Annotated in this window: 49 protein-coding genes and 2 pseudogenes (1 of these 51 running past the window's edge); 19 read left to right on the top strand and 32 right to left on the bottom strand. The window is 75.0% G+C overall.

From position 1 onward, the window contains the following. Positions 1–101, top strand: partial view of a hypothetical protein gene (locus tag ACFV04_RS17270; protein WP_380529855.1) — the final stretch only. 649 nt of this gene lie to the left of the window's left edge; 101 of the gene's 750 nt are visible here — the last part of the coding sequence; its start codon lies beyond the left edge, outside the window; its stop codon occupies positions 99–101. Positions 102–286: 185 nt separating this feature from the next. After that, positions 287–1,126 carry an SAM-dependent methyltransferase gene (locus ACFV04_RS17265; RefSeq protein ID WP_360261767.1) on the top strand — a complete coding sequence of 280 codons (840 nt, stop codon included), beginning with the start codon at positions 287–289 and terminating at the stop codon, positions 1,124–1,126. 39 nt (positions 1,127–1,165) lie between these two features. Here ACFV04_RS17265 and ACFV04_RS17260 read toward each other — a convergent pair whose 3' ends face one another. Then, a complete protein-coding gene (locus ACFV04_RS17260; RefSeq protein WP_380529853.1) occupies positions 1,166–1,846 on the bottom strand; it encodes a response regulator in 681 nt (226 codons plus the stop codon). Then, positions 1,843–3,033, bottom strand: a complete 1,191-nt coding sequence (locus ACFV04_RS17255; protein ID WP_380529851.1) for a sensor histidine kinase — start codon at positions 3,031–3,033, stop codon at positions 1,843–1,845. Before ACFV04_RS17255 ends, ACFV04_RS17260 begins: the two co-directional genes overlap by 4 nt. A gap of 125 nt (positions 3,034–3,158) precedes the next feature. Between ACFV04_RS17255 and ACFV04_RS17250 the strand changes: the two genes are divergently transcribed. Together ACFV04_RS17250 and ACFV04_RS17245 are read left to right on the top strand one after the other, a co-directional pair. After that, the gene (locus ACFV04_RS17250; protein WP_380529849.1) at positions 3,159–4,103 is read left to right on the top strand and encodes an ABC transporter ATP-binding protein; all 945 of its coding nucleotides are present in this window, start codon (positions 3,159–3,161) and stop codon (positions 4,101–4,103) included. Beyond that, positions 4,100–4,990: an ABC transporter permease gene (locus tag ACFV04_RS17245; protein WP_380529847.1), complete on the top strand. Its 891-nt coding sequence runs from the start codon at positions 4,100–4,102 to the stop codon at positions 4,988–4,990. Before ACFV04_RS17250 ends, ACFV04_RS17245 begins: the two co-directional genes overlap by 4 nt. A gap of 184 nt (positions 4,991–5,174) precedes the next feature. Here the strand turns inward: ACFV04_RS17245 and ACFV04_RS17240 are convergent, their stop codons facing one another. After that, positions 5,175–5,816, bottom strand: coding sequence for a maleylpyruvate isomerase N-terminal domain-containing protein (locus ACFV04_RS17240; RefSeq protein WP_380529845.1), 642 nt, complete (start codon positions 5,814–5,816; stop codon positions 5,175–5,177). Next, positions 5,813–7,312 (bottom strand): MFS transporter, encoded by a 1,500-nt coding sequence (locus ACFV04_RS17235; protein ID WP_380529844.1) that lies wholly within the window; start codon positions 7,310–7,312, stop codon positions 5,813–5,815. Before ACFV04_RS17235 ends, ACFV04_RS17240 begins: the two co-directional genes overlap by 4 nt. Positions 7,313–7,557: 245 nt before the next feature. Here ACFV04_RS17235 and ACFV04_RS17230 point away from each other — a divergent pair, with 245 nt between their 5' ends. Continuing rightward, complete coding sequence (locus ACFV04_RS17230) at positions 7,558–9,624, top strand: MDR family MFS transporter (RefSeq protein WP_380529842.1); 2,067 nt, start codon at positions 7,558–7,560, stop codon at positions 9,622–9,624. Positions 9,625–9,659: 35 nt separating this feature from the next. Here ACFV04_RS17230 and ACFV04_RS17225 read toward each other — a convergent pair whose 3' ends face one another. Beyond that, positions 9,660–10,448, bottom strand: coding sequence for a hypothetical protein (locus tag ACFV04_RS17225; RefSeq protein WP_380346415.1), 789 nt, complete (start codon positions 10,446–10,448; stop codon positions 9,660–9,662). Between the two features lie 154 nt (positions 10,449–10,602). Further along, entirely contained in the window at positions 10,603–13,368 is a 2,766-nt protein-coding gene (locus ACFV04_RS17220) for an SdrD B-like domain-containing protein (RefSeq protein ID WP_380529840.1), read from the bottom strand. Positions 13,369–13,766: 398 nt separating this feature from the next. Here ACFV04_RS17220 and ACFV04_RS17215 point away from each other — a divergent pair, with 398 nt between their 5' ends. Beyond that, positions 13,767–14,735 carry an NAD-dependent epimerase/dehydratase family protein gene (locus ACFV04_RS17215; protein WP_380529839.1) on the top strand — a complete coding sequence of 323 codons (969 nt, stop codon included), beginning with the start codon at positions 13,767–13,769 and terminating at the stop codon, positions 14,733–14,735. Between the two features lie 25 nt (positions 14,736–14,760). Here ACFV04_RS17215 and ACFV04_RS17210 read toward each other — a convergent pair whose 3' ends face one another. Then, positions 14,761–15,798 (bottom strand): aldo/keto reductase, encoded by a 1,038-nt coding sequence (locus ACFV04_RS17210; RefSeq protein ID WP_380346495.1) that lies wholly within the window; start codon positions 15,796–15,798, stop codon positions 14,761–14,763. Positions 15,799–15,918: 120 nt separating this feature from the next. Here ACFV04_RS17210 and ACFV04_RS17205 point away from each other — a divergent pair, with 120 nt between their 5' ends. Next, positions 15,919–16,554: a TetR/AcrR family transcriptional regulator gene (locus ACFV04_RS17205; protein ID WP_380529838.1), complete on the top strand. Its 636-nt coding sequence runs from the start codon at positions 15,919–15,921 to the stop codon at positions 16,552–16,554. A gap of 122 nt (positions 16,555–16,676) precedes the next feature. On the opposite strand, the gene ACFV04_RS17200 is transcribed toward ACFV04_RS17205, so the two are convergent. The 3 genes and pseudogenes from ACFV04_RS17200 to ACFV04_RS17190 form a co-directional block, all read right to left on the bottom strand. Continuing rightward, the gene (locus ACFV04_RS17200) at positions 16,677–17,285 is read right to left on the bottom strand and encodes a hypothetical protein (protein WP_380346423.1); all 609 of its coding nucleotides are present in this window, start codon (positions 17,283–17,285) and stop codon (positions 16,677–16,679) included. Between the two features lie 610 nt (positions 17,286–17,895). After that, positions 17,896–18,447, bottom strand: a pseudogene (locus ACFV04_RS17195) (TerD family protein); the annotation flags it as partial. 161 nt (positions 18,448–18,608) lie between these two features. After that, positions 18,609–19,865, bottom strand: coding sequence for a cytochrome P450 (locus ACFV04_RS17190; protein WP_380529836.1), 1,257 nt, complete (start codon positions 19,863–19,865; stop codon positions 18,609–18,611). Between the two features lie 69 nt (positions 19,866–19,934). Here ACFV04_RS17190 and ACFV04_RS17185 point away from each other — a divergent pair, with 69 nt between their 5' ends. Then, positions 19,935–21,194 (top strand): pyroglutamyl peptidase, encoded by a 1,260-nt coding sequence (locus ACFV04_RS17185; RefSeq protein ID WP_380346427.1) that lies wholly within the window; start codon positions 19,935–19,937, stop codon positions 21,192–21,194. Positions 21,195–21,368: 174 nt separating this feature from the next. Here ACFV04_RS17185 and ACFV04_RS17180 read toward each other — a convergent pair whose 3' ends face one another. Further along, complete coding sequence (locus tag ACFV04_RS17180) at positions 21,369–21,869, bottom strand: inorganic diphosphatase (RefSeq protein ID WP_380346428.1); 501 nt, start codon at positions 21,867–21,869, stop codon at positions 21,369–21,371. A 118-nt stretch (positions 21,870–21,987) separates the two neighbouring features. Here ACFV04_RS17180 and ACFV04_RS17175 point away from each other — a divergent pair, with 118 nt between their 5' ends. Then, on the top strand, positions 21,988–22,884 hold the full coding sequence (locus ACFV04_RS17175) for a hypothetical protein (RefSeq protein ID WP_380529834.1): 897 nt from the start codon (positions 21,988–21,990) through the stop codon (positions 22,882–22,884). 77 nt (positions 22,885–22,961) lie between these two features. Then, positions 22,962–23,771, top strand: a pseudogene (locus tag ACFV04_RS17170) (restriction endonuclease); the annotation flags it as partial. A gap of 16 nt (positions 23,772–23,787) precedes the next feature. On the opposite strand, the gene ACFV04_RS17165 reads toward ACFV04_RS17170, so the two are convergent. The 4 genes from ACFV04_RS17165 to ACFV04_RS17150 form a co-directional block, all read right to left on the bottom strand. Beyond that, entirely contained in the window at positions 23,788–25,671 is a 1,884-nt protein-coding gene (locus tag ACFV04_RS17165; RefSeq protein WP_380529832.1) for a CocE/NonD family hydrolase, read from the bottom strand. Then, complete coding sequence (locus ACFV04_RS17160) at positions 25,668–26,093, bottom strand: cupin domain-containing protein (protein ID WP_380529830.1); 426 nt, start codon at positions 26,091–26,093, stop codon at positions 25,668–25,670. Before ACFV04_RS17160 ends, ACFV04_RS17165 begins: the two co-directional genes overlap by 4 nt. Before the next feature lie 95 nt (positions 26,094–26,188). Then, on the bottom strand, positions 26,189–26,941 hold the full coding sequence (locus ACFV04_RS17155) for a Mut7-C RNAse domain-containing protein (protein ID WP_360264321.1): 753 nt from the start codon (positions 26,939–26,941) through the stop codon (positions 26,189–26,191). Between the two features lie 252 nt (positions 26,942–27,193). Next, positions 27,194–28,474 (bottom strand): MFS transporter, encoded by a 1,281-nt coding sequence (locus tag ACFV04_RS17150; protein WP_380346437.1) that lies wholly within the window; start codon positions 28,472–28,474, stop codon positions 27,194–27,196. Between the two features lie 419 nt (positions 28,475–28,893). Here ACFV04_RS17150 and ACFV04_RS17145 point away from each other — a divergent pair, with 419 nt between their 5' ends. Further along, positions 28,894–31,383 (top strand): molybdopterin cofactor-binding domain-containing protein, encoded by a 2,490-nt coding sequence (locus tag ACFV04_RS17145; protein WP_380346439.1) that lies wholly within the window; start codon positions 28,894–28,896, stop codon positions 31,381–31,383. 86 nt (positions 31,384–31,469) lie between these two features. Further along, positions 31,470–31,931 carry a (2Fe-2S)-binding protein gene (locus ACFV04_RS17140; protein ID WP_380529827.1) on the top strand — a complete coding sequence of 154 codons (462 nt, stop codon included), beginning with the start codon at positions 31,470–31,472 and terminating at the stop codon, positions 31,929–31,931. Positions 31,932–32,026: 95 nt separating this feature from the next. Here the strand turns inward: ACFV04_RS17140 and ACFV04_RS17135 are convergent, their stop codons facing one another. From ACFV04_RS17135 to ACFV04_RS17110, 6 genes are all read right to left on the bottom strand, one after another. Further along, complete coding sequence (locus tag ACFV04_RS17135) at positions 32,027–32,632, bottom strand: TIGR03086 family metal-binding protein (RefSeq protein WP_380346441.1); 606 nt, start codon at positions 32,630–32,632, stop codon at positions 32,027–32,029. 125 nt (positions 32,633–32,757) lie between these two features. Next, entirely contained in the window at positions 32,758–33,513 is a 756-nt protein-coding gene (locus ACFV04_RS17130; protein ID WP_380529825.1) for an SDR family NAD(P)-dependent oxidoreductase, read from the bottom strand. A gap of 323 nt (positions 33,514–33,836) precedes the next feature. Next, positions 33,837–34,595: a transglycosylase family protein gene (locus ACFV04_RS17125; RefSeq protein WP_380529823.1), complete on the bottom strand. Its 759-nt coding sequence runs from the start codon at positions 34,593–34,595 to the stop codon at positions 33,837–33,839. Positions 34,596–35,151: 556 nt separating this feature from the next. Continuing rightward, positions 35,152–35,820, bottom strand: a complete 669-nt coding sequence (locus ACFV04_RS17120; RefSeq protein WP_380346496.1) for a response regulator — start codon at positions 35,818–35,820, stop codon at positions 35,152–35,154. A 100-nt stretch (positions 35,821–35,920) separates the two neighbouring features. Further along, positions 35,921–37,588: a sensor histidine kinase gene (locus ACFV04_RS17115; protein ID WP_380346446.1), complete on the bottom strand. Its 1,668-nt coding sequence runs from the start codon at positions 37,586–37,588 to the stop codon at positions 35,921–35,923. A 128-nt stretch (positions 37,589–37,716) separates the two neighbouring features. Continuing rightward, positions 37,717–40,290, bottom strand: a complete 2,574-nt coding sequence (locus ACFV04_RS17110; protein ID WP_380529821.1) for a SpoIIE family protein phosphatase — start codon at positions 40,288–40,290, stop codon at positions 37,717–37,719. A gap of 93 nt (positions 40,291–40,383) precedes the next feature. Here ACFV04_RS17110 and ACFV04_RS17105 point away from each other — a divergent pair, with 93 nt between their 5' ends. The 3 genes from ACFV04_RS17105 (at position 40,384) to ACFV04_RS17095 (ending at position 42,856) form a co-directional block, all read left to right on the top strand. Beyond that, positions 40,384–40,740, top strand: a complete 357-nt coding sequence (locus tag ACFV04_RS17105; RefSeq protein ID WP_380346450.1) for a DUF4326 domain-containing protein — start codon at positions 40,384–40,386, stop codon at positions 40,738–40,740. Between the two features lie 131 nt (positions 40,741–40,871). Continuing rightward, a complete protein-coding gene (locus ACFV04_RS17100; RefSeq protein ID WP_380529819.1) occupies positions 40,872–42,191 on the top strand; it encodes a PQQ-binding-like beta-propeller repeat protein in 1,320 nt (439 codons plus the stop codon). Positions 42,192–42,220: 29 nt separating this feature from the next. After that, the gene (locus ACFV04_RS17095) at positions 42,221–42,856 is read left to right on the top strand and encodes a uridine kinase (RefSeq protein WP_380529817.1); all 636 of its coding nucleotides are present in this window, start codon (positions 42,221–42,223) and stop codon (positions 42,854–42,856) included. A 33-nt stretch (positions 42,857–42,889) separates the two neighbouring features. Here the strand turns inward: ACFV04_RS17095 and ACFV04_RS17090 are convergent, their stop codons facing one another. Then, positions 42,890–43,723, bottom strand: coding sequence for a DNA-formamidopyrimidine glycosylase family protein (locus ACFV04_RS17090; protein WP_360264354.1), 834 nt, complete (start codon positions 43,721–43,723; stop codon positions 42,890–42,892). 53 nt (positions 43,724–43,776) lie between these two features. Further along, positions 43,777–44,226, bottom strand: coding sequence for a universal stress protein (locus tag ACFV04_RS17085; RefSeq protein WP_380346458.1), 450 nt, complete (start codon positions 44,224–44,226; stop codon positions 43,777–43,779). Between the two features lie 175 nt (positions 44,227–44,401). On the opposite strand from ACFV04_RS17085, the gene ACFV04_RS17080 reads away from it, so the two are divergent. Beyond that, complete coding sequence (locus ACFV04_RS17080) at positions 44,402–44,785, top strand: hypothetical protein (protein WP_380346460.1); 384 nt, start codon at positions 44,402–44,404, stop codon at positions 44,783–44,785. A gap of 1 nt (position 44,786) precedes the next feature. Here ACFV04_RS17080 and ACFV04_RS17075 read toward each other — a convergent pair whose 3' ends face one another. The 3 genes from ACFV04_RS17075 to ACFV04_RS17065 all read right to left on the bottom strand — a co-directional run bounded on the left by ACFV04_RS17075 (position 44,787) and on the right by ACFV04_RS17065 (position 47,666). Next, positions 44,787–45,764, bottom strand: coding sequence for a zinc metalloprotease (locus ACFV04_RS17075; protein ID WP_380529814.1), 978 nt, complete (start codon positions 45,762–45,764; stop codon positions 44,787–44,789). 96 nt (positions 45,765–45,860) lie between these two features. After that, on the bottom strand, positions 45,861–46,565 hold the full coding sequence (locus tag ACFV04_RS17070; protein WP_380529812.1) for an AAA family ATPase: 705 nt from the start codon (positions 46,563–46,565) through the stop codon (positions 45,861–45,863). A gap of 174 nt (positions 46,566–46,739) precedes the next feature. After that, positions 46,740–47,666 (bottom strand): LLM class F420-dependent oxidoreductase, encoded by a 927-nt coding sequence (locus tag ACFV04_RS17065; protein ID WP_380346465.1) that lies wholly within the window; start codon positions 47,664–47,666, stop codon positions 46,740–46,742. Between the two features lie 154 nt (positions 47,667–47,820). Here ACFV04_RS17065 and ACFV04_RS17060 point away from each other — a divergent pair, with 154 nt between their 5' ends. Next, positions 47,821–48,174, top strand: coding sequence for a DUF6401 family natural product biosynthesis protein (locus tag ACFV04_RS17060; RefSeq protein ID WP_380529810.1), 354 nt, complete (start codon positions 47,821–47,823; stop codon positions 48,172–48,174). A gap of 15 nt (positions 48,175–48,189) precedes the next feature. Here ACFV04_RS17060 and ACFV04_RS17055 read toward each other — a convergent pair whose 3' ends face one another. Next, entirely contained in the window at positions 48,190–49,023 is an 834-nt protein-coding gene (locus ACFV04_RS17055; RefSeq protein WP_380346469.1) for a hypothetical protein, read from the bottom strand. Positions 49,024–49,224: 201 nt separating this feature from the next. On the opposite strand from ACFV04_RS17055, the gene ACFV04_RS17050 reads away from it, so the two are divergent. After that, entirely contained in the window at positions 49,225–49,989 is a 765-nt protein-coding gene (locus ACFV04_RS17050; protein ID WP_380529808.1) for an alpha/beta hydrolase, read from the top strand. Positions 49,990–50,097: 108 nt separating this feature from the next. On the opposite strand, the gene ACFV04_RS17045 is transcribed toward ACFV04_RS17050, so the two are convergent. The 3 genes from ACFV04_RS17045 to ACFV04_RS17035 form a co-directional block, all read right to left on the bottom strand. Next, positions 50,098–50,520 carry a hypothetical protein gene (locus ACFV04_RS17045; RefSeq protein ID WP_380346473.1) on the bottom strand — a complete coding sequence of 141 codons (423 nt, stop codon included), beginning with the start codon at positions 50,518–50,520 and terminating at the stop codon, positions 50,098–50,100. A gap of 225 nt (positions 50,521–50,745) precedes the next feature. Further along, complete coding sequence (locus ACFV04_RS17040; RefSeq protein WP_360264426.1) at positions 50,746–51,747, bottom strand: winged helix-turn-helix domain-containing protein; 1,002 nt, start codon at positions 51,745–51,747, stop codon at positions 50,746–50,748. A 211-nt stretch (positions 51,748–51,958) separates the two neighbouring features. Then, a complete protein-coding gene (locus tag ACFV04_RS17035) occupies positions 51,959–52,546 on the bottom strand; it encodes an isochorismatase family protein (RefSeq protein WP_380529805.1) in 588 nt (195 codons plus the stop codon). 140 nt (positions 52,547–52,686) lie between these two features. On the opposite strand from ACFV04_RS17035, the gene ACFV04_RS17030 reads away from it, so the two are divergent. Beyond that, complete coding sequence (locus tag ACFV04_RS17030; RefSeq protein WP_380529803.1) at positions 52,687–53,760, top strand: GlxA family transcriptional regulator; 1,074 nt, start codon at positions 52,687–52,689, stop codon at positions 53,758–53,760. On the opposite strand, the gene ACFV04_RS17025 is transcribed toward ACFV04_RS17030, so the two are convergent. Beyond that, positions 53,741–55,252 (bottom strand): sensor histidine kinase, encoded by a 1,512-nt coding sequence (locus tag ACFV04_RS17025; protein ID WP_380529802.1) that lies wholly within the window; start codon positions 55,250–55,252, stop codon positions 53,741–53,743. The genes ACFV04_RS17030 and ACFV04_RS17025 overlap by 20 nt on opposite strands. Beyond that, the gene (locus ACFV04_RS17020) at positions 55,249–56,019 is read right to left on the bottom strand and encodes a response regulator transcription factor (RefSeq protein ID WP_380346481.1); all 771 of its coding nucleotides are present in this window, start codon (positions 56,017–56,019) and stop codon (positions 55,249–55,251) included. Before ACFV04_RS17020 ends, ACFV04_RS17025 begins: the two co-directional genes overlap by 4 nt. Positions 56,020–56,360 lie beyond the last annotated feature (341 nt).

Here is a 56,360-nt window from a genome sequence, read left to right as displayed (position 1 = left end):
AACTGGCCGCGCACCACCGGGGCGACTCCGACCGGGCCGTCGTGCCGCGGCAGCCGGGCGGCGCGGTGACGGAGGCGGTCCAGCCGGAGGCCCCGGCGTGACAGCGGGCCCCGAGGGCCCGGGGCTGACACCCGGACCCGGGCCGTCGGGGCCGTCGCGGGCCGTCGGGGCCGTCGGGGCGCGAGACTGAGGCCCTGTCATCTCGTCGTACCGGACGACCGTTACCATGCGCACCAAGGACCGCCGCCGCGGCGGCCGGTGACGGATCCCCAACGGGAGGGCGAGCATGGCGAACGAGGTCCGGGCGGAGCGAGGCCCGCAGCAGGATTACCCGTCGGTGGACCTGCGGATGGACGTCCCGCACTCCGCCCGGGTCTACGACTACCTCATCGGCGGCAAGACCAACTTCGAGGCGGACCGGGTCGCCGCGCACGCCTCGGTGCAGGCCTGGCCGTCGCTGCCGATCTCGATGCGCACCACCCGCGACTTCATGCAGCGTTCGGTGCGCCACCTCACCGAGCAGTACGGCGTGCGGCAGTTCCTGGACATCGGCACCGGCATCCCCACCTCGCCGAACGTGCACGAGATCGCCCAGGGGATCGCGCCCGGGGCCCGGGTCGCGTACGTGGACAACGACCCGATCGTGCTGACCCACGCGCGTGCGCTGATGGACAGCACGCCCGAGGGTCGCACCTGTTACGTGGACGCCGACTTCCGCGACCCGGAGTCGATCATCGGCAACGCCCGGCTGCGCGAGGTGCTCGACCTCTCGCAGCCGGTGGCGCTGTCGCTGATCGCCATCGTCCACTTCGTGCTGGACGAGGACGACCCGCAGGGCATCGTGCGCCGCTTCATGGACGCCCTGGCGCCGGGCAGCTTCCTCGCCCTGACCGTCTTCACCGGTGACACCGACCCGGTGGGCGTGGGCGGCGTCGGCCGGGAGTACAACGCGCGCGGCATCCCGCTGCAGATCCGCGACAAGGCCGAGACGGAGGCCTTCTTCGACGGCTTCGAGCTGCTCGACCCGGGCGTCACCCTGGTCCACCACTGGCGCCCGGACGCCGGTGCCGCGCCCGTGCGCGACCGGGACATCGCGATGTACGCGGGCGTCGCGGTCAAGCGCTGAGCGGCGCCGAGGGGGCGGGCCCGGGCCGTCCGTCGGCGCTCAGCCGGCGACGGAGACCAGGCCCGCCTCGTAGGCCAGGATGACCAGGTGCACCCGGTCGCGGGCGTCGAGCTTGGCGAGCAGCCGGGTCATGTAGGTCTTGACGGTGGCGATGCTGAGCACCAGCTCGGCGGCGATCTCGGTGTTGGACAGGCCCCGGCCGACCAACGTGAGGATCTCGCGCTCGCGCCCGGTGATCACCTCCAGCCGGCGGACGGCTCCGTCGCGCGTCCCCCTCCCGGGCGCCTGCTCCGGCGGCCGTCCGGCGACGAACGCGCCGATCAGCCGCCGGGTGACGCTCGGCGCGATCAGGGCCTCCCCGGCGGCGACCACCCGCACCGCGCCGAGGATGTCGTCCAGCGCCATGTCCTTGACCAGGAAGCCGGACGCCCCGGCGTGCAGGGCCGCGTAGACGTGTTCGTCCTCGTCGAAGGTGGTGAGCACGACCACCCTGGTCGGGCCGCCGGCGGCGGTCACCAGCCGGGTGGCCTCGATGCCGTCCGTGCCGGGCATCCGGATGTCCATCACCACGACGTCCGGGCGCAGTTCGGCGGCCAGCCGGACGGCCTCGGCCCCGGTGCCGGCCTCACCGGCCACCTCGATGTCGGTGGTCTCCGCGATGACCATCTCCAACGCGGCCCGCACCAGCGGCTGGTCGTCGGCCAGCACGACCCGGATCACGGTCCCACCTCCACCGGGACCGGCAGCCGGGCGGCGACCCGGAAGCCGCCGTCGGCGCGAGGCCCGGCGTCGAACTCGCCGTGCAGCAGGGTGACCCGCTCGCGCAGCCCGGCCAGCCCGAAGCCGCTGCCCGGGTCGGTGCCGCGCCCCCGGCCCCGGTCGGTGACCTCGACGGACAGCTCCCCGGCCGTCCGGTGGTCGACGGAGACGACGCAGGCGCCGGAGTCCGCGTGCCGGACGACGTTGGTGACCGACTCCTGGATGATCCGGAAGGCCGCGAGGTCGATCTCCGGTGGCAGCGGCCGCTGTTCGCCGTGCCGCAGGACCTCCACCCGTACGCCCGCGGCGGTGGTCGCCCCGGCCAGCCGGTCGAGGTCGGCCAGACCCTGCGGCACGGTGGCCGAGGTCTCGCCGGCGGCCCGCCGCAGGACGACGAGCATCCGGCGCAGCGCGGCCAGGGTGTCCCGCCCGGCGGTCTCGATCTCGCCCAGCGCCGCTTTGGCGCGCTCGGGCCGGCTGTCGATGACCCGGCGGGCGGCGCCCGCCTGCAGGGCGACGATGCCGAGGCTGTGCGCGACGGTGTCGTGCATCTCCCGGGCGATCCGCAGCCGTTCTGCGGTGACCGCCTCGTCGGCCGCCCGGCTGCTCAGCGCCTCGGCGTGCTCCCGGTTCTGCCGCACCGAGCGGCCGACCAGCCAGGCGACCAGCGCGAGCAGGGCGGCGCCGTCGGCGGAGCCGATGTGGGTGCCGGTGAAGATGCCGACGGTGTTTCCCCGCACCAGGCCGATGTGCAGCACCAGGAAGCCCATGACCAGGGCGAACACCGCCCGCGAGGTGCGGCGCGGCCGGGTGGCGGTGATCAGGCAGAGCGCGGTGTCCACGGCGAGCAGCGCGCCGGGCGGCACCTGGGTCCCCCCGGCCCAGCCGTCGGTCTCGGTCCAGGCGGCGATCAGCAGCAGCGCGACCGCCGGCACCGGGAGCCGGCGCACCAGCGCGGCGCCGGCGAAGGCCACCCCCGTGTCGGCGAGCGTGAACGCCCAGCCGCCGTGCGCGGCGGCGCCGTGGTGCTGCGCGGCGCCGCCGCCGAGCCGGACGGCGGGGTAGGCGACGGCCACGCACCAGGCGAGCCCGACCCACGCCTCGGGTGGGAGGCGCCGGAACAGCGGCGGAGCGGGGGTCGTGGACATGGTTCAAGATCGTATCGGCGGGCCGACGAGCCGTCATCCACCCGTGGTTGTACGGCCGGGGGTGGCCCCCGGTGTCGACACCGGTCCGATGTGCCGCGGCCCGTGCCCCGGGCACCGTGGGTCCCGTGATCGAACTCATCGAGCTGACCAAACGCTACGGCCGCGGCACCGCCGCCCGGGCCGCCGTCGACCGCCTCACCTTCACCGTCCGGCCGGGCACCGTCACCGGCTTCCTCGGCCCCAACGGGGCCGGCAAGTCCACCACCCTGCGGATGATCCTGGGCCTCAACACCCCCACCGCGGGCACCGTCACCGTGGACGGCGTGCCCTTCGCCGGCCGCCCGCGCGGCCTGCGCCACGTCGGCGCCCTGCTGGACGCGGGCGACGTGCACGGCGGACGCACCGCCCGGGCGCACCTGTCGGCACTGGCCCGCAGCAACCGCATCCCGCTCGGCCGGGTGGACGAGGTACTGACGGAGGTCGGGATCGCCGAGGCCGCCGGGCGGCGGATCGGCGGCTACTCGCTGGGCATGAAGCAGCGGCTCGGCATCGCCGGCGCCCTGCTCGGCGACCCGCCCGTGCTGCTGTTCGACGAGCCGCTCAACGGCCTGGACCCGGAGGGTGTCCTGTGGGTGCGCGGACTGTTCCGCCGCCTCGCCGCCGAAGGGCGCACGGTGTTCGTCTCCAGCCACATGATGGCCGAGATGGAACACACCGCCGACCGCCTCGTGGTCATCGGCCGCGGCCGGCTGATCGCCGACGAGAGCCTCGCCGAGTTCTCGGCCCGCGCGGGCCGCGCCGCCGTGACCGTCCGGGCCGCCGAACCCGACCGACTGGCCGCCGTGTTGACGGCTGCGGGTGCCACCGTCCGCCCCGGACCGGAGGGCGTCACCGCGACGACCGCAGGCGCTCTCACGGTGACCGGACTGGGCTCCACCCGGATCGGCGAACTCGCCCTGGAGCACAGGCTGTTGCTGCACGCCCTGACCGACCGCAGCGCCTCCCTGGAGGAGGCGTTCATGGAACTGACCGCCGACAGCGTCGAGTACCTCGCCGGAGAGCCCCGATGACCAGCGCACCGAAGATCATCCCCTCGCAGAACAACGCCCCGGCGAGCAGCAATCCGCAGAGCGGCAGCCCGCGGAGCGGTCCCCCGGAGACCAGCGGCTTCGGTGACCTGCTCGCCGCCGAGTGGATCAAGTTCTGGTCGCTCCGCTCGATCCCCTGGGTACTCGGCCTCAGCGCCCTCACGATCATCGGCGCCGGCCTCAAGTCCGCCCAGTACACCCACGCCCACTACACACCGGGCGACGGCGATCCCGCGGTCATGGCGCAGGTGGCCCTCTACGACGCCTTCAACCTCGTCTGCGCCGACGTCCTGATGCTCGTCGGCGGCGGCCTCGGCGCGATCGTCATCGCCGGCGAGTACGCGACCGGCCTGATCCGCACGACGCTGGCGGCCGTGCCGGACCGCCGGGCGGTGCTGGCGGCCAAGGCGTGCGTGCTGGCCGCCGTGATGTTCGGCTTCGGCGTGGTCAGCATCGGCGTCTCCTTCGGCGCCAGTCAGGCGATCCTCGCCGATCTGGGCATCGGGCAGTCGCTCACCGACCCCGCCGCCCTCCGGTACGTCTCGGCGGCCGTCCTGTTCGGCCCGGTCTGCGCGCTGGTCGGTCTCGGCCTCGGCACGCTGATCCGGCACAGCGCGGGGGCCGTGGTGGGCACCGTCGTGGTGCTGTTCTTCGTCCCCTCCCTCGTCACCGAGCGCTACCGCTGGACGGCCGACCTGCTGCACGCCCTGCCGCTGCCCGCCTGGCAGCGCCTGGCCCGCATCTCCCTGGCCGGCCTGCGCCCCAGCGAGTACCCGGCGACCGTCGCGGGCTCCTGGATCACCTTCGCGGCCTGGTCACTCGCCTCGGTGGCGGTCGCGGCGTTCGTCATCCACCGCCGGGACCACTGACCCGGGCCCCTGTCCGGCGCGGCGCGGCCGGCAAACGTCGGGAACGGCGCGGCCGGCAAACGTCGGCAACAGCACGAACGGCGCGAACAGCGGGAACAGCGGGAACAGCGGGACCGGCGGGAACACCACGAATGGCGGGAACGGCGCGAACGGCGCGCCCTTCGGGAACGCCGGTGACCGGGGCTCAGAACGCCGCGATGCTCCCCGGCGCCCGCTCGGCCCGGCTGAGCGCCCGCAGCACGCCGACCCAGCCGTGGCGCCGCACGGCGAGCCGGACCAGCAGCCCGGCCACCGAGTCGGCGGTCTCCGGCGGGAGTCCCGGGGTCGGCACCCCGACGCTGACCGCCAGGTCGTCGGCGTGGACGGCCAGTTCCATCGTGCGGGTCGCCAGCAGGTCGTCGAGGGTCAGCGACCACGGCCCCCAGAACGGCAGCCGGGCCGGCCGGTCGCCCGCCGCCGTCGCCAGGGCGGTCGTCAGGTCCGCGACCGCGCCGACGACCCGCCGGTGCAACGCCGCCGGCCCGGCCGCCGCGAACGCCTCGCTGCCCTCCCGGATCCGCACGTTGATCTCCGCCTCGGGCCCGGCGCCGATCCACGCCACCCGGGCGTAGTGGTCCAGCAGACCGACCGTCTCCTCGGCCGGCGCCGCGGCGGCCAGGGCCTCCGGTACGCACAGCACCTGATAGGCCAGGTGCCCGGCGAGCCCCCCGACGCTCCACTGCGCCAGAGCGCTCGGCCGACGCCACGCCCCGGCCACCTCGGGGTGGCCCAGCAGCCGCTCGGCCGCGCCGGCTGCCGCCAGGAAGTCCGCCCGGGCGTCCGTCACGATCGGTTCCCCCTCAGGCCGGGCCCGTCCGGCAACCCGCCGGACACCGTCTCCACCACCGCCACCACCAGCGCCACCAGCACCAGGCCGGCCGCGACCGACACGCCCAACTGGAAGGCCGCCGCCCAGTCCGGGTGGCGGCCCTGGGCGTGGCCGAAGAACACCGAGCCGACGACCGCGATGCCCACCGCCGAACCGACCCGCTGCGCGGTCTGCAGCACGCCGCCCGCGCTGCCCGCCCTGGCCACCGGCACCTGCTGGAGGGTCAGCGTCTGGTTCGGCGCGATCACCAGCCCACTGCCGGCCCCGGCGACCAGCAGCGGCAGCGCCGTCGTCCAGCCCACCCGGGGGCCCGACCACAGCTCCACGGCGAGCGCCGAGGCCAGCAGGCCGGCCAGCACCAGCAGCAACCCGGCCACCACCAGCCGTCGGCCGAGCCGGCTCACCAGCCGCCCGCCCACTGCGGCGGCCACACCCGAGCCGACCGCGAACGGGGTGATCGCCAGCCCCGCCGTCAGCGCCGAGTAGTGCAGTCCGACCTGCAGGTACAGCGTGAAGATGAAGAAGATCGCGGTGAACCCCGCGAAGTACACCAGCGACAACAACACCCCTGCCGCGTACGGGCGCACCGCGAACAGTGCCATGCTCACCAGCGGTTCGTGCCGCCGCCCGTAGTGCACCTCCCAGCCGACGAAGGCCGCGAGCAGCACCGCCGACACCGGCAGCAGCAGCCAGCGCACCGGGCCGTGCCACTGCTGCGCCTGGACGAACGGCAGCAGCAGCGCGACCGTGCCCGCGCCGAGCAGCAGCACGCCGACCGGGTCGAAGTCGCGGTGCCCGGCCCGTTCCGCGGCGGGGGCGGGCGGCGGGAGCAACCGGTGGGCGAGCGGCAGGGCGGCGATGCCGATCGGCAGGTTGACCAGGAACACCCAGCGCCAGCCGTCCTGCGGGCCGAAGAGGTGGATGAGCAGCCCGCCGAGCAGCGGTCCGACGGCGGTGGACAGCCCGATGGTGGCGCCGAGCGCGCCGAACGCCCGGCCGCGCTCGGCCCCACGGAAGAGGGTCTGGATGAAGCCGGACACCTGCGGGACGAGCACGCCGCCCGCCGCCCCCTGGAACAGCCGGGCCAGTACCAGCCACTCCTGGTTCTGCGCCGCGCCGGCCAGCGCGCTGGCCGCGGTGAACAGGGCCAGCCCGGTGAGGAAGACGGCCCGCCGGCTGCGTGCGTCACCGAGCCGCCCGGACGGGACGAGCACCAGGCCGAAGGCCAGCGCGTAGCCGCTGAGCACCCACTGCAGTCCGCTCTCCGACATGTGCAGCCCGGCCCGCACGGTCGGCAGGGCGACGTTGACGATGCTGACGTCCAGCAGGGTCATGAACCCCGCGACCAGGCAGACCGTGAGTGCCCGCCAGCGCCGCGGATCGGCCCGCCCGGCCGGGGCGGAGGCGCCGGACCGGTCCGGGTGCGCGGTGCCGCGCGGGGGGTCGGGGGTCATGAAGTGCCTCCTCCCGGGGTCCCGGGGCGGCCTTCGGCCCGGCCGGTGGGCGGCGGGCCCGATTCGGCCCATCGTGGCCCGGCGCCCCCCGTACCGCCACCCGGGCCACCTCCGCCGCACCCGCCGTCGCACCTGCTGTCTCACCTGCCGTCGCACCGACCGCCGTACCCGCCGCCGCACCGGCCATCTCACCCGAACGGTCGAACCGGATCGCGGGCGGCGCCCGCACCTCGGAGGCTGACGGCATGACCGTCGCCACCGGAACCCCGCCGTCCGCCCCGCCGGTACTGGACCTCCGGCAGCGCAACGTCGTCTTCGGCACCATCGTGCTCGGCATGCTGCTGGCCGCCCTCGACCAGACCATCGTCGGCACCGCGCTGCCCACCATCGTCGCGGACCTCGGCGGGGCCGCGCACATGTCCTGGGTGGTGACCGCCTACCTGCTGGCCGAGACGGTCGCCACCGTGCTGGCCGGCAAGTTCGGCGACCTGTACGGACGCAAGCTGCTGTTCCAGATCTCGGCGATCGTCTTCGTCGGCGGCTCCTTCCTGTGCGGCCTGGCCACCGACATGACCCTGCTGATCGCCTGGCGGGCCGTCCAGGGCGTCGGCGCGGGCGGCCTGATGGTCACCGCCATGGCGCTCATCGCGGACGTCATTCCGCTGCGCGAACGCGGCAAGTACCAGGGCGCGATCGGCGCGGTGTTCGGCGTCGCCACCGTCATCGGGCCGCTGCTGGGCGGGCTGTTCACCGACCATCTGTCCTGGCGCTGGGCGTTCTACGTCAACGTGCCGATCGCGGTCGTGGTGGTGATCGCCGCCGCCCGGACCATCCCCTCGGTGCGCTCGGCGACCCGGCCGGTGATCGACTACCTGGGCATCGCCCTGGTCGCGGTCGGTGCCGGCGCACTGATCCTGGCGACCAGCTGGGGCGGCAACCAGTACCCCTGGAGCTCCGGTGTGATCATCGGCCTGTTCATCGGCGGAGCGCTGGCGCTCGGACTGTTCTGCTGGGCGGAGACCCGCGCGGCCGAACCCATGCTGCCGATGCGGCTGTTCCGCAACCCCGTGTTCACGGTCTGCTCGGTGCTCAGCTTCATCGTCGGCTTCGCGATGCTCGGCGCACTGACCTTCCTGCCGACCTTCCTGCAGTACGTGGACGGCGAGTCGGCGACGGTCTCCGGCGTGCGCATGCTGCCCATGGTGATCGGTCTGCTGATCGCCTCGATCGGCAGCGGCAACGTCGTCAGCAAGACCGGGAAGTACCGGGTGTTCCCGATCGTCGGCACGGCCGTGATGGCCCTCGGCCTCTACCTGCTCTCCCGGCTCGAACCGGGCACCGGCACCGCGCTCGCCTCGCTCTACATGTTCGTGCTCGGCGTCGGCATCGGACTGAGCATGCAGGTGCTCACCATCGCCGTGCAGAACACCGTCGACTACGCCGACCTCGGCACCGCCACCTCCGGGGTCACCTTCTTCCGCACCATCGGCAGCTCCTTCGGCACCGCCGTGTTCGGCACCATCTACGCCAACGGCCTCGAAACCGAACTCGGCCACGGCATCGCCACCTCCGCACAGCTCACCGGCGCCGACCCCGCAGCCCTCGCCCACGCCGCCGAGAGCCCCCAGGGCCTGCACCAACTGCCCCCCGAACAGGCCGCACCGATCGTGCAGGCCTACTCCGACGCCCTGCACACCGTGTACCTGTGGACGATCCCGGTCGCCGTGATCGGCTTCGTCGTCGCGCTCTTCCTCAAACAGGTGCCACTGCGCGACACCGCCCGGGCCGGCTCCACCGACATGGGCGAGGGCTTCGCCCAGCCGACCACCTCCGACTCCGACCCGCACCTGGAGTACTCGGTCTGCAAGATCGTGCGCGGCGTGGACATCCGCACCGTCCGGAGCATCGTCGCCGACGCCGACACCCGGGTGGACCTGGCCGGGGCCTGGGCCCTGATGGAGGTCGCCCAGCACGCCGAGGCCCTCGGCCACGCCGACCTCGACCTCATCGCCGCCCGCAAACGGATCCCGCCCGAGGTCCTGGAGCCGATCTTCGACCGGATGGCGGCCGAGGGCTACCTCGTCCGCGACGGCGACCGCCTCGTCCACACCGAAGCCGGCACCCGAGAGGTCCGGGCCCTCGGCCGCGCCTGGTCCGACTGGCTCAACGCCCGCCTGGACGCCGACGCCGGCCGGCCGCGCAGCCCGCAACTGCGCACCGCCGCGGACGCCGTCGCCTGGCGCCTGCTGGTCGAGGACCTCACCAACGGCCTCCCGCCCTACGCCCGCTCGACGGACGGGGCGCGGGTCTAGGGCCGGGTCGACTGCCGCACGGCGGGCGGGTGCCGTCAGCCGGCCACCCAGGGGGCCTCGGGGAGTACGGCGCCGCTGCCGTCGTGGCCGGTGAAGTCCGCCGTGGTCGGCGTGCCCAGGCCGGGCATCCGCATCGTCACCCGCCGCAGGGCGCCGTCCCCGTCGACCCAGTACGTCAGCGGCGAGCGTTCGCCGTCGGGCGCGGATCCCTGGGCGCGCGGCCCGGCGACGCGGTCGTAGCTGCGACCGTCGATGCGGTCGCGGCCCAGCCAGCGCGCCCCGGACTGGGCGAGCAGCAGCGGGTTGTCGGGGCGGTCCGCGCCGAGCTGGACCACCAGGCGCAGCCCGGAGTCCAGGGGGTCGGCGGTGTAGGAGCGCGGCGACCAGCCCTGACGTGGCACGTGCTCGGCCTGCTGCCAGGCCGGGCCGTCGACGCCGGCCGGTTCGGGGGCCAGGCCGAGGCCGCCGGTGTCCCAGACGACCAGCCCGTGGTCGAGGGGGCCGCTCGCCCCGGTGGTCCGGTAGCGGCCGACGCCCCGGTGGGTCCGGTAGTCCACGACGCCCTCGACCCGGATGCCGACGCCCCCGCCCTCGTCGGCGGTGAGCGTCACCCCCACGGGGCTGGCCTGGTAGAGGTTCAGCCGTGACAGGGCCAGCCGGGCGGCCTCGTCCGTGGTGACCGGCCGTTCGGTGGCCTCGTCGGAGACCGTCCGGTAGACGACCAGGCCGCCCGCCGCGGTGGCGCACACCGCGGTCGCGACCAGCGCCCGGAGCCAGGGGCTCCGCCACCGCCGCCGGGTCTCGGTCTTCGTCTTCCGGGCCATGCGGGTGCCTTCTCTCGTGGGTGGGTCGTCGGTGGACGGTGACGGCAGTCGGGCGGGTCCGGGGACCGTGGTCCGCGAACCCGCCCGATCCCGCACCGGCACGGGGGCGTGCCGGTGCGGGGTGTCCGGCGCCGGGTGTCCGGCGCGGGGTGTGCTAGTCCTGCCGGACGGCCCTGCGCCTACGGGCCAGCAGTACCAGCGCCGCACCGAGGACGAGCAGTACCGCCGCGCCCGCCACGTAGAACGGGATCGCCGCGCCCGCACCGGTGTTGGGCAGGTGCCCGGGCGCGGGTGCCGGCGGGGCCGGGGGCGCCGGGACCGGGGTCGACGTCGTCGGCGGCGGCGTCGGGGTCTCGGTCGGTGTGGGCGTGGGCGTGGGCGTCGGGGTCGGCGTCGGGATCAGCCGGTTGACCGCCGTCACCGAGACCCCGTCGTCGAGGTTGCCCGAGGTGAGCACGAGCGGTCCGAACACCGTGGTCTCCGGGGCCGAGTAGCCCTCGGGCGGGCTCAGCTCCTGCCAGTAGTAGGTGCCCGGCACGCCGTTGCCCTGGCAGAGCCCCTCGGCCCCGGTGGTGCACGGTTCGCCCACCTTGGTGTCGGGCTTGTCGCCGGTCGGCTGCAGCCCGTCGGTGCCGTTCGTCTCGTGCCACAGCTGGAACTTGGCGCCCGCCAGCGGTTTGCCGTCCTGGTCGTGCTTGACCAGGCGCAGCGCGCCCTCCTGTTGGCGGAAGCCGAAGTCGTAGGTGTGGTCGTTCTCTCCGGGGCCGCCGGTGGTGAGTGCCCGTTCCGGGTACTTGCCGCCGGTGGGGACGATGCCCTTGGAGTCGATGAAGTGGTTGTCGCCGACGTCGTGTTCGGTGGCGACCCACTGGAACAGCGGGCCGTCCTTGGCGTAGTCGGCCGGGTTGTCCAGCTTGATGGTGTATTTGGTCCTCGGCTTGAGGCCGCCCTCGACGTTGCTGTCGTCGAAGTAGTACTCACCGCGGGCCGTGGTCTTCGTCGTGCCGACGAGCTTTCCCGACTCGTCGTACAGGTGGACGGTGGCTCCCGGGACCGGTCGCTGGCCCGGCAGTTGGAGGCCGCTGCGCTCGGGGTCGTACCAGACCCGGTTGCCGATCTGGAGCGGCGCCTGGTCGCAGAGCACTTCGAGGTCGCCCATCGCGGCGCCCTTGCCGAAGGGCGGGAGCGGCCCGACGGGGTTGAGCCGCAGGCCGCCGTCGGCCTTGCCGTCGCGCTTGTCGAAGCCCGGGCCGTAGCCGAACGCCATCCCGTTGGTGTCGTAGCCCGAGGTCGCGATGGAGTCCTCGACCTTGGAGAACGCCATTCCGGCGTTCAGCGCGTTGTTGTGGCCGATGCGGTTGTTGTCGAAGAACCGGGTGCCCCGGGTGGTGGCCCCGCAGCCGTTGTTGGTGTCCAGCACGTAGGTGCCGTTCACCAGGCAGGCCTTGTCGAGGTCACCGCCGGGCAGGACCTTGGCCATCGTGCCGGCCGTCGGTCCGGCCGCCGACTGGTCGCCGAAGCGGTCCCGGAAGGCGATCAGCATGGAGCCGTCGGTCTCGAACGCGATCTCGGCCACCGCCGGCTCGGGGTTGGCCATGTAGTCGGTGCCGCAGGACCGACCGTTCTGCGTGGCCGGGTAGGTGTCCTGCCACGGGAACCAGCCCGCGCCGGGGCAAGCCGTGCCGACCGTGTTGCCGCGCGGGTAGTCGAGCGGCTGCTCCAGGACGGCCTTCTTGAACGTGCCGGTGGCGAGGTCGAAGGGCAGCACCACGGCCCGCAGGTCCGAGGCCTTGCCGGTCGACTCGCCGGAGCAGACACCGCCGAGGTAGCCGGTGCCGTCCTGCAGCCCGAGGCCGTACGGCCGCCAGTCCCCGGCCGCCGGGCAGCCCGGGTCGGGGACGGCGTACGCGGCCTTCGGTTCCGCCGCCGTCGGCCCGGTGGCGTCGTAGCGGTAGACCTTGCGGTCGTGGAGGTTGACGACGAACAGGTCCTTGCCGTCGTCGCTGATCTTGACGGCGCCGAGGCTCTCCTTGCCCACGGCGGGCAGGAAGGCGTCGTCGTCGCCCGGGCCGTGCGGCGTGCTGCCGGCGTCCGGGACGGTCGCGAAGAGGGTGGTGGTCTTCTTCGCCGGGTCGGTCACGTAGATCGCGCCCGGGCCGCCGGGGCCGTACGCCGTGGTGCGTTTGGCCGAGGCGGTGGTGAAGAGCCGCTTGTCGGCCCGGTTCCACGCGACGCCGTAGATGTTGCCGGTCTGCTCGGCCGTGGCCAGGTCGGTCACGGTCGCGTCGGTGCCGGCCACGCCGCGGGCGCTGTACGGGAAGGTGACCAGGGTGTGCGCCGACGCGCCCTCCCTGGGGGCCGGCTGACAGGTCGACACCAGCGGCGCGTTCTTCTGGCAGTAGTCACCCGGGCTCCACAGGCCCGTGGTGAGTTCCACCTTCTTGCCGCCGGTGAGGTCGACGAACTCCTCGTTGCTGCTGAGCTTGTTCGGCGCACCGGTGAGCCCCTCGCGCGAGGCGAAGGCCGGGAACAGCACGCCCGGCTTCGGGTTCACCACCTGTACGCGGTACTTGCCGCCGGTCACCTTGGCCGCGGCCGGGGCCAGGGTCACGGTGCCGTCGGCCGCCGTGGTGCCCTCGATGCCGGCACCGGCGCCGTCCGTGAGCGTCACCTTCACGCCCGCCATGCCCGGTTCCAGCACCGGCGTCCACACGCCGGTGGTGTCCACGGCCCGGATCACCCGGACCGTCACCGTGCCGTCGCCCGTCTGCGGAAACGCCGACGGGGCCGCGGCCAACGAGCAGGCGCCGATCGCGGCGAGTGCCACGGCGCCGGCCGCGGTCCGGCGGCCGAGCCCGTCCGGTCGCCGCCGGTCCGCGCCTCGCGCGGCGCCGGCTGTTCGTTCACTTGTCGTCGTCATCCCTGCTCTCATCGTCACGTTGGGGGCACTGTCCAGTGGGGTCTGCCGCCCGATCTCGCGAGGGAGTTCGTGTGTGGCGGAAAGCCGCCATTGTTAACGGGAGCTTAAAGCGGCCTCACGGAAGTTCGCAGGAAAACAAGGAACTTTGACGGCGTGTCAGACGTTTCGACGGCCGTCGCACCACCGCACTCTCCGCCCGGCTCAACCCCGCTGACCTGCGGAGGAGCGCGACCCGCCGCGAGCCGCCGCAGCCGGACACCACATGAACCTGTCGACAATCGAACACGGGTCCCGCCCCGTCCGCACACACCGCGCCCCAAAACACCTGCCCTGGTGGCGACTTCCGTCCCCCCGCTCCCACCCGGCGCGGCCGAAACCCGCTCTGGCACGATGGCCCGATGCGCATACTGATCATGGGCGGAACCAGGTTCGTCGGCCTCCACTTCGCCGAGGCGGCCCTCGCCGCCGGACACCACGTCACGGTGCTGCACCGCGGCAGGTCCGGCGCCCACCTGCTCCCCGACGCCACCCACCTGATCGCCGACCGCGACGCCGACCTGTCCGCGCTGCACGGCCGCCGCTGGGACGCCACCGTCGACGTCAGCGCCTACTACCCCCGCCAGGTCCGCGACCTGGCCGCGGCGCTCGACCCCGGCGCCGCCGGGCACTACCTCCTGGTCTCGTCGATGGCGGTGTACGACACCCCGGCCGCCCCGGCCTTCACCGAGGACTCCCCGCTGCGCCCCGCCGACGGCCCGGAGCCCGACGCCGTCACCGGCGAGACGTACGGCGTCCTCAAGGTGCAGTGCGAGCGCGCGGCCCGGGAGGCCTTCGGCCCGGAGACGTTGCTGGTCCGCCCGACGTACGTGATCGGCCCCCACGACTACACCCACCGCTTCGACTACTGGGTGCGGCGGCTCGCCCGGGGCGGCGAGGTCCTGGCCCCGGGCCGGCCCGACGCACCGCTCCAGGTCGTCGACGCCCGCGACCTCGCCGCGTGGATGCTGACGCTGCTGGAACGGAACGCCTCCGGCGCCCTCCACGCCGCCACTCCCCCGCCCTTCACCTTCGGCGACCTCCTCGACGCCGTCGCCTCGGCCGTCGCCCCGGCCGGCACCACGGTGACCTGGGTCGCCGAGGACTTCCTGCGCACCGCCGGCGTCCCGGAGCGCGCGCTCCCGCTGTGGCCCGGCAGCCCCGAGCTCCGCGCCACCAACACCGCCGACCCGGCCGCCGCCCTGGCGAGCGGGCTCCGGCTCCGCCCGGTGGCCGACACGGCCCGCGACGTACCGGCGTTCGAACCGATGCCGGAGACCCTGACACCCGAACGGGAGGCCGAGCTGCTCGCCGCCTGGCACCGCCGGTAGAAGTGCGGCGCCGGCGCTCCGTCCCTCAGCCCGCGAGGGGCGGGTTGAGGCGGGCGAAGGCCTCCTGCCGCCGGTAGGGGAAGTACGGGTACGGGGCCGTGCGGGCACTCGCCGCGTCCAGCCGGGCGACCTGGTCGTCGGTCAGTGTCCAGCCGACCGCGCCGAGGTTCTGCCGCAGCTGCTCCTCGTTGCGGGCGCCGATGATCACCGAGGAGACTGTCGGCCGGCGCAGCAGCCAGTTGATCGCGACCTGCGGCACGGTGCGTCCGGTCTCGGCGGCGACCTCGTCCAGGGCGTCGACCACCCGGTGGAGCAGTTCGTCCTCCACCGGCGGGCCGTAGTCGGCCGTGTCGTGCAGGCGGCTGCCGGCCGGGAGGGGCTGTCCGCGGCGGATCCGCCCGGTGAGGCGGCCCCAGCCGAGCGGGCTCCACACCAGCGCGCCGACGCCCTCCTCCCGGGCGAGCGGCATCAGCTCCCACTCGTAGTCGCGGCCGACGAGGGAGTAGTAGACCTGGTGGGCGGCGTAGCGGGGGCGGCCGTGGCGCTCGGCGAGCGCGAGGGACTTCATCAGCTGCCAGCCGGAGAAGTTGGAGACGCCGGTGTAGCGGACCTTGCCGGCCCGGACCAGGTCCTCCAGGGTGGCCAGCACCTCCTCGATCGGGGTGCCCGCGTCGTAGGCGTGCAGCTGGAACAGGTCGAGGTGGTCGGTGCCGAGGCGGCGCAGCGCGTCGTCGACGGACCGGACGAGGCGGGCGCGGGAGGTGCCGGCGTCCTGCGGGCCGTCGCCGGTGGGCAGCCCGGCCTTGGTGGAGATGAGGACCCGGTCGCGGCGGCCGCGGACGGCCTGGCCGAGCACCTCCTCGGAGGCGCCGTCGGAGTAGACGTCGGCGGTGTCGAACAGGGTGACGCCGGCGTCGATGGCGATGTCGAGCAGGCGGCGGGCCTCCTGGACGTCGGTGGTGCCCCAGGCGCCGAACAGCGGGCCGCGCCCGCCGAAGGTGCCGGTGCCGAGGCTGAGCGCGGGGACCTTGAGTCCGGACGCGCCGAGGCGGCGGTATTCCATGTCGGTGTCGGCGGTGCCCATGGCGGTTCTCCCCTCGAAGCCCCTAATGGGACTCCCGTTCCGTTAGTATGCCGTGAACCTAGCAGACTGCCGCCGCCTAATGGAACAGGAATCCCGTTAATGACCGCCGAGCCCTCCTCGCCCGAGCCTTCCTCGCCCGGGACCGTCCGCCCCGGCGGCCGGACCGCCCGGGTCCGCGCCGCCGTCCTGCGGGCCACCGAGGACGCCCTGGTCGAACACGGCTTCAGCGGCCTCGACCTCGGCGACATCGCCCAGCGGGCCGAGGTCGGCCGCACCACCGTCTACCGCCGCTGGCGCGGCACCACCGCCCTGGTCGCCGACCTGCTCGCGGACATGGCCGAACAGTCCCTGCCGCGCACCCGCAGCGGCTCCCTCACCGAGGACCTGCGCGCCAACGCCCGGCTCGTCCGGCGCACCCTCGCCGACCCCCGCCAGGGCGCGCTGTTCCGCGCGGTCATCGTCGCGGCGAACTGCGACGAGGACGCCGCGGAGGCCCTGCGGCACTTCTACCGGCGCCGGGTGGAGGAGTGGGCGCCGTGCGTCACCGAGGCCGTCGAACGCGGCGAACTCCCGCCGGACACCGACGCGCCGGAGGTCGTGCGGGCCGTCTCGGCTCCGCTCTACTACCGGATGCTGACCACCGCCGAACCGCTGGACGAGGCCGCCGCCGACCGTGCCGCAGCCGCCGCCGAGGCCGCCGCCCGCGCCGGGGCGTACCGGCGGGCCGACGGCTGAGCGCGCGAACGGCCGCACGACGCAAGCGCGTCGTGCGGCCGTCGAATGCGGTGCATGCAGTGCGTGCCGTGGACGCGAATCATGCGGTGCATGCGGTTCATACGGTGGATGTGGTCACGAGATCAGTCCTCGTCGAGGTCCTCGTACTCCTCCCGGAGGCTCTCCACCACGTCGCTCCAGAGCTCGGAATCCTCCGGACCCTGGCCCAACTCCTCCAGCAGCGCGACGAATTCGTCCAGCGCGCTCTTCGCCTCGCCGTTGCGGATCCGGCCGTCGAAGCGGGCCAGCAGTGCCAGCGCGCCGATCAGCCCCGGCAGGGAGCCGGCCGCCTCGCCGCGGTGGCCGCTCGCGTGGTCCCAGCCGTTCGGGTCGTAGATCTGCACGGTGCCGGATTCCGCGTCGACCATCATGTGCAGTTCGCCGAACGTCCCGACGCAGTACCCCCAGGTGCTCGGCGGGGTGTCGTCGTCCGGCGTGCGGTTGCCGAACAGCTCGTCGAGGTCCGCCTCCCACATCCCGCGCTCGGGCAGGCCGGTCGCGTCGTAGTCGACGAGGTCGACCTCGACGGCCGGCAGACCCACCCCGGCGAGGAACTCACGGGTCCCGCGGTCCTTCAGGCGCTCGGGCAGCGTCTCGGGCCGCCACAGCGCGCCCGGACCGAAGCAGGACTCCAGCCAGGCCGCGGTGGGGGTAAGGGCCGCGGCGAGCAGCTCGGCATCAGGCGTGGTCATCGGTGCGTCTCCCCCGGTCGGAACGGTGTGCCGACGCCATTCAAACGCACCGCTCCGACAACGGGGGCCGCCGGGGTGCCACCCTGACGGCTCGCCCGGCGGCTCAGAAGAGGCCGTCGTCCTCGTAGTAGTTGTTGACGACGACCTCCGGGCCGTCGTCGAACGCCTCGCTCAGCAGGGCGCCACCGACCAGGCCCGCCGCGCCCGCGCCGATCAGCGCGCCGGTGCCGAAGCGGCGTCCGCCTCCCTGGCCCTGCTGGCCCTGCGGCCCCTGCTGGACGGGCGCCTGCGGGTACCCCTGCTGCTGGACGGGCTGCGGGTACCCCTGCTGCGGGGTGTAGAACGGCGGGACGGTGGTCTGCACCCGCTGGGCGCAGGCGACGCAGGTCTCGATCTGGCGCGGCACGCCCCACTGCGGCGACCACAGCACCGCCGTCGTGCCGGCACCGTGCGAGGGGTCGAAGAAACACGTCACGGGGGAACTCCCTGGTACTGGCGGGGTCTGCGGAACGGGGGGCGCTGCGACGGGAACCGCCGGCGGCAGCGGGGCCGGCGGCACGGCCGGCTTCACCGGGGCAGGGGCGGGCGGGGCTGCCGGAGCGGGCTGCAGGACGTCCACGCCGAAGTCGGCGGCGATGCCCGCGAGCCCCGCGGCGTACCCCTGACCGACGGCCCGGAACTTCCAGTCCGCGCCGTGCCGGTAGAGCTCGCCGAACACCATCGCCGTCTCGCTGCCCGCCTCCGGCGCCACGTCGTAGCGGGCCACCTCGGCGCCGCCGTCGGGGTCGGTGATCCGGACGTACGCGCCGCGGACCTGCCCGAAGCTCTGGCGCCGCTGCGCCGCGTCGTAGATCGCCACCGCGAAGACGATCTTCTCGACGGCGGCGGGGACCTCTGCCAGCCGGACCTCGATCTGCTCACGGTCGGCCCCGCCGCCGGAGCCCCCCTGGTGGCGGACCGAGCCGTCCGGGCTCCGCAGGTTGTTGAAGAACACGAAGTTCTGGTCCGAGCCGACCTTTCCGTCCGCCCCGCACAGCAGCGCACTGGCGTCCAGGTCGTACCCGCCCGCGGCCGTCCAGCCGAGGCCGACCCGGACCACCCTCAGCCCGGGGGCCTGCTTGCCCAGGGAGACGTTGCCGCCCTTCGTCAGGGCCACACTCATGGGACTTCCTCCACGACCGTACGAAGTTCCGCTGTTCGACTACGACAACGCTGTAGAACTCGCACCGGTTCCCGGCCCCGCCGTCAGGATCGCGTCAGTGCCGCGCCCGGACGGGGGCCGGACCGAACCCGGCCCGGCCCCCGTCCCGCACCGACCACGGATCAGTACCGGACGGGGAGTTCCAGCAGGCCACGGGCCCGCAGGGTGGGGCGGTGGCGCAGCTGCCCGACCGGCACGTCGAGGGCGAGGCCGGGGAAGCGGCGCAGCAGCGCGGTCAGCGCGACGGCGGTCTCCATCCGGGCCAGCGGCGCGCCGAGGCAGTAGTGGATGCCGTGACCGAGGGCGAGGTGGCCGGTCTCGCGGCGGCGCAGGTCGAGCCGGTCGGGGTCGGCGAACTGCCCGGGGTCGCGGTTCGCGGAGCCGAGGGCGAGCAGGACGGTCTCCCCCGCCGGGACGGTGACGCCGCCGATGCCGACGTCCTCGCGCGCGAAGCGGCGGATGGCCAGCGGGGCGGGGCCGTCGTAGCGGGCGAACTCCTCGACGGCGCCGTCGATCAGCTCCGGCTCGGCGCGCAGGGCCGCGAGCTGCTCGGGGTGGGTGAGCAGGGCGAGGACGGCGTTGGCGATGAGGTGGACGGTGTTCTCGTAGCCGGCGAAGAGGATGAGGAAGGCGAGCGAGGTCAGCTCGTCCTCGCTGAGCCGGTCGTTCCCGGCCGCTGCCCGACCACCTTCCCGCCCCTCGCCGACCTGCCCCTCGCGCACGGCCTCGTCCCGCACCGACTCGTCCCGCACCGCGATCAGGTCGGAGAGCAGGTCGTCGCCGGGTCGGGCGCGCTTGCGCTCGATCAGTGCGGTGAAGAATCCGAGCATCGCCTTGACGGCGGCGCGGGTCGCCTCGGGCCGCTCGGGGTCGGGGGTGATCAGGCTGTCGGTCCAGGCCCGGAAGTCGTGCCGGTCGTCATCCGGGACGCCGAGGAGGTCGCAGATGACGGTGATCGGCAGCGGTGCGGCGTACGCGGCGAGCAGGTCGGCGCGACCGGCCGGGGCCATGGCGTCCAGCAGTTGTTCGGCGACCTTCTCGATCGGGGCGCGCAGGGCGGCGATCCGGCGCGGGCCGAAGGCCTGGGCGACCAGGCGGCGGATCCGGGTGTGGTCCGGCGGGTCCATGGTGAGCAGGTTGGCGTCCAGCGCGGGCGGCAGCGCGAAGCCTCGGTAGTTGCCGGGTGCGGCGTGCGCCTTGTCGAGGGCGAGCCGCGGGTCGGCGAGGGCCTGGCGCACGTCCGGGTAGCGGGTCACCAGCCAGACGGGCAGGCCGTCGGGGCCGACGACCCGGTGGACGGGAGCGTCGGCGCGCAGCCGGGTGTAGCTGCCGTACGGATCGGCGATCAGGGTCGCGAGGGTGAGGTCGGGCGCTGTCACCCGCCCAGCCTACGGGCCGTGCGGCGGCGCCCTGGCGGGGCGTCAGGTCCGGACCTATTGTCAGGTGACATGACACTTCTCCGCCGTACCGCCGGACTGGCCGCCGCCCTCACCGGAACGCTCGCCGCCCTGCTCGCCCCGGCCGCCGCCCACGCCGAAGCGGGCGGCTGCCGCACCGTCACCACGGCGGCGCCCGACGCCGAGCAGGCCCGCCTCCAGGACGCCCGCACGGCCGCCTTCACCGAGCGGTCCGGCCTGCGCGACCTGCTCCGGGGGTTCCCGGCCGCCCTGTGCTCCGCCCGCACCGCCCACCGGGCGGAGCAGGTGGTGGACGCCTGGGGCCGGGCGCTCTGGCAGGCCGGCGTGGACCGCGCCCAGGGCCGGCGGCCGAGCGGCGAACTGCCCGCCCGCGACGACCGCCCGCTGTACTGGACCCGGCTCGCCATGACCGTGCGGCTGGCGGACTGGCAGCCCGGGTTCACCGTCGACCGCGCCGGGCTGCGGGCCCGCTTCGAGGACGCCTCGCGCGGCCTGGGCGACCGCTTCGCCGCCGCGCCCGGCGTGCGCCGGATCTTCGTCAGCGGCTTCGACCCGTACGGCCTGGACAGCGAGCCGCGCCGCGCCAACCCCTCCGGCGCGGCCGTCCTGCAGCTGAACGGACGGCGGATCACCCTCGCCGACGGCAGCACCGCCGAGGTGCGGGCCGTCGTCCTGCCGGTCCGCTACCGCGACTTCGACGAGGGCATCGTGGAACGCGCCTTCGGCCCGCACCTGGTGCCCGGCCCGCAGGCCGCCGACCTGATCACCAGCATCAGCCAGGGCTACCCCGGCACGTTCACCCTGGAGGCCTGGGCCGGGCGCGCCCGCTCCGCCGACCCGGCCACCGACAACGTCGCCGCCCTCTCCGGCGGGACGACCCGGCACCCGGTCGACGCCCCCGGTCTGGCCGCCGGGCCCCAGTTCATCCGCACCACCCTGCCCACCGACGCCATGACGGCGGTCCAGCAGCCCTACCCGGTGCTGCTCAACACCCCCGTCACCGAGATCCCCGCCGGCGCCACCGACCCCGTCGTCCGCACCGACGGCCCCACCCCCGGCTCCCGCGCGGTCGCCGGCGGCGGGGGTGGCTACCTCTCCAACGAGGTCGCCTACCGCTCCAACCGCCTGCGCCTCGACCTCGCCCCCGGTCTCCCCGGCGGCCACCTCCACACCCCGGTCCTCACCGGCCTCCCGGCGGACCGGAACCGGCTCACCGCACCGGAGTTCGAGCAGAACGAGGCCGCGATCGCCGATCAGGTCCGCGCCGTCCTGAGCAGCGCCCGCCTCTGACCCTCAGCGGACGGCTCCGCCCCTCAGCGGGCGACTCCGTCCCGCAGCGGACGGCCCGGCCCCGCAGCCGACGGCCCGGCCCGCCGCCCGGCGGCCCGAGGAGGAGGCGGCCCGGGGGCGTGCGGGCCGGCCAGGAGGCGGCCGGCGGCGCGCCCCCGCTCCACTCCCGCCCGCTCACGCCGGGCCGGCGAAGTGCGTCCCCGCGGCCCGGGCGCGCGAGGCGGCGATCTCCGCGTGGGCGGCCTCGCGGTCCGCCCAGTGCGAGCCCTCGACGGACTTGCCGCGTTCCAGGTCCTTGTAGACCCGGAAGAAGTGGGTGATCTCCAGCAGGTCGAACTCGGGCAGGTCGCCGATGTCCTGCAGGGAGGTGTAGCGCGGGTCACGGGCCGGGACGCAGAGCACCTTCTGGTCGGGGCCGCGCTCGTCGCGCATCACCCACATGCCCACCGTCCGGCAGGTCAGCACGCAGCCGGGGACGGCCGGTTCGCCGCCGAGCACCAGGGCGTCCAGCGGCTCGCCGTCGCCGCCGAGGGTGCCTTCGACGTACCCGTAGTCCGCGGGGTAGCGGGTGGCGGTGAACAGGGTGCGGTCGAGGCGGATCCGGCCCGCCGCGAAGTCCATCACGTACTTGTTCCGCGACCCCTGCGGGATCTCGATCATCACCTCGAACTCCACCGCGGCCTCCTCCTCGGCTCCTCGGGAGAGCGCACGGACTCCCGGAGAGAGTGTCGGCAGTTCGGGCACCCCCCGAAACCGCCTCCGCCGTTCGGCGGAGTCCACTAGCATCCGGGCCATGGGGAGCTGGCGGGTCACGGTCACGGACCACCGACGCAGGAGCGGCGGACGGCCGCAGGGACGCCCGGAGGGCCCGCTGGCCCGACGGGACGGGCTGGAGGTGCACGGCCGCGACGGCGAACTCAGCTGCGTCGAGGCCGCCGGCCGGGTCCGCTGGCGCCGGCCCTGCCCGGGCCGGCCGAACGCGGCCCACCTCTCCGCCGACCGGGTGCTGGTCACCACCGACTCCTTCGACTACACCGCCTGGGGCCACCTCGGCCCGGCCCTGCTGCTCGACCTCGCCGACGGCACCCCGGTCGCCGAACTCCGCGGCGAACGCGCGGCGGCCCTCGGCGGCGGCCGCTTCGCCCTCGGGCTGGAGGGCTACGACGCCTTCGACACCTGGGCGTACGACCGGGACGGCACCCTGGTCGACTCCTGGCGCAGCTACGGCCACTACGTCGTCGGCAGCGGCCTGCGGGTGGTGGAGACGGACCGCCGCCGCCCGACCGCGAGCCGGGTGGTGCGGCTGCTGCCCGGCGGGCGGATCGAACGCGGCCCGCTGCTCGCCGACCCGCAGGCCCCGGAGCCGCTGGTGCTGCCCGACGGCACCCTCCTGGTCCTCGACGCCGGGACCCTGCGGGCCGTCGGGCGCGACCTGGACGACGCCGTCCTCGCCGAACTGCACCCGCTGGCCCCCGACCGGCAGCACCGCTTCACCGGCTCGCTGCACCGCACCGGCGACCGCCTCGACGTGAGCCTGGTCGAACGCCACCCGACCCGGATGGGCGCGTACACCACCCACGCCTGGCGGCTCGAACTGCACCCGCCGCACCGGGGCCGGGCGGACGTCCCACCGCACCGGGGCCGGGCGGACGCCCCGCCGGCCCAGGTATCGATTGCGCAGCGGAACTGACGGGCCGACAATACTTCGCCCACGATTCCCCTACGGTGACGCCTGCAACAATCGTCACCTGCAAGAGGGGGCACTCCATGTCCCGGAGCCGGAAACTCCACCGCCTCAGCAACCCCGACGCCGACGAACGCCGCGCCCAGCGCGTGCTGTTCCGCCACCTCCGCGACGACACCAACGCCAACCGCGGCCGGATGGCCAAGCGGGTGCGCGAACTCCAGCTCCTCGTGGCGATGGACCCGGTCGAGTTCGAGCAGCTCGTCGCCCGGCTGATGGAGTCGATGGGCCTGAAGGTCGAGCTGACCGCCCGGTCCCGGGACGGCGGGGTGGACGTCCGCGGCGTCGACACCGACCCGTTCCGCGGCGGCAACGTGATCGTGCAGGTCAAGCGGTACCGCGACACGGTGCCGCCCTCGGCCGTGCGGGACCTCTACGGGACGCTGCGCCACGACGAGGCCGCGACGAAGGCCGTCCTCGTCACGACCAGCCGGTTCGGCCCCAGCTCGCACCAGTTCGTCACCGGCAAGGCCGTCACCCTGATCAACGGCTCCGAGCTGGTCGGCCTGCTCAAGCACCACGGCTTCCACGAGGTGTTCGCGGCCGCCCAGGAGGAGTCCTCCGTCGAGGCGGCCGGCCTGGACGGGCTGCCCGCGATCGAGATCGCCGCGGAACCCGCCCGGCTGCTCCTGCACTGGACCGGGGAGGAGGAGTACGACATCGCCGCCCTGGTCTGCCGGGGGAACGTCGCGGTCTCCGACGACCACCTGGTGTTCTACAACAACGGCTCCACCCCCGACGGCTCGGTCCGGCTGGTGACCGGCTACGAGGACGCCAACGCCTGCCTGATGGTCGACTTCGACGCGCTGCCGGCCGACGTCGACCGGCTCGTCGTCATCGCCGCCGCTCTCAGCCCACGACCGGCAGTTCCAGCACCGATCCGCGGTCCCCGCCCCACCCGATCCGGTAGCTCGCCCGCCCGTCGGCCGGGAGCAGCTGGAAGGAGTCCGGGTTGGCGGCGGCCACGGTGAGCCGGATCCGTTCGCCGGCCCGGAACAGCACCGAGACCGGCTGGAGGTCGATGGTGACGCGCTGCGCCTCGCCCTGCGGGAAGTCCTCGGCGTCGTTCGCCGCGTAGGTGCGCGGCGTGCGCAGCCGGCGCCAGTCGGGATTGTCGCCTCTGTCAGCCACCGCCCGGTCCTGCAGGGCGAGTTGACCCTCCGTCAGATACCTGACACGGCCGTCCGGGGCGACGTCCTCCAGGTACACGTGCAGGGCGCCCCGGGCCGATCCGGTCAGGCCGGTCACGTCGAGGGTGACCTTTCCGTTCCCGGTGACCCGGGTGTCGGCGGTCAGCGGCGCGGTGGTGTAGCCGAGCAGCTTGGCGTCGACGGCGGCGCGGTCGGGGTAACTGACCTCGTCGCCGCTGAGGTTGGTGTTCCAGCGGTCCAGTGGGCCGGTGCCGGCGGTCGGGTCGAGGCGCAGCAGGTCGGCGCCGGTGCGGCGGTCGTCCGGCCGGCGGCCGAGCGTGTTGCCGGCCCCGGGGTAGAACGCCTGGGTCCGGGTGCCGGGCACCGGCCAGCGGGTGGTGGTACGCCAGAGGCCCTCGTTGAAGGTGTAGTAGTGCACCTGCCGGGTGCCGTCGGGGCGGGCGTCGCCCCGGACGTAGCGGTCGAAGAAGTCGGAGGTGCGCCCGTCGAGCACGGCGTGTTCCGGCTCGGTGAGCGGGCGGGCCGGCTGGAACGGGTCGGCGAGCCAGCCGGCGCCGTGGTTCCAGGGGCCGATCCAGTCGTCCTGGGTGTCGGCGAGGCCGGTGAACTGGGACAGCACGCCGTTCGCGGTGCCCGCGTCGAGCCAGCCGGCCCTGGTCAGGATCGGCACCCCGCCCGTCTCGACGGCGTCGGTCCGTTCGCCGACGCTGCCGACCGTCCAGCTCTTCGGTCCGTCCCGGTAGTCGCGGAAGACGCCGGAGTCCGCCATCTCGACCAGGTTGGCGTTGTCCGCGTGCTCGGCGCGGGCGGCGGCGAGCAGGGCCGGTCCGTCCGGGCCGTCGACCGGGCGGGGCTGGAGGCCGGTGAGGCCGGTGTGCGCGCAGAGCTCCCGGGTCCGTTCGTCGGTGTCGCAGGTGGTGCCGCCGGCCTGGTCGAGGATGCGCAGCAGCAGCGCGTACGGGGCGAGCCGGGGCTCGATGAGCGCGCCGCCGGGGCGCACCAGGTCCTCGTACGGGTCGAAGTCGTAGGAGATCGGGGCGGCGGCGGTGATGTGGTGGTTGCCGAGTGCGGTGGCGAGCATCGCGGTGTCGCCGCTGTAGGAGATGCCCGTGGTACCGACCCGGCCGTTGGACCAGGGCTGGGCGGCGATCCAGTCGCTGAGCGGTCCGCTGTCGGCGACGGCGGCGGCGCCCAGTTCCGAGGTGAGGGTGCCGAAGGAGGCGCCGGTGCCGCGCAGGTCGGCGCTGACGTAGGCGTAGCCGCGGGCGGTCCACAGCCCGGACTCGCCGTCGGCGCCGCCGGGTTCGCCGGGTTCGCCCGCCCGCACCCGGGCCCGCCAGTAGCGCTGGGTGACCAGGACGGTGGGCAGGTTCGCGCCGGCCCGGGTGCCTTCGGGCAGATGGACGTCGACGGCGAGGCGGACCCCGTCGGGCATGGTCACGTAGCGCGACTGCAGGGACGGTTGAACGGCTCCCGTGGCGGGCCGGGCCGGCGCGGCGGCCGCCGGGACGACCATGAGCCCCAGCACCGCCCCGGCCGCGGCCAGCACCGCCAGCGGGCGGCGCGGCAGCGGGCGCCTCATCGGACGGTCGCCTTCCAGGGGCCTTCCGCCGGGCATGCCTCGCCGTCCGTCCCGGGCCAGGGCGGCATGGTGACGGCGGTGATGCGCAGCGGCCCGGCGGAGTCCTCGTCCGCCCGGAACTGGAACGCGGTGCCGAGCGGTACCGACACGGCGGTGCCGGGAGCGAGCCGTACGGTCTCCTCCCGGCCGCCCTGGCGGCGCCAGAGTTCACCGCTGCCCGCGGTGACCTGCCACAGCTCCTGGACGGTGGCGTGCGAAACGGCACGGGTCACCTGTCCGGGAGCGAGCGCGAACACCGCAAGGCTCCCCCGCCCTTCCAGGACCAGCAGCGGGTACACCTCGGCGCCGTCCGGGGCGGTGACCGCGGGGGTGTCCCCGGGGTCCGCGGTACCGAAGGGCGGGTGCTGTTCGTGAGTGCTCATCCGACGACCTGGCCTCTCTCGTGCGACCGAGTAGCGTGGGTCTCGTCCCCCACCGCCGATGGGACCACGGCCGCCGGGGCGCCCGCCAGAGCGGGCTACCCGGAGACGACCCCGAGATGACCCCGGCCCTCCCCGAAGTCCCGGACGGCTTCGGTGACGATCGCCTCCAGCCGGGCGTGGTGGGCGCCGCGCCAGTAGGCCTGCCCGCACTCGGTGCACTGGGCGAAGGCGTCGTAGGAACGTTCGGTGCCGTCCCGCAGCTGCTCGCGGACCGAGGTCTTGGTGGCCGCGCGCAGGGTGCCGTTGCAGGTGGTGCAGCGGCTCCAGGGGGCGAGCGGCGGGGCGAAGCGGGAGAGCACGTCGCGCAGCTGCTCGGCGGGGCGGTGGCTGTAGACGTAGGCGCCGGCCCAGAGTTCGCGGCGGCGCAGCAGGCCGCGGTCACGCGAGAGCATGATGCGCTGCTCGGCGGCGGATCGGGCGGCCAGCGCGGCGTCGCCGATGTCGGGGTTCTCGTAGGCGGCGTCCACGCCCAGCAGGCGCAGTCGGCGGGCGAGGGTGCCGAGGTGGACGTCGAGCAGGAAGCGGGGCGCCGTCGCCGAGGGCTGCGGCCTGGTCACGGCCCGGACGGCGATGTGCTCGCCGTCGGCCGGGACGTGCGCGTCGGGGACGGCCCGGCCGTCCGCCAGCAGGGCGCCGACCTCGGTGAGCGGGACGCCCAGGGACTCGACGACGTGACCGAGGGTGGAGACACCGTCGGTGCGCAGCTCGGTGCGGCCCGCCCGGCGGGGCGCGGAGACGAAGAGGTGCAGCTCAGGGGCGAAGTCGAGCCAGATCTGGGGTCGGTCCACGCGGCCAGCATGCCAGCGCGCGGCAGGTGGGGGCCACCGGTTTCCGGCTTCCCCCGCCGGTTGTCCCGTCCCGGACGCCCGCGCAGCGCCCACCGCACCCGCGTGCTCTCCCGCTGCACGCGCCCCGCGCGCCCGTGCACCCGCGCGCCCGTGCACCCGCGCGCCCGTGCACCTGCGCGCCCATCACACCGTGCACCCGCTCACACCGCGCGCCCGCGCATCCACCCGCCACCCACCCGCCGTCCGGCGCCGCTACGCGCCCTCCGCCGCGGCGCCCGTCACGACCGGCGGCGCCGGTGACACCGCGTGACCGCGGTCCCGCTCCGCCCACCGGGCGACCGGCCCCATCGCGTAGCCCGCCGCGAGGAACACCCCGCCCAGGACCAGCCAGCCCGCGAGGCCGCCGTCCAGCAGCAGCGCGGTGAGCAGCAGCGGCCCGAGGGTGCGGGCCACGGCGACGCCGGTTCCGAAGAAGCCCTGGTACTGGCCGATCCGCTCCGGCGGGGCGAGGTCGAAGCCGATCTGCCAGGAGCCGGCCGACTGCCGCATCTCGCCGGCCACCTGCAGCACGGACGCCGCGACCAGCAGCGCGCCGACCGCCCAGACCGGCACGTCGAGCGCGGACAGTCCGAAGACCGCGCAGCAGCCGAGCAGCAGCACCCCGGCCGAACGGACCGCCCGCGCGGCCGAGTCCAGCCCGGTGACGTCCCGTGCCGCCCGGACCTGGAACACCAGCACCGCCAGGGTGTTGAGCACGAACAGCGCCGAGCCGAGCCAGCCGATCCCGGGGGCGCGCTGGGCGATCCAGAGCGGGATGATCAGGCTGAGCAGCGGCATGCGCAGCAGTAGTACCGCGTTGACCAGGGTGACGGCGGCGTACCGCCGGTCGCGCAGCACCGCCAGGCGCGGTCCGGTGCCGGACTCCTTCGGGCCGGGCGGGACTTCGGGCAGCCGGCCGAGGACGAGCGCGCCGATCAGCAGGCCGATCGTGGTGACGACGAAGGCGCCCAGGTAGGCGGTCCGGGTGCCGACGCTCAGCGCGATGCCGCCGACCGCCGCGCCGACGGCCAGGCCCCCGTTGAGGGTGGACTGCAGGTGGGCGAGCAGTCCGGTCCGCTCCCCGGCCGGCACCAGGCCGGCGACCAGCGCCTGCCGCGCCGCGGTCAGCCCGGACTGGGCCGTCGCGTAGAGGCAGACCGCGACCAGGAACAGCGGGTAGGAACGGATCGTCAGGAAGGCGGCGGCCACGGCCGCGGCCGCGAGCCCGAGCGCCACCGCGGTGCGGCGCGGGCCGCGCCGGTCGGCGAGGTGGCCGAGCGGGACGCCCGCGACGGAGCCGAGCGCCCAGCCGACGGCGAGGCCGAGACCGAGGGCGGTCGGTGACATGCCGACGACGCGGGTGAAGTAGAGCGCGGAGCAGGTGTAGTACGCACCGTCGCCCACCGCGCTCGCCAACTGGGCTGCGGCCAGGGTCCGCTGGGGGCCGGCGGGCGGCAGCAGGCTGCCCCGCCGGGCGGCTCGGTCGGTCGGCACGCCTCTCCTTCGGTGGTGACGGACCGTCACCGTTCGCCCGACGGGGGGCCTTCCACCCACGGACGGGCGACAGCACCGCGACGACGAGCGGCGCACGGGCCGGACGTTCACAACCGTCGGCGACGGTTCGCCACCCACCCTAGGCAGAAACCGGCCCAGCCGACAGGTCCAGTGATCAAGGAATTTCCTGGGCCACTTCCGTCGGCCGCCGCACCGCCGACCGAGCGCTGAACCCTCGTGCGACACCGAGCCGTTGGGGTCTCCGCGCGCTTCGGGAGGGCCTCGCCCCGACCTTCCCCGCGCCACCGAAGCGCCGTCCGTACCCGCTCCGAATCCGCTCTCCCCGAACGCTGCAAAACCGCGATCGGCCAAGCCTGGGGCCAACTTTGACCGTGTTGACCCGTCAGTAGCGCCCTTTTATGCTCGACGGCGTTCGCGATCCGGCACCGGGGCCGGGGCCGCCGTGCCCGCCCGATCCGGCGCCGTCTCCGGCTCGAAGGGCTCCTCCCATCAGCACCTCCGCCGCGCCCTCGGACCCCACCGGACACCCGGAGCCCACCGGACACCCGCGCGCCCCCACCCTCCCCGGCTCCACCGACCGCCCGTCCACCGCCACCCGCCCGGGCACCGCCGAGCGCCGCGACGCGACAGCGGCCGCCGGGGCCGGCGCGACCCGCCGCCGCCGCTTCCTCACCTACCTGCTGGCCGCGCCCACCCTCACCGTCGGAGCCCGTCTCGGCCTCGACGCCGCCGACCCCGCCACCGCACGGGCCGCCGCCCCGGGCCCCGGGCAGGCCGCCGCGCAGGCCGTCCACGCCGCCGCAGCCGCCCGGGACGCCGCGTCCCCGCGGCTGGTCGGCCTGCCCGGAATCCCGGACGTCGTCGACCTCGGCGACGCCATGATCCTCGCCGGACTGCCCACCTCGCACCTGCTGGTCCTGGAAGTCACCCCCGCCGGGCGGGCCGTGCTGCACCTGCCCCGGTTGGAGGTCGGTCAGGGCCTGACCACCGCGATCGCGATGCTGGTCGCCGAGGAGCTCGACGCCCGGCTCGGCGACGTCGACGTGCCGCTCTCCGACGGCCGCCCCGAACTGCTCTTCAACCAGCTGACCGGAGGATCCAACTCCATCCGCTCGCTGTACGACCCGGTGCGCGGCGCCGCCGCCGCCGCCCGCGCCCGGCTGGTGACCGCCGCCGCCAGGCGCTGGAACGTTCCCGCGCCCACCCTGCGCACCGCCGACTCCGCCGTCCTCGCCCCCGACGGCCGACGGCTCGGCTACGGCGAACTCGCCGCCGCCGCGGCCGCGATCGCCGCGCCCGCCGTCCCCGCCCTCCCCAAGGCGGCGGACCGGCTGCGGCTGGTCGGCCGGCCGACCGGCCGGATCGACGCCCGCGACATCGTCACCGGCCGCGCCCGGTACACCGGGGACCTGTCCGTGCCCGGCGCCGTCCCCACCGTGGTCGCCCGCCCCACCACCGTCAACGGCACCCTCAAGTCCCTGGACGCCTCCGCCGCCCGCGCCATGCCCGGGGTGCTCGGCGTGGTGCAGGTCCCGAGCGGCGTCGCCGTCCTCGCCGAGACCTTCGACCAGGCGCTCAAGGCCCGCGACGCCCTGCGCACCACCTGGAACCCGGGCCCGGTCGCGGGCCTGTCCGACGCCGACGTCAGGGAACGGCTGCGTGCCGCCCACGCGCCGTTCCTCCCGCCGCCGCCGCTCGCCCAGCACCTGGACGCCGAGTTCGACTTCGCCTTCGTCAACCACGCCCCGATGGAGGTGCTCACCGCCATCGCCGACGTCCGGGCGAACCGGGCCGAGCTGTGGTTCGCCGCGCAGAGCCCGATCGTCGCCCAGCAGACCATCGCGGCCGAACTCGGCCTGCCGCAGAACGCCGTCACCGTCCACGTGGTGCGCGGCGGCGGCTCGTTCGGCCGACGGCTGTTCTTCGACGCCGCCCTGGAGGCCGCCCGGATCTCCAAGGCCGCGGGCCGCCCGGTCAAGCTGATGTGGACCCGCAACGACGACATGCGCCACGGCCGGATGCGCCCGGCCGGCCACCACCGGATCCGGGCCGTCTACGGCCTCGACCGCGTGCTCGCCTGGGAGCACCGCGCCGCCAGTGTGCGCACCGACTTCGGCCACGGCCTCGGCGAGGCGCTCACCGCCGCCGGCTACGACCTCCCGCTGGCCGGGCTCACCACCTCCGAGGTGTTCTTCCTGCTCACCGAGAAGAACCCGTACGAGGTCGGCGTCCCCGTCCAGCTGCTCGCCGAGGTCCCGTTGGACCTGCCCACCGGCAGCTGGCGCTCGGTGTACTCGGGGACCGTCCGGGTCTGCGACGAGATCGTGATGGACGAACTGGCCCGCCGGATGGGCCAGGACGAGGTCGCCTTCCGCCGGGCCCGGCTGCGCGGCGCCGCCGGCCGGGCCGTCCTGGACACCGTCGCCGCGAAGGGGAACTGGAGGCGCCCGATGCCCCCCGGCCGGGCCCAGGGCGTCGGGTACCACGAGGAGAACGGCGGCGCCGCCGCCTACCTGGTCGAGCTGGACGCCACCGACCGGGCCAACCCCCGGGTGACCAGGGCGGTGGTCGCCGCCGACGTCGGCCGGGTCATCAACCCCCGTGGCCTGGAAGCCCAGTTGACCGGCGCACTGGTCGACGGCATCTCGGTGATCCTGCAGGCCGGCAACCACCTCGACAACGGAGCCTTCCGGGAAGGCAGTTACGGCGACTTCCACTACGCCCGGCAACGGCACACCCCGCCGGTGGTCGAGATCCACCTGATGCCGCCGAGCGGACCGCCGGGCGGCGCGGGCGAGTTGGGCGTCCCGGCCGCCTGCGCCGCGGTCGCCAACGCCTACGCCCGCGCGACCGGCACCAGCCCGCGCTCCTTCCCCATCGACTTCTGAACCCTCCCGGCACCACCACCGGGCCGGCGCCACCACCCGGGCGTCACAGCCACCCGACCATCCAGAGCCGAGGATCCCGACTCCCCATGCCCACCCACACCTTCGTCCTCAACGGGCAGCCCGTCACCGTCGAGGCCCCGGACGACATGCCGATGCTCTGGGTGCTGCGCGACAAGCTCGGCGTCACCGGCCCCAAGTACGGCTGCGGGGTGGGCGTCTGCCGCGCCTGCACCAGCCACCTCGACGGCCGGGAGTTCCAGCCCTGCACCCGGTCCGTCAAGGACTGCGCGGGCCACACCGTCACCACCATCGAGGGCCTCGCCGACGGCGAGAACCTGCACCCCGTCCAGGAGGCCTGGCTCGCCTGCGACGTCGCCCAGTGCGGCTTCTGCCAGCCGGGCCAGATCATGGCGGCGGTCGCCCTGCTGCGCCGCACCCCGAACCCGACGGACGCGGACATCGACGGGATCCAGAACGTCTGCCGCTGCGGGACCTACCCGCGCATCCGCGAGGCGATCAAGCAGGCCGCGGCCCGCCGGCCGCTGTGACCCGGGCAGGCCCCGCCCGGTCCGGGCGGGGCGCGGGCGCCCGGTGGCACCGACCGGTGCGTCCGTGCCGTCGGCGGACCGGGGGCGAACGCGGCCTACGGCACGACCGGCGCCGCCGGGTCGCGGCCGAAGAACGCCGCGAGCCGGTCGTACGGCGGGGCGTCCTCGGGCAGGGCGACGGCCGGACCGAAGGCCTTGTGCTCCTGCTCGGTGCCACGGTACTCGGGCTTGAGCGCACCCTCGGCCCAGGCCAGGGCGGCGAGCGCCACCTCGTGGTCCAGGCCCTCGGTGGACTGACCGCCGGAACGCGCCAAGTCCCATCCGTGGACGGCGAATTCGGCGATCTGCTGGTCGACCGGGAAGCGGGCCGGCAGGGTGCCGACACCGGGCACCTCCAGCGTGCCGCCGAGGTCCCCGGCCGCGCGCCAGGCGTCGACCAGCTGCTCGGCCCCGGCCTCGAAGGCGTGCAGCCAGTCGTCCTCGACCCGCTCGAAGGGCTGCGACCAGTCCGGCTGCCCGCCCCTCGCCCGGACGGTGAACTGCCGCAGGTCGTGGAGGAGGTGGCTGACCAGGTCGCCGACGTCCCAGGAGCGGCAGGGGGTCGGGTGGCCGGCCAGTTCGACGCCGGTACCGTCGATCAGCCCGGCGGTCTGCGCGAGGGCCCGGGCGAGCAGTCCGATCGGGTCTTCCGCTGCGGTCATGGCACACCTCTCGGTCGGGGACACGGGTCGTGCCGGGCGATCGTAAGCGCGAGCGCCGACGACCGTCCGGCACGACACCGCCCCGCGTGCGCCGGTGCGTGCCGCCGACCGGGCCCGCCGGGCGGTCAGGCCGCGAAGCCGCCGTCCACCGCGAGCTCCGCGCCGGTCACGTACCGGCCGTCCCCTCCCACCAGGTAGGCGACGGCGGCCGCGACCTCCGCCCCGGTGCCGAAGCGGCCGAGCGCCGTGAGCCCGCTCTGGAACTCCGCCGACGGGCCGCCGGCCGGGTTCATGTCGGTGTCGATCGGGCCCGGGTGCACCAGGTTGGCGGTGATCCCGCGCGGGCCGAGCTCACGGGCCAGCCCCTTGGTGAGACCGATCAGCGCGGCCTTGCTGGTCGCGTACAGCGTGGCGCCGGGGAAGGCGACCCGCTTGGCGACGCAGCTGCCGATGGTGACGATCCGTCCGCCGTCGGCCAGGTGCGCGGAGGCGGCCCGGGCGTACAGGTAGGGCGCCCGGACGTTCACCTCCAGCACCCGGTCGACGTCGTCGAGCGCCAGCTCGCCGATCGGGCCGAGGACGCCGACGCCGGCGTTGTTCACCAGGATGTCCAGCCGCCCGAAGCGCTCGGCGACCGCGGCCACGGCGGCCGCCACCTCCTGCGGGTCGGCGCTGTCCGCCCGGACGGCCCAGCCGGTCCGTCCCATCGCGGTGATCTTCGCGGCGACCTCGTCGGCCCGCTCGGCGCCGCCCTGGTAGGTCAGCACCACGTCGGCGCCGTCCTCGGCCAGTCGCAGCGCGACCGCCGCGCCGATCCCACGGCTGCCGCCGGTCACCAGGGCCACCTTGCCGTCGAGCACTGCCGCACCGTTCATCGTCATATCTCCAGAACTCCTCGTTCCGATCTCGGACATGACTCGATCCTGGTCCGGGGCGCCGCGGACCTCCGGCGGTATTCGGACGTCGCGTTGAAATTTCAACCATGCCTCGAAGCGCCCCCGGGGCCCGGCATGCACGCCGCCCACCGGCCGTACGAACCGACCCCCGGCCGCCCGCACGGTTCGGCCCTGCGGCCGGGACCAGCCCGGAACGCACCGCGCCGAGCGGCCGCCCCCGTGCACAGGGGCGGCGCCGCTCGGCCGGGTCGCGAGGCTCCGTCGGAGGCTGGGTCAGGCGCTCCGCCGCAGCGGCACTCGCGGCTCCGTCAGACGGTCAGCGTCTGGCCCGGGAAGATCAGGTCCGGGTTGCCGCCGATGACACGCGCGTTCTTGCTGTACAGGCCGTCGGTGTCGACGCCGAACTTGGCCGCGATGTCGCTCAGGGTGTCGCCGGCCTTGACGGTGTAGCTGCCGCCCGCGGTGTTCCTCGCGGTCGACGGCGCGGACTGCGCCGGCTTCGCCGACGGCCGGCCCGCGGCCGCCTCGGCGGCCCTGGGCGCCTGCTGCTTGGCCGCCGGGGCGGCCGGGGCCGGCTTGGCGGCGGGCTTCGCCGCCTTCGTGGCGGGCTTGGCGGGCTTGGCGGGCTTGGCGGGCTTGGCGGCCGACGTGGTGTCGACGTCGGCAGGGGCGCCGCCCCTGCTCAGACCCGCCTTCTTCGAGCAGACCGGCCAGGCACCCGGCCCCTGCGAGGCAAGGACCTTCTCGGCGACGGCGATCTGCTGCGCCCGGGTCGCCTGGCTGGCCTGGGGGGCGTACGCGGTGCCGCCGTACGCCCTCCAGGTGCTGGGGGAGAACTGCAGGCCGCCGTGGAACCCGTTGCCGGTGTCGGTGCTCCAGTTGCCGCCGCTCTCGCACTGGGCGACGGCGTCCCAGGAGGAGGCCGGTGCGGCGGAGGCCGAGGTGGCCGTGACGAGGCCGGCCACCGGCAGGGCCGCGACGGCGGCGCCCGCGACGACCGCCATCCGCACGCGGTTGCGCTTGGTGGTGGTCTCGGTGGCAGCGGCGGTCTCGTGACGGGGATTCATACAGATCCTCTCGACAAGCCCCGGGCGGGCAGACGGAACCAGGCCCGGGACAGGGGCCGGTGGTGTTCGCTCACCTCACTCGACGGGCGGCCGGGCACGCGTCGGACGTGCCCTGCCGCCCCGGTCACCTCCGCTCGCCGACGGCCTGTTCGAGCCGGCCTGATCGGCGGGCACCGCCCTCGCGCCGTGGGTCAGTCGGCGGGCGGTGCGTCGGGGTGAACCCGGGTGGCGCTCGGTGCGCCGCCAATGAAGCTAGGGGGCAACCTCGGCGCACAGCAAGCAATTCCTGGACGTCGCAGGTCAGTTGACTGTTACCGGCGGTATCGATCAAGAAACGGTGCCCGGCTCGACCAGGTTTGACCGCATTCTCAAGATCAAATGATCAGTTCCCGTGCCCTCACTCACATCTGTTCACCCGTAAGCGCCCCCCGCACCACCCACACACCGTCACCGATCACTGACGGACCGTCAGCAGCCCGGCCGGAGTTCCCGGTTCCGCGCGGCCGCCGAGTGGCATCCACCACGCCCGACACGTTCAGTGACCGTGCGGACACGTTCAGCTCCGGCCGTCGAGCTCCGCGTCCCGCGCCAGCAGCGCCGCCTGGACCCGGTTCTCACAGCCCAGCTTGGCCAGGATCCGGCTCACGTAGGTCTTCACCGTCGCCTCGCTCATGTGGATCCGGGCCCCGGCGTCGGCGTTGGACAGGCCCTCACCGAGCAGCGCCAGCACCTCCAGCTCCCGCTCGGTGAGCACCTCCAGCCGGCGCCGGGCCGCGGCGCCGCGGGCGGCCAGCGAACCGCTGTGTCCGGACGCCAACGAGTCGACGATGTGCCGGGTGGCCGCCGGGGAGAGGAAGGCGTTCCCGCCGGCCGCCGCCCGGACGGCCTGGATCAGCTCGTTCGGCGCGGTGTCCTTCAGCAGGAAGCCGGCGCCGCCCTCGGTCACGGCGCGCAGGACGTTCTCGCGCTCCCCGAAGGTGGTGAGGATCAACGCCCGCGCGCCGGGGGCGGCCTTCGACAGCTCCCCGAGCGCCGTCAGCCCGTCCATCACCGGCATCTGGATGTCCAGCAGCACCACGTCCACCCGGTGCGCCCGCGCCAGCTCCAGCGCCTCCCGGCCGTCGGCGGCCTCGGCGACCACCTCGATGTCGTCGGCGGAGCCGAGGATCATCCTGATCCCGGCCCGGATCAGCGGCTCGTCGTCGGCGACGAGGACTCGGATCACGCTGGTCATTCCCCTCGAACGGTGCTTCGGCTGCGGCACCATCCTCACATCCCCGCCGTCCGGACCGGACCTCCGGCCCCCGGTCCGGACGCCCGCGCGGTCAGTCCTTGCCGACGTACTCCTGCTTCTCCACCAGCACCCCGTCCTTGAAGCAGAACCGCGCCACGTGCTGGTCGTTCCAGCCGTCGTCGGACGAGCCCTCCAGGAGGTACCAGCGGCACTGCGCCCCCGCCGGCGGGGTCGGTCCGCCACCCTTGTACTCGTCGGTGAAGAAGCTGCTGCCGGACGGCAGCTCACGCATCACCGCGTCCTGCGCCGCACCGACCTCGATCCGGTCGTACCGCGGCTTCTTCAGCGTCGCGGCGCGGCTGCCGTCCACGAAGCCCACGACGCCCCAGACCAGCAGGCCCAGCACGGTCAGCCCGACCGCCACCACGCCGACCGCGCACCCCAACGCCGGACTGCGGCGCTTAGCGGCCGCGTCGTCGACCGGCAGGCCCTCGAACACCCAGTCGTCCACCCCGGTCGCTGCGGCGGCGCCCTCCTTGCCGCCCTCCGTCCCCTCGTACGGCAGGACGGCGGCCAGCCGGAAGCCCTGCTCGGGCGTCGACCCGGCGTGCACCATGCCGCCGGCCAGGCGGGCACGCTCCCGCAGCCCGGTCAGCCCCTGGCCGCCGCTCACGGCCTGGCCCACCCCGACGCACGCGCCCACGAGCTCCGGCGCACGGTCGTTGGTGACCTCCACCACCAGGGCGTCCGGCTCGTACCGGAGCGCGACACCGATCGGCGCGCCGGGGGCGTGCTTGTGCGCGTTGGTGAGCGCCTCCTGCACGATCCGGTACGCCGCGTGGTCGACCGAGGCCGGCAGCGGGCGCGGCTCGCCCTCCCGGGTGAGCACGACCACCGCTCCGGCCGCCCGGGAGGAATCCACCAGCCCGTCGATCCCGTCCACCCCGCCCCGGGCGGGCGTCGCGCCCACCGCCCCCGCCGCGGGCGGCACCGCCGTCGACTCGTCGTGCAGCACCCCGACCACCTCGCGCAGCTCGCGCATCGCCGCGACCGCGGCCTGCCGCAGCACCCCGACCGCCTCCCGCTGCCGGTCGGTGAGCGTGCGGTCCACCTCCAGCGCGCCCGAGTGCACGGAGATCAGCGCCAGCTGGTGCCCCAGGCTGTCGTGCATGTCCTGGGCGATCCGGTGCCGCTCGCGCAGCCGCGCCTGGTGCACCACCATGACCCGCTCCCGCAGCAGCTGGTCGTTGCGCTCGCGCAGCGCGTCCAGCAGGGCGCGCCGCTGGGCGCGGTAGCGGCCGTAGAGCCCGGGCAGGACCGCGAGCACCAGGAAGCCACCCAGCGACAGCCCCAGGAGCAGCTCGGGCGAGAACGAGGAGGCGTCCTTCAGCACGCCCGTCACGGTGAACAGCACCCAGCCCAGGACGAAGGTGCCGACCAGCGCCCAGACCCGGCGGATCCGCGCGCCGGCCGCCCAGCCCGCGCAGATCAGCAGCAGCACCGGCCCTCCCGACCAGCCGGTGGCGGCCGCGGCGGCCAGCAGCACGGTGACCGGCAGTCCCCGCCGCAGCACCCACAGCACCGCGACGCCCAGGCCGAAGGGCACCGCCAGGCCGGTGCCGGCGGCGACCTCCGTCACAGCGGCGAGACCGCCCATCAGCAGGGCGAGCACGGCCTCGCCCACCACCCGCCACGGCCGCCAGGGCCCCGGCAGCGCCGTCCGTACCGCCTTCTTCCAGGCCCGCGCGATCGCATCCACCCGTCGAGGCTAACCGGCCGGCCGGAGCCCCCGCCGTCCACCTTCGTCGTCGCCGGGTCCGACGAAAGTCTCCTGGTCACACCGGCGACCGGTCACACCCGCCGGTGCCTGCTCGCGCCGATGTCCGATCACACCGACGGCGGCGTCGGCCCGGCGGCGGCCCGGCCGAAGGCCGTCAGCAGCAGCGCCACGTCGTCCACCCGACGGGCCGAACCGACCTCGCGCAGCAGCCGCTCGGCAGCCTCCTCCAGGTCCTCCCCCGGCTCGGCCCGGGCCATCGCGGCCCGCAGCCGGTCCACGCCCTCGTCGATCGCCGCCGCCGGGTCCTCGACCAGCCCGTCCGTGTACAGGGCCAGCACCGAGCCCGGGCTCAGCCGCAGCTCGCTGACCGGGTACGCGGCCAGCTCGTCCACCCCCAGCAGCGGCCCGCCCGCCACGTACAGCGCCTCGGTCCGCCCGTCCGGGTGCCGCAGCACCGGCGGCATGTGCCCGGCGCGGGCGATCCGGGCGGTTCCGTCGGCCGAGGCGAGCCGGACCAGGCAGCAGCTGGCGAGCAGCCCGGGGTCGAGGTCCAGCAGCAGCCGGTTGGTGTGGGCGAGCACCTGGTCGGGCGGGTCGCCGCCGGTCGCGAAGGCGCGGACCGCACTGCGCAGCTGGCCCATCGTGGCGGCGGCGCCGACGCTGTGGCCCTCGACGTCGCCGATCACCAGGGTGACGTCCCCGTCGGTGACGATCGCGTCGTACCAGTCGCCGCCGATCTCCATCCCCTGGGTGCCGGGCAGGTAGCGGGCGGTGATCCGGATCCCGGGCACCTCGGCGAGCCGGTGCGGCAGCAGCGCCTGCTGCAGCCCACGGGCCACAGCGAACTCGGCGTCGTACAGCCGGGCGCGTTCCAGGGCCTGGGCGATGAAGCCGCCGAGCGCCGTGAGCAGGCCGCGCTCCTCGACCGTGAACTGGTGCGGGCGGTCGAAGCCGAGGATGCAGCTGCCGACCGCCCGGCCGGAGGCGATCAGCGGCAGGAACGCCCAGGCGCCCATCTCGTCCAGGGCGAGGCCGGGGTAGGCGGCGGCGAGTTCGCGCACCGACTCGAAGAAGATCGCGGTGCCGGAGCTGAGGGTCTCCGCGCCCGGGACGCGGGCGTCGACCGGGGTGCCCTCGAAGGAGTCCAGGAAGCCGTCCGGGTAGCCGGACTGCGAGACCAGCTGCAACTCCTGGTCGTGCACCGTGTAGATGGCCAGCTCCTGGCCGCCGAAGGCCGGCAGGATCTCCTCGGCCACCGCCCGGCACACGTCGCGAACGGTGACCGCCTCGGTCAGCGCACTGGCCAGCTGGAGCAGGTGGTGGGTGCCGCCGACGCCGGTGCGGGCGGCCGGCGGCGGAGCGGCCGGCAGGGGCTCGACGGCGTCCGGCAGGGGCTCGGCGGAGACCACCCGGCCGGTGACGCCGTGCGCGTCGGGGTAGAGCGAGAAGGCGAGCCAGCCGTCCGGCGGGCGGGCCGCCAGGAAGGTGGCGGGCCGTTGGGAGAGCAGCGCCGCCCGGTAGCGGTTCTCGTAGAACGGGTCGGCGAGCCAGGGCAGCACGTCCCAGGGGTGGTGGCCGATCAGGTCCTCGCGGCGGGCCCGCAGCAGTGGCTCGGTGGCCTGGTTGGCGTAACGGATCCGGCCGTCCAGGTCGAGTGAGAACACGCCCTCGCGCAGCCGCTCGACGGCGGCCGCGGCGGCGGTCAGGCTCCGGACGTCCAGCACGGCGCCCACCAGGTGGGTCCGGCCGCGGGAGACCACCGCGGGTGCCCGCGCCCACAGCTCCACCGGGTACGGCAAGCCGTCCGGCCCCAGCACCCGGACCCGGGCGGCCAGCACCTCGCCGTGCTCCAGCGCCGTCCTGGCGGCGGCCCGGAACTGCGGCAGGTCGCCCGGGGCGATCCTGCCGCTCAGGGAGGTCGCCGTGCCGTCGAACTCGCCCGGGCCGAAACCGAAGATCTCCCGGAACTGCTCGTCCGCGGCGAGTGCCCCGGTGGCCACGTCCCAGTCGAACAGCCCGACCCGGATGGTCGGCACCGACGACGGCGGCGGCAGCTCGACCACCGCCGGCTCCCCCTCCCCGCCCGGCTCCACCGACTGCCCGGACTCCTCCAACCCGGCCAGACCGTCGCCCAGTTCGGCCGCGACGGCGGCGATCAGCGGACGCGACGACTCCGGCACCCCGTCGTCCGAGGCCGGCCACAGCACGCTCAGCACCCCGAACCGCTCGCCGCCGTGCTCCACCGGCACGCAGGCGGACGCGAAGTCGTACGGCAGACCGACCGCGAGCTGCGGGAAGCGCCGCATGGTGTCCTCACTGCCGGTGAGCACGATCTCGTGCCCGGTCCGGAAGCAGACCGCGACCGGCAGCGGCCCGGCCGCCGCGACCCGCCGGAACGGGCTCATCACCGCCAGCGGCACCCCCGCGATCGTCCGCAGCGCCAGCGACCGCCGGTCCCTCGACCGCAGGTACACCAGCGCGCCGTACGCCCCGGTGCGCCCGAGCACCCCGCGCACGGCGTCCGCGAACAGCTCGTCCCGACGGTGCTCCGCAGGCCGGTCCGCCGCCGGCCCGGTCCGGGGAGCAGCCCGGCCCACCACCGCGTCGGCCCCGGGCTCCCGCGGCTGGTCCGGCCCGGACCACGCCCCAGGGGCCCCACCGGTCGCATGCGGATGGCGCATGCTCTTTTGCTACGCCGGGCCCGGAACGGTGTCAAGGCGAGCCCGCCCCGCCCCGGGCTGCCGCGAGGCCCGGCTTGCACCAGCATGGACGGCATGCCGAGCCCGTCCCGCCGCACCACCGTGGTCAACCTCAAGGGCCACCGCGACGACCCCGCCTACGGCGACGCCGTCTACGTCGGCCGTGCCGCGCACCGCGGCGGCTGGCACCTCGCCGAATCCCCCCTGCACTGCCCCTACCGGCCGGGCCCGGACCTCACCCGGGAGGAGATGGTCGCGAAGTACCGCGCGTACCTGCTCGCCCGCCCGGACCTCCTCGCCCTCGTCCCGCCCCTGCGCGGCCACCGCCTCGCCTGCTGGTGCGCCCCGCTCCCCTGCCACGCCGACGTCCTCGCCGAGCTCGCCGACCACCCCCCGGAGGATTCCTCGAAGCACTCCCCGGAGCGCCCCTGAGAGCCGGTGCCCGAGGAACCGCTTCCCCTCCCGCCGTCGCGCACGTTCGAACCGTTCGAATCGTTCGGGGACTGTTCGATATCCTCCGGACGGGTGGCGGCGCGGGGCCGCCGGTGGGGAAGCGAGAGCGTATGCAGTCGCCGTCGTCCGGGAACACCGCGCACGAGGCGTCGTGGCAGTGGGACGGGGAGGAGAGCAGCGGCGGCGAGGCGCCCGAGGACGTGATCGGCGGCGGCGGGGACGGTCCGCGGCCGAGTCGGCGCCGGATGCTGATCGGGGCCGGGGCCCTCGCGGCGGGCGGGGCCGCGTGGGCGTTCGGCCGTTCGGGTGCCGACGGGGCGCCCCCCGCACCGAGGCCGACCGAGCCGCCGCCCACCGCGCTCTCCGGGCCGACCCCCCTCTGGACCTACCGCGGCCCCGAGGCGATGACCCCGGCGCGGCTGACCGGCCCGCCGGCCCGTCCCGTCTACCTGTCCAGGAACGGCCTCCAGGTGCTCGACGCCGCCCGGGGCACCGCCGCCCGGCTGCTGGTCTTCGACCCGCCGGACAGCCGGGACTGGCCCAGCGACCTCGACCTGCTCGGCAAGGTCGTGATCGGGCCCGACCTCCTCTTCACCACCACCTACGAGGGCCACCTCGAAGCCCGGCACTTCACGGACCCCGCGGCCGACTGGAGCCTGCCGCTGCCCGACGAGCTGCAGGGCCGGACCCGCCTCACCGGCTACGACCGCGGCATCCTCTACGGCTACTCCTGGGGCCGCCCCGGCCCCGACGGCGCCCCGCCGGACAACCACCTCTTCGCCCTTCGGGTCGCCGACCGCTCCTTCCTCTGGACCGTCCCGACCGAGCAGGAGGAGCAGCCGGTCGCCCCCGCCACCAGGATCGGCGGCAACGTGGTGGCCTGCGTCCGCTTCCTCGGGTTCCGCGCCGAACTGGTGGCCCGGGACGCCGCCACCGGCCGCCCGCTGTGGACCGCGCACGGGGACGAGGACCTGCGCTGGTGCGCCACCGGCACGCAGGACGTCTACGTCCCCGACGGCAACGGCGGCGTGCGCATGCTGCAGCCCACCGGCGAACCGGGCTGGACCTACTCCCCCGCCCGGGGCGACTCCTGGCGGGCGCTGCCGCCCGTCCCGGACGGCCCCCGGGTGTACGTCCCGAGTGACCACGGCATCGTCACCTGCCACGACGCGGTCACCGGCGGGGTGCTGTGGACCTGTCGGCTGCCGTTCCTGCTGGACCGCCGCAGCCGTCCGGTGGTCGCCGCCGACATGCTGTTCGTGCCGGGCACGGCGACCGGCGGGGTCAGCGCGATCCACACCCCGACCGGGCGACTGGACTGGACCTTCCACGACTCCGGGCCGGGCAAGGACGTCTGGAGCGTCGCCACCGACGGCGGCCGCCTGTACGCGGGCCACGACGACGTCCTGCACGCCCTCCCCCTGAGCTGAGCGGCTCCACAACGCGGCAGGATGGCCCGATGCAGGTACGCCCGATCTCCCCCGACAACCTGGCCGAGCTGCTCGCCGACCGCATCACCGCCCTGCCCGGCGCCACCGACCGCCGGCTGCGGGTGGCCGTCGACGGCGCGGCGGCCGCCCGCCCCGAGGCGCTCGCCGACGCCCTGGTGGAGCCGCTGCGGCTGCGCGGCCGCCCCACCCTGCGGGTGTCGGCGGCGGACTTCCTGCGCCCGGCGTCGATCCGGCTGGAGTACGGCCACCACGACGCGGACGCCTTCCACGACCTGTGGCTGGACGACGGCGCGCTGCTGCGCGAGGTCCTCGACCCGCTGGAGCCCGGCGGCAGCGGCCGCGTCCTGCCCACGCTGCGCGACCCGGTGACCGACCGTTCCACCCGCGCGGCGTACACCCGGCTCCCGCCGAACGGCGTGCTGCTGCTCGACGGAGCGCTCCTGCTCGGCCGCTGGCTGCCGCTGGACCTGACCGTCCACCTCGCCCTCACCCCGGCCGCGCTGGCCCGCCGCACCGCGGCCGACCAGCAGTGGACCCTGCCGGCCTTCGCCCGCTACGAGGCCGAGACCACCCCCGCGCAACTCGCCGACCTCACCGTCCGGATGGACGACCCCCGCCACCCGGCGCTGGTGGAGCAGCCGTAGTGGCCGTCTCCAGCACACCGCCCCGGCGCCGGCTCACCGACCCGGCCGGCTCCCCCGGGCGGTCCGGACGGCTTCCGGGGCGGGGCCGCGCTGGCAGTAGGGGCACCAGAAGACCGTGCGGTCGCGCGGCGGCGTGCCCTGACGCCCGGTCACGACGGGGGTGACGCAGCGCGGGCAGGGCCGGCCGGCCCGGCCGTAGACCCAGTGCTGGTAGCCGGGCCTGGTGTCGCCGGTGGTGATGTGGCCGGGGCGCAGCTTGTTGGCCTCCAGCATCTGCCGGGCGCGCTCCACCAGCCGGTCGGGGTGCGGGAGTTCGCCGACCTCGGTCCACGGTGTCACGCCGGCCACGAAGCACAGTTCGTTGGCGTAGACGTTGCCGATCCCGGCCAGGTTGCGCTGGTCGAGCAGGGCCTCGACGACCGGGCGGCCGGGCCGGGCGAGAAGCCGGCGGACGGCCTCGACCGGGTCCCAGTCGGGGCCGAGCAGGTCCGGGCCGAGGTGGCCGACGATCCGCCGCTCGTCGGTGGTGCGCAGCAGTTCGACGACGGGGAGCCGGTAGCCGACGGCGGTGCCGCGGTCCGTGCCGAGGACGGCCCGGATCTGCCAGTCGGGTCCGCCGGTCCACCGTTCGCCGGGGCGGTAGACCTCCCAGCGGCCGTCCATCCGCAGGTGGGTGTGCAGGGTGAGGCCGCCTTCGAGGCGGGTGAGCAGGTGTTTGCCGCGCGGGGCGACCTCCAGCACCCGGCGGCCGGCGAGTGCGGCGGTGGCGTGGGCGGGCACCCGCAGGTCGGCGGCGGTCAGCGGCTGTCCGGCGAGGGCCTCGTGCAGCCGGGCCGCCACGCGGTAGACGGAGTCACCTTCTGGCATGACTCCATCCTCTCCCGCGCGGCGGCCCGGCGACGACCGGCCGGCTCGTGGGCCTACTGCCCGGGGTGGCCCTCGCGGACGACGACGACCGGGCACGGCGCCTGCTCGGTGAGGTGGCGGCTGACCGAGCCGAGCAGCACGCCGGAGAACCCGCCGAGGCCGCGGCTGCCGACGACGATCAGCGCCGCGCCGCCGGCGGCCTCCAGCAGCGCCTTGGCGGCGTTACCGGGCATCACGGTCTCGCTGATCCGTACGCCCGGGTCCTCGCCGACCACCTTGGCGACGGTGTCGGAGAGGATCTTGCCCGCGAGTTCCTCGGGGTTGAAGGTCTCGACGGTCGGCACGCCCTGTCCGGCCCAGCCGTAGAAGGCGGGGTACTCCCAGGCGGCGATGGCGTTGATGGTGCCGCCGACGGCTTTCGCGTAGTCGACCGCCCAGTGCAGCGCCTGCTCCGAGGCGGGCGAGCCGTCCACGCCGACGACGATCCGGGGACTGGCACTCATGGCCTTGCTCCTTCGCTTGCTCCTGCCGGCTGGTGCAGCCGGGTGGGGCTCCTGATCGGTCCGACCCTTCAAACATAGATCAAATCGGACATATGTCCGGCATTTGCCGCGCCGATCGCGGGGTACCGCATTCAAATCGAGTGCGTTCACCCCGGCCGGCTGGAACGATGCCCGGATGCCGAACAAGCCCCGCCGCCGGTCCGGCGGTTTCGCCGAGGTCCTCGCGGCGCTGCCGCCGCAGGAGGAGCACGAGCGCCTGGACGTCCGGGACCCGATCGGGTCGGGCGGGTTCCTGGACGGTGCGGGCTGCTACTGGCGGCTGGTCCGCGGCCCGGTGGACCGGCGGCTGGCCCGGCGGCTGGCGGCCGGCGCCGACGAGCTGACACTCGGCCTCCGGGGCCGTTGGCACGAGGACTTCCCCGACCGCTTCGTCCCCGTCCTGCTCGCCCCCGAGGAGCGCCCGGCCGCCTGGCGGGCGGCCTGCGCCGAGGACCACCGGGCGTACGAGTTCCGCGCCGCGGACGGCCGGACACTGCTCTACCTCGACGTCTCCTGTTAGATCAACTCCGGTAGGCGGACCACGAGTTCACCATTCGCTGGATCTGTCCGGGGGTGAACTCGCTCATGCACTCGTCGTAGCTGTAGTCCATGAAGTTGTGGATCGGGTCCGCGCCGGTCGTGGGGCAGGTGTCCCGGCCCTCGGGGCAGCCGAAGGCCGCGCTGCGCTCGGGCGGGGTGTCGTCCACGTAGTCGCCCGGGAGCAGGCAGCCGCCCTGGAAGGTGTGGAGAAGGCCGAGCCAGTGGCCGGTCTCGTGGGTGACGGTGTTGCCCTCGTTGTAGTGGGTGGCGGAGCCTCCGGGCAGGGAGGCGTCGAGCACGACCACGCCGTCGTCGGCCGGGTCCGACCGGTAGGCGTTCGGGAAAGTCGACCAGCCGAGCAGGGACTGGCCGAGGTGGGCGGTGTAGAGGTTGAGGGTGCCCTGGTCGCCCTTGCGCAGCTGCTTCTTCATCGCCTTCTCGGCGGCCGAGCCGGGCGTCATCCCGGTGTACCAGGCGGCCTTGTCGGTGTAGTCGGTGCCGGCCAGTGCGAACCGGAAGCCGGTGGCGGTGTTGCCCTCGCCCTCGCCGCCGTAGGTGGCGTTGAGGTGGTCGATCTGGGCAGCGACGGTGCTGTCGGCGAGCCGGCCGGCGCTCCCGTCGTGGATGACGTGGACGTACACCGGGACGGTGGTCGCGCCGCCGGACAGCGGGACGTGGGTGGAACCGAGAGCGGTGAGCCGGTCGTCGAGGTCGGCCTGCATGGCACGGGCCTGGGCCGCGGTGACGGCGTTCGGATCCTTCCCGGCCTGGCTGCCGGCCGGCCTGCGGGCGGCTGCGCCGACGGCGTCGGCGCCGTCGCACGCGGTCGTCGTCGGGGCGGCGGCCGCGCGCTGCGGGGCCGGCGCCGCGAACTGGCTCACACCGAGGGCGGCGACCAGTGCGGCCGCGCAGGGGAACAGGCGGGGGGCACGCGAGCGCACCCGGGCAGTACGGCGCATCTGCGCTCCTGACGGGGAGGTGACGGAGTCTCGGCCACGCCCCGGCGCGCTCCGGCCGGACCCGCCGGCCCGCTGCCCGGCGCGGACTCGCCGAGACTACGACGCCGTGAAGTCGATCTCCCGCAGGGCGCGCGCGGCGGCCCGGTCGAGTACCACGGCCGACGCACAGCCGGCCGGCAGCCGGCCGGCCCCGATCCACCGGCGCAGCCGGGCGAGGCCGGAGCGGTGCCGCACGAAGGCGTAGCGGGAGACGCCGCGCCCGCGCCGCCGCTGCCCGGCGAGCGCCTCGGCCGGGTCGACGTCGAGCACCAGCAGGTGCAGCCGACGGCCCTGGCCCGCGGCGGTGCGGGCGAGCCAGGCCCGCACCCAGGGCAGCGTGCCGCAGTCGTGCACCGCGAGCGACCCGCCGTCCAGCACGGCGCGGCGCAGTCGCCGGTAGTGCGCGATCCGGGCGAGCGGGCGGTAGAGGGCGTACGGGAGGCGGCCGGGCAGCCTGGCCGCGTACTCCTCGCGGACCAGCTGGGAGTCGATCAGCGGGGCGCGGACGCAGCGGCGCATCAGGGTGCTCTTGCCGCTGCCGGGCAGACCGGTGACGACCAGCAGGTCACCGGCCGGGTAGCGCAGGGCCGCCGGACCGGGTCCGCGCAGTTCGTGGAGGGCGGTCGGGTCGTGCGACGGGGGCAGGACGACGCGTTCCCCGGCGGTGCGCCGCGGCGGCACCCTCGGCCCCGCCGCCCGCGCCGTTCTCGTCCCGCTCACCGGTTCTCCCCCCGCCGTTCCCTGCTCAGGAGCATGGCGCATTCCCAAGAGCGAGTAAAGGGCGGAGGTCGGAGCGGGTACGGACGGTCCCTGCCGAGCCCGGCCCCGTGACGGGACCGGGCCCGTTTCCGGACGCCGCCGTCACCGACCGGGCCCGCGGCCGGGGAGCGGCCGGGCCCGTGGCCGGAAGGGGCCGCCGCGCACCGGCGCCGTTCGTCAGCCGAGCTGCGGGGCGACCCGGGAGGCGATCAGCTCCAGGTGGTCGAGATCGTCCAGGTCGAGGATCTGCAGGTAGATCCGCTCGCTGCCGACGGCCGCGAACCGGCCGATCCGCTCGACGACCTCGTCCGGGGTGCCGGCCAGGCCGTTGGCCTTCAGCTCGTCGACCTCGCGGCCGATGGCGGCGGCCCGGCGGGCCACCTCCGCGTCGTCCCGGCCGACGCAGGCGACCAGGGCATTGGAGTAGACCAGGTCGTCGGCCCGGCGACCGGCCCCCTCGACGGCGGCGCGGACCCTCCCGAACTGCGCGGCGGAGTCGTCCACCGAGGCGAACGGCAGGTTGAACTCGTCGGCGAAGCGGGCGGCCAGCGCGGGGGTGCGCTTCGGGCCGAGGCCGCCGACCAAAACCGGGATGCGGTCCTGGGCGGGCTTGGGGAGCGCGGGCGAGTCGGTCAGCGTGTAGTACTCGCCGGCGAAGTCGAAGGTGTCGCCGAGCTTGGTGTTCCACAGCCCGGTGATGATCGCCAGCTGCTCCTCCAGCCGCCCGAACTTCTCCTTGGGGAAGGGGATGCCGTAGGCGGTGTGCTCGGCCTCGTACCAGCCGGCGCCGAGGCCGAACTCGACCCGGCCGCCGCTCATCGCGTCGACCTGGGCGACCTGGATCGCGGTGACGCCGGGCAGCCGGAAGGTCGCGGCGGTCATCAGGGTGCCGAGGCGGATGGTGCGGGTGTCGCGGGCGAGGCCGGCCAGGGTGATCCAGGCGTCGGTGGGGCCGGGGAGGCCGTCCACGTCGCCCATCTTCAGGTAGTGGTCGGAGCGGAAGAAGGCGCTGAACGCGCCGAGCTCCTCCGCGGTGCGGGCGACCTTCAGGAGGGTGTCGTAGCTCGCGCCCTGCTGCGGTTCGGTGAAGATGCGGAGATCCATGCGGACCATTCTGGTACGGGACCACCCGGGCGTGAGCGCAGGGAACCGGCCACACCACGGAACGTGCCGGTACCCGCCGTCGGGTGGCCAAGGTCTCAGCACGGAAGCGTCACGGGCGCCCGCTCCCGCCGCGGCGCTCGCCTACCGTGGACGGATGTTCGCGACCCCCGACGAATCCTTCCGGCGCTCCCCCGACGAGCCGGCCGGCTGCCCGCTGCCAGGCATCGTGGCGGCGTTCACGCCGCGGCTGGCCGAATTCGCCTTCGAGCCCGGCTTCGTCGCGGCGGTCGACCAGCACGCGGCGATGCTGCGCGAGCTGCTGTACGTGCAGGGGCCGGAGCTCGCGCCCCGGCCCCTGGACCGTGCGGAACTGTCGGACTACGCCCTGGGTTTCCTGGACGCGCTCACCGAGATCGGCTGGCGCGAGCCGGTCGGCTACGACTACGCCGTGCTCCGGCTCACCGCGATCTGCTGGCTGGTGCGCGAGCAGGGCCTGCTGGAGGTCTGAGCCGCCCGGCGCCCGTCAGGTGGTCCCGCCGGGTTCGATGCCCGGGGGCGGCGGGGTGCCCGGGCCGGTCTGGGTCCCGGGGCCGGTCGGGCCGGTCTGCGCCGTCGGCCGGACCGGCTGGTTGGCCAGCGCGTCGGAGCGTCCGGCCTGGTAGGCGCTGCCGCGCAGCTTGGCGGTCTCCTGCTCGGCACTGTCCAGCCACCGCTCCCAGCGCTGCCGCATCGGCATGATCAGACCGCCGCCGACCCCGACCACCACCACGCCGGCGACGGTGGCGAGCACGGCGATCAGCACCGGCGTGGTGATCGCCGTCGCGATCCCGACCTGTCCCAGCGCGGCGATCACACCGAGCGCCACGATGAACGCCCAGACCGTGGTGGCGACCGCCCGGCCGTAGGAGGCGCCGGAGAGCGAGTTGCCCACGATGTCGCGCACGCCGTTGGCGATGGCCATCGCGACCACCACGATCACGACGGCGACGATCGCGCGGGGCAGCCAGGCGACGATGCTGTGGATCATCACGCTGATCGGGTTCGGGCCGAAGACGCCGAACGCCAGTTGCAGGGCCATCAGCAGCACGATGTAGTAGACGACCTTGCAGACGATGCCGGTCAGGTCGTACGTCGAGCCCGCCAGGCGCGCCGCCATCCCGGACCGCTCCGCGACCCGTTCCGACCCGAGCCTGCGCATCACACGGTCGAGGACCTTGCCGATGGCCCTGGCCACCAGCCAGCCGATGGCCAGGATCACCAGGAAGGCGATGAACTGCGGGATGACCTTCGCGATCTTCGACCAGGCTTCGGTGAAGCCCGACCCGAAGTCGACGGACAGTGCGAGCTGCTGGACCACGGAGTCCTCCACTCGGTGACGCGGCGCCACGAGCGGGCACCCGGTGGCCCCCCACCCTTCGTGGATAGCAGGCCCCCCGGCGGGCCGCGCGCGCCCGGTGTCCGGGATGCTCCCCTCGGGTGAATGGTCCGCAGGTCCGCGCGCGTACAGTGGCGGTCCGGGGGAAGGGCGACGGGGCGGGACGGACGGGACGGTGCGGCAGTGAGCGGTACGACGGCGGACAGCGCGGTGGAGCACCGGGCGCTGCACTGGCGGACCCGCCCGGAACGGGCACGGGCCGCCGTCCTGGTCCTGCACGGCGGCGAGGAGCACAACCTCGCCCGGCCCGGTCGCCTCAACCTCCCCCTGCTGCGGATGCACGGCTTCCTGCGCTCCCTGACCAGAGCGACCGCGGACTCCGGGGTCGCCATCGGCACCGTCCGCTACCGCCACCGCGGCTGGAACGGCGAGCGCGCCGACGCCGCCCGGGACGCACTCACCGCACTCGACGAACTGGCCGCGCTGCTGGGCCCGGTGCCCACCGTCCTGATCGGCCACTCGATGGGCGGGCGGGCCGCGCTGCAGGCCGGCGGACACCCCTCCGTCACCGGCCTGGTCGCCCTCGCCCCGTGGTGCCCGGCCGAGGACCCGTGCGAACAACTCGCCGGCCGGGACGTCCTGCTGCTGCACGGCGACCGCGACACCGTCACCCTGCCCGCCGACACCCGCGCCTTCGCCGTCCGCAGCCGCGCCGCCGGCGCCCGCGTCTGCGGCTACACCGTCACCGGCAGCGGCCACGCCATGCTCCGGCGTGGCCCCGACTGGCACCGCGCCACCACCCGCCTCACCACCGCCCTGCTCGGCCTCCACCCGCTCCCCGCCGAAACCGCCTCCGCGCTCGCCCTCCCCGCCACCTCCCCCGAAGCCCTCGCGCTCCCGCTGCCCCGCCAGCCACGCCGCACCCCGGTCCTCCCGGCCGACGCCTGACCGGGGGCACCCCCGCCCGCGGCCCCTGCCCGCCGCCTTCCTGCCCGCCGCTTCCTTGCCCGCCGCCCGCGGACGCGGCTTGACGACGGGCCTCGGCCGGACAGGGGCCTAAAGGACCCGCCACAGGGCGGTGGCGAAGACCGCCGTGACCCAGGTCCAGAGGACGGAGAGGGCGAGGTGGGCGGCGGTGCGGAGCGGGTCGCCGCGCCACAGCTTCGGGGAGAAGACGGCGAACTCGAAGAGCCAGCGCAGGCCCCAGAAGAGGGTCTGACCGGCCAGCAGCGCGGTGCCGAGACGGGTGCCGGCCAGGAGGTCGGGGGCGAGGCAGAGCGGGAGCAGGCCGAGGAGGGTGCAGCCCAGACCGATGAAGAACACGTGGGCGTAGGAGACCTGACGGGTCAACAGGGCTGTGCCGCGCAGGTCGGCGGGCCAGCCGATGGCGCGGGGCAGCACCGCGTGGAACAGGCCCATGGCGACGAGGGCGGCGCCGACCAGGTGCAACTGGGCTTCGAGGGTGAAGGGTTCGGTCACGGTGCGGGCTCTCGGAACGCGGCGGCGGTGGCCCGGCCTGCGCCGGCTCCCGGTTCCGGTCAGGGTGTTCGGGGCGTGGCGGGGCGCGGGCGGGGACGGCCCGGGTTCGTCCGTCGCCGCAGGCCGCGGCGGGGAGCTTCCCGCGCACCCTCATCATGGCGCACGGCTTTGAACGCGTTCAGCCCGGGGGTCTCCCCGACCCCGGAAGCCGCCGCGCCCGCGAGGTCAGGCGGCCTCGGGCCCGGCATCGCGGGACGGCACCCGGCCGGCCAGGAGGGCCTCGCCGAGCGGGGTGGGGCGGTGGGTCACGGTGCGGCCGGTGCGGTCCTTGGCGGTGAGGCCGGAGTCGGCGAGGACGGTGGCGTGCTCGCTCGCGGAGGCACTGGAGATGCCCAGGTGAGCGGCCAACTCCTTGGTGGAACAGGGGCCGTGGGCGGAGATCGCCTCCAGTGCGGCTGCCCTGGTCTGGCCGAGCAGGGCCGTCAGGGTGCGGCTGGGGGTCGCGGTCGGTTCGGGCTCGGCGCGCAAGGGTCCACCGATCCGGGCCGGGTAGAGGAGCACGGGCTGCTGCTCCGGGTCTTCGAAGCGGGCGATGACGGGGCGGCGGGGGCCGAACACGCAGGGCTGGAGCAGTAACCCCCGCCCGTCCAGCCGCACGTCGTGCCGACACCGGTTCGCCAGCGGGAAGCTCAGCACCGGGCGGCGCCAGGACACCGCCGGGTGCAGCGAGCCCAGGACCCGGTCCGGCTCGGCGATCCGGTGCCGCCGCCCGTGCTCGGTGGTGACGATGGTCTCGATCTGCCGCCGGTACGGGTCGATCGCCCGGACCTGGTAGTCGGCGGTGACGTTGCCGAGCAGTCTCCTGGCCCTGCGGTCGCCGGCCGCCACGCCCCGCGCGAAGGCGCTCAACTGCCGCTCCCCGCCCACCGAGCGCAGGTGGTCGCGCAGCGGCGCCTCGGGCGCCTCGGCGGTCGCGCTCTCGGTGGCGCCCGGGTCGCGCCGCACGGCGAGGAACTCCGGGATCGCCGAGCGGGTGTAGAGGTCGAACAGCAGCGCGGTGCGCGGGTTCCAGGAGGCCCGCAGGTGGTCCCGCCAGCCCTCGAAACGCGGATCGCGCAGCCCGCTCACCAGGGCGTGCACACTGAGGGACAACTCCATCGACATGTCGGGGCGCTCCGCGACCCGGACCCGCGCCAGGTCGTCCGTACCGAAGAAGATTCGCAGCACGACCGCGATCGTCTCCCCGGGACCGGCACCCGCGCAAGACCGTTCGGCGAGGACCGAATCGTTTGCCCGGAGCCCGTTCCCCGGCCAGGCTCGGAGCCCTGCCCCCTCCGGGCGGGGTGTCCGGGTGCCGGACCGGACACCCGGTGGCGGGCGGACCCGGGAGCCGCGCGCCAACGCGCGCAGCCCGGGTCCGCTCCCCGTTCCCCGCCCCTCAGCCCAGGTCGGCCGGGGACTCCACCACCACGCCGTACAGGTCCCCGATGGTGGCCAGTGCGGCACGGTGGACCTGGGCGGCGGTCAGCACGGCGCCGGCGGAGGACAGCGGCCGGGTCGCACTGGCGGCGGCCACGACGGTCGGGCGGTTGCCGCGCAGGAAGGCCCCGGCCGTGGTGAAGGTGACGCACATGTGGGTCATGAATCCGGCGATGACGACGTCCCGGTGGTCGGCCGCGTCGACCAGTTCGCCCAGGTCGGTGCCGACGAAGGCGTCCGGCACCTGCTTGACCACCACGCGCTCGCCCTCGGCCGGTGCCACGCTCGGGTGGATCCGCCCGATCTCGGCCCGGACGTCGTACGGGGTGCCCTCGCCGCCGTCGTTCACCACGTGGATGACGGTGGCGCCGGCCGCCCGGGCCCGGGCGAGCAGGTCGGCGGCGGCGTCGAGCGCCTCCCGCCACCCCTCCAGCTCCATGACGCCCCGCACGTAGGTGTTCTGGTAGTCGATCAGGATCAGGGTCGCGTCGCCGAGCGAGGCCGGCTTCTCGTCGAGTCCGTTGAGGGCGCGCAGGGTGGTGGGCACGGTGGTGCCGCCTTTCGGATGCGGAGGACGGGGATCGGGCAGGTCACGCCCGGTGCGGCCCGCCGTGGAAAACGCTACGGGCGGCGCTCGCATGTCGGCAATGCCGTCTAACATGCAGATTCCGACATCGAGGGGCTCCCGTGAAGACAGACACCGAGGCCGTCCGGCGGCTGATCGTCATCGTCCTGTTCGAGGGGGTCGACCTGCTGGACGTGACCGGGCCGCCGGAGGTGTTCTCGCTGGTCGGCCGGGAGACCGACGACGCGACCGGCTACCGGGTCGTCCTCGCGGCCGAGACCACGGACCCGGTCACCACCGCGGCAGGCGTGCGGATCCTGCCCGACCTCACCTTCGACCGCGCCGCCGAGAGCGCCATCGACACCCTGCTGGTGCCCGGGGCGGTCGAGGTGGACGACCGGCGCCGGGTCCGCGCGCTCACCGATCCGGCGGTGGTCGACCGGGTCCGCACGCTGGCCGCCCGCTCCCGCCGGGTGGCCAGCGTCTGCGTCGGCGCGCACCTGCTCGCCGCCGCCGGACTGCTGGACGGCCGGCGGGCCACCACCCACTGGTCCACGGCCGGCCAACTCGCCGCCGAGTACCCGCGGATCGAGGTCGACGCCGACCCGATCTTCATCCGCGAGGGCGAGATCTGGACCGGCGCGGGGATCAGCGCCTGCCTGGACCTCTCACTCGCCCTGGTCGCCGAGGACTTCGGCGAGGAACTCGCCCTGCGGGTCGCCCGCCAGCTCGTGATGTACCTCAAACGCCCCAGCGGCCAGAGTCAGTTCAGCGTCCCGCTGGAGCCCGTCTCGACCACCCGGCGGATCGAGGAGCTGCGCCACCACATCCTGCGCAACCTCTCCGGCCGGCTCACCGTCCCGGACCTCGCCGCCCACGCCCACGTCAGCGAACGGCAGTTGACCCGGATCTTCAAGACCGAGCTGGGCACCACCCCGAGCGCGTACATCGAGTCGGCCCGGGTCGAACTCGCCCGCCACCGACTGGAGTCCGGCGACGCCACGCTCGAACGCATCGCCACCGCCTGCGGGTTCGGCACCGTCGACACCCTGGTGCGCGCCTTCCGTCGGCGCCTCGACACCACGCCGACCGACTACCGGCAGCGCTTCCGCACCGCGGGTACCGCGGCAGGGGGCACCGCGGGTACCGCGACAGGGGGTGTCACGGCAGGGGATGTCACGGCAGCCGGACCGTGAACGCCGTGCGGCCCGGCCGGCTGGCCGCGTCCACCGTGCCGCCGTGCGCCTGGACGACGGCCTGGACGATCGCCAGTCCGAGCCCGGTCGAGCCGGTGGCCCGCGACCTGGCCCGGTCGCCCCGGACGAAGCGCTCGAAGACCCGGTCGAGCAGCTCCGGCGCGATCCCCGGCCCGTCGTCGGCGACGCTCAACTCGACCCGGCCGTCGGCCCGGTCCCGCACCAGCCGCAGCTCCACCCCGGTGCCGGCCGGGGTGTGGGACCGCGCGTTGGCCAGCAGGTTGGCCACCACCTGGCTCAGCCGGTGCTCGTCACCGCGGATCACGACCGGTTCCTCGGGGAGGACGAGCCGCCACCGGTGGTCCGCCCCGGCGGCGCGGGCGTCGGCCACGGCGTTCAGCGCGATCCGGGTCAGGTCCACCTCGGTGGCGGCCAGCGGGCGGCCGGCGTCCAGCCGGGCGAGCAGCAGCAGGTCCTCGACGATCGTCCCCATCCGCACCGCCTCGGCGTCGATCCGCTCCAGCGAGTGCCGGACCGGCGCGGGCACGGCCCCGGGGTGGCGCAGCGCCAGCTCGGCGTGGCCGCGGACGGCCGCGACCGGGGTGCGCAGCTCGTGGCTGGCGTCGGCGGCGAAGGCCCGCAGCCGCTCCTCCACGGCGTGCCGGCGGGCCAGGGCGCCGCCGACGTGACCGAGCATCCGGTTGAGCGCCGCGCCGACCCGGCCGACCTCGGTGCGAGGGTCGTCGTCCGGCACGCGTTCGGCCAGCAGGACCTCACCGCTGGCGAGCGGCATCGCGCTGACCCGCTCGGCCATGACCACCACCCGCCCCAGCGGGCGCAGCGACCAGCGCACCCAGAGCGCCCCGGCCGCACCGGCGGCCACCACGGCGATCGCGAACACCGTCAGCTCCAGGGTCTCCAGCCGCCGGAGGGTGTCCTCGGCCGGGCGCAGCGGCAGGCCGCTGACCAGCACGTCGCCGTCCCGCCCGGCGACCGCGCGGACCCGGTAGTGGCCCTGCGCCCCGCCCAGGTCGAGGGTGTCGGCCGGACCGCCGGGCGTCAGGGCGGCGAGTGCGCGCTGCTGGGCGGCGGTGAAGGCGATCCGGTCGTCCTCGTCGTCGGGGCCGTCCGTGTCGTCGGCGTCGCCGTCGACCACGCCCGCCGCCGTGACCCGGCCGCCGATCAGCCGCACGCCGAGGGTGCCCGGCGTCTGCGCCCGGGTGTCGGGGCCGGTGCCCTGGCCGGCGTGCTCCAGGCTCGCGGCGTAGCGGCCGCCGGACTCGGCGAGCTGCTGGTCGAGGCGGTCGACCAGGAAGTGGCGCAGCGCGGCGGTGGTGGCGAAGCCGACGGCGGCGCAGGTGACGACGAGCAGCACCAGCAGGCCGGCGATCAGCCGGGCGCGCAGGGTGCGCGGAGCCAGGCGGGTACCGCGGGGGCGCGGGGTGAGGCGGGTACCGCGGGGGCGCGGGGTGAGCCGGATGCGCGGCTTCACGGTGCGGCCTTGATCAGGTACCCGGCGCCCCGCACCGTGTGGATCATCGGGCTCCGGCCCGCGTCGAGCTTCTTCCGCAGGTAGCTGATGTACAGCTCGACGATGTGCGCCTGCCCGCCGAAGTCGTAGGACCAGACCGCGTCCAGGATCTGCGCCTTGCTGAGCACCTGCCGGGGGTGGCGCATCAGGTGGGCGAGCAGCGCGTACTCGGTCGGGCTGAGTTCGACGGTCTCACCACCGCGGGTCACTTCCCGGGCCCGGTCGTCCAGGACGAGGTCGCCGAGCACCAGCGCGTGCGCGGGCGGGCCGGCCTGCGCGGCGGGCGGGGCGGCCCGGCGCAGCAGGCCGCGCAGCCGGACGACCACCTCGGCCAGGCTGAACGGCTTGGTCACGTAGTCGTCGCCGCCCGCCGCGATGCCCGCGATCCGTTCCTCGACGGCGTCCCGGGCGGTGAGGAAGAGCACCCGCACCTCCGGCTGCGCGGCGTGGACGCGACGCAGCACCTCCAGGCCGTCGAGGTCGGGCAGCATCACGTCGAGCACCACGGCGTGCGGGCGCCACGCCGCGGCGGCCTCCACGGCGGCCCGGCCGGTGGTCGCGCCGCGCGCCTGCCAGCCCTCGTAGCGGACGGCGCCGCACACCACCTCGACCAGGTCCGGCTCGTCGTCGACCACCAGCACGCGCCACTCCGGGCGGTCGGCGGTGTCGTCCATGGTGCTCCCTCGGGCTGGTGCCGGCCGGCGGGGCCCGTGCCGGGCGACGTTCATTCTGCACCGCCGCGATGAGAAAGCCGTGAGACCTCCGAAGACCGTTCGTGGACCAGCACACCTACCCTGACCTGCGATGATGAAGATGATCGAGGGCACGGGAAGCGGGCTCGTTCAGAGGCGGCTCAGAGCTTGCAGTGCGATCGTGGCGGCCTCGGCGGCACCTGCTGCCGGGCGCTGAGGAGGTTCCCGATGAGCACTGCCGCCGCACCGGAGTCGCGGCCCGGGCCCCGGCCGGCCCCCCCCCCCCCGCGGCCCCCCCCCCCCGGCCCCCCCCCCCCGGGGGGGGGGTTAAGAAAAAAAAAGACCCCCCCCCCACACGGAGAAGAGGGGGCGGGGTG

The sequence above is a fragment of the Kitasatospora sp. NPDC059599 genome (genome assembly GCF_042735125.1).
In the GTDB taxonomy this organism is placed as follows: domain Bacteria; phylum Actinomycetota; class Actinomycetes; order Streptomycetales; family Streptomycetaceae; genus Kitasatospora.
The sequence above is the reverse complement of the archived record's forward strand: the minus strand, read 5'-3'. Positions and strand labels throughout refer to the sequence as shown.

Bases quoted from the DNA above. Each gene is read 5' to 3' on its own strand.
- ACFV04_RS17165 (WP_380529832.1), bottom strand. From the start codon at position 25,671: ATGAGGCGCCCGCTGCCGCGCCGCCCGCTGGCGGTGCTGGCCGCGGCC.
- ACFV04_RS17135 (WP_380346441.1), bottom strand. From the start codon at position 32,632: ATGACCGCAGCGGAAGACCCGATCGGACTGCTCGCCCGGGCCCTCGCG.
- ACFV04_RS17065 (WP_380346465.1), bottom strand. From the start codon at position 47,666: ATGGATCTCCGCATCTTCACCGAACCGCAGCAGGGCGCGAGCTACGAC.
- ACFV04_RS17245 (WP_380529847.1), top strand. From the start codon at position 4,100: ATGACCAGCGCACCGAAGATCATCCCCTCGCAGAACAACGCCCCGGCG.
- ACFV04_RS17205 (WP_380529838.1), top strand. From the start codon at position 15,919: ATGACCGCCGAGCCCTCCTCGCCCGAGCCTTCCTCGCCCGGGACCGTC.
- ACFV04_RS17215 (WP_380529839.1), top strand. From the start codon at position 13,767: ATGCGCATACTGATCATGGGCGGAACCAGGTTCGTCGGCCTCCACTTC.
- ACFV04_RS17125 (WP_380529823.1), bottom strand. From the start codon at position 34,595: ATGAATCCCCGTCACGAGACCGCCGCTGCCACCGAGACCACCACCAAG.
- ACFV04_RS17105 (WP_380346450.1), top strand. From the start codon at position 40,384: ATGCCGAGCCCGTCCCGCCGCACCACCGTGGTCAACCTCAAGGGCCAC.
- ACFV04_RS17230 (WP_380529842.1), top strand. From the start codon at position 7,558: ATGACCGTCGCCACCGGAACCCCGCCGTCCGCCCCGCCGGTACTGGAC.
- ACFV04_RS17175 (WP_380529834.1), top strand. From the start codon at position 21,988: ATGGGGAGCTGGCGGGTCACGGTCACGGACCACCGACGCAGGAGCGGC.
- ACFV04_RS17225 (WP_380346415.1), bottom strand. From the start codon at position 10,448: ATGGCCCGGAAGACGAAGACCGAGACCCGGCGGCGGTGGCGGAGCCCC.
- ACFV04_RS17020 (WP_380346481.1), bottom strand. From the start codon at position 56,019: ATGAACGTCGCCCGGCACGGGCCCCGCCGGCCGGCACCAGCCCGAGGG.
- ACFV04_RS17090 (WP_360264354.1), bottom strand. From the start codon at position 43,723: ATGCCAGAAGGTGACTCCGTCTACCGCGTGGCGGCCCGGCTGCACGAG.
- ACFV04_RS17100 (WP_380529819.1), top strand. From the start codon at position 40,872: ATGCAGTCGCCGTCGTCCGGGAACACCGCGCACGAGGCGTCGTGGCAG.
- ACFV04_RS17110 (WP_380529821.1), bottom strand. From the start codon at position 40,290: ATGCGCCATCCGCATGCGACCGGTGGGGCCCCTGGGGCGTGGTCCGGG.
- ACFV04_RS17145 (WP_380346439.1), top strand. From the start codon at position 28,894: ATGCTCGACGGCGTTCGCGATCCGGCACCGGGGCCGGGGCCGCCGTGC.
- ACFV04_RS17185 (WP_380346427.1), top strand. From the start codon at position 19,935: ATGACACTTCTCCGCCGTACCGCCGGACTGGCCGCCGCCCTCACCGGA.
- ACFV04_RS17130 (WP_380529825.1), bottom strand. From the start codon at position 33,513: ATGACGATGAACGGTGCGGCAGTGCTCGACGGCAAGGTGGCCCTGGTG.
- ACFV04_RS17085 (WP_380346458.1), bottom strand. From the start codon at position 44,226: ATGAGTGCCAGTCCCCGGATCGTCGTCGGCGTGGACGGCTCGCCCGCC.
- ACFV04_RS17210 (WP_380346495.1), bottom strand. From the start codon at position 15,798: ATGGAATACCGCCGCCTCGGCGCGTCCGGACTCAAGGTCCCCGCGCTC.
- ACFV04_RS17265 (WP_360261767.1), top strand. From the start codon at position 287: ATGGCGAACGAGGTCCGGGCGGAGCGAGGCCCGCAGCAGGATTACCCG.
- ACFV04_RS17140 (WP_380529827.1), top strand. From the start codon at position 31,470: ATGCCCACCCACACCTTCGTCCTCAACGGGCAGCCCGTCACCGTCGAG.
- ACFV04_RS17080 (WP_380346460.1), top strand. From the start codon at position 44,402: ATGCCGAACAAGCCCCGCCGCCGGTCCGGCGGTTTCGCCGAGGTCCTC.
- ACFV04_RS17070 (WP_380529812.1), bottom strand. From the start codon at position 46,565: ATGCGCCATGCTCCTGAGCAGGGAACGGCGGGGGGAGAACCGGTGAGC.
- ACFV04_RS17235 (WP_380529844.1), bottom strand. From the start codon at position 7,312: ATGACCCCCGACCCCCCGCGCGGCACCGCGCACCCGGACCGGTCCGGC.
- ACFV04_RS17220 (WP_380529840.1), bottom strand. From the start codon at position 13,368: ATGACGACGACAAGTGAACGAACAGCCGGCGCCGCGCGAGGCGCGGAC.
- ACFV04_RS17255 (WP_380529851.1), bottom strand. From the start codon at position 3,033: ATGTCCACGACCCCCGCTCCGCCGCTGTTCCGGCGCCTCCCACCCGAG.
- ACFV04_RS17160 (WP_380529830.1), bottom strand. From the start codon at position 26,093: ATGAGCACTCACGAACAGCACCCGCCCTTCGGTACCGCGGACCCCGGG.
- ACFV04_RS17095 (WP_380529817.1), top strand. From the start codon at position 42,221: ATGCAGGTACGCCCGATCTCCCCCGACAACCTGGCCGAGCTGCTCGCC.
- ACFV04_RS17075 (WP_380529814.1), bottom strand. From the start codon at position 45,764: ATGCGCCGTACTGCCCGGGTGCGCTCGCGTGCCCCCCGCCTGTTCCCC.
- ACFV04_RS17060 (WP_380529810.1), top strand. From the start codon at position 47,821: ATGTTCGCGACCCCCGACGAATCCTTCCGGCGCTCCCCCGACGAGCCG.
- ACFV04_RS17200 (WP_380346423.1), bottom strand. From the start codon at position 17,285: ATGACCACGCCTGATGCCGAGCTGCTCGCCGCGGCCCTTACCCCCACC.